The 56,342-nt window shown below is 70.3% G+C and carries 58 protein-coding genes and 1 pseudogene (1 of these 59 running past the window's edge); 22 read left to right on the top strand and 37 right to left on the bottom strand.

All coding sequences use genetic code 11. From position 1 onward, the window contains the following. The 6 genes in view from FKR81_RS21005 to FKR81_RS20980 are tightly spaced (at most 49 nt apart) and all read left to right on the top strand, a layout consistent with a single transcriptional unit that may run on beyond the window. On the top strand, window positions 1-1,027 hold the 3' portion of the coding sequence (locus FKR81_RS21005; protein WP_146353818.1) for a PucR family transcriptional regulator. 119 nt of this gene lie to the left of the window's left edge; 1,027 of the gene's 1,146 nt are visible here — the last part of the coding sequence; the start codon falls outside the window, past its left edge; it ends in the stop codon at window positions 1,025-1,027. A 49-nt stretch (window positions 1,028-1,076) separates the two neighbouring features. Next, on the top strand, window positions 1,077-2,345 hold the full coding sequence (locus FKR81_RS44370) for a serine hydrolase domain-containing protein (protein ID WP_146353817.1): 1,269 nt from the start codon (window positions 1,077-1,079) through the stop codon (window positions 2,343-2,345). After that, a complete protein-coding gene (locus tag FKR81_RS20995) occupies window positions 2,342-3,136 on the top strand; it encodes a sensor histidine kinase (protein WP_222598348.1) in 795 nt (264 codons plus the stop codon). Before FKR81_RS44370 ends, FKR81_RS20995 begins: the two co-directional genes overlap by 4 nt. Continuing rightward, window positions 3,133-3,783, top strand: a complete 651-nt coding sequence (locus FKR81_RS20990; protein ID WP_146353815.1) for a response regulator — start codon at window positions 3,133-3,135, stop codon at window positions 3,781-3,783. Before FKR81_RS20995 ends, FKR81_RS20990 begins: the two co-directional genes overlap by 4 nt. A 9-nt stretch (window positions 3,784-3,792) precedes the next feature. Next, on the top strand, window positions 3,793-4,335 hold the full coding sequence (locus FKR81_RS20985) for a GNAT family N-acetyltransferase (RefSeq protein WP_146353814.1): 543 nt from the start codon (window positions 3,793-3,795) through the stop codon (window positions 4,333-4,335). Window positions 4,336-4,356: 21 nt separating this feature from the next. Further along, window positions 4,357-4,851 carry a YqaA family protein gene (locus FKR81_RS20980; RefSeq protein ID WP_186763083.1) on the top strand — a complete coding sequence of 165 codons (495 nt, stop codon included), beginning with the start codon at window positions 4,357-4,359 and terminating at the stop codon, window positions 4,849-4,851. Window positions 4,852-5,027: 176 nt separating this feature from the next. Here the strand turns inward: FKR81_RS20980 and FKR81_RS20975 are convergent, their stop codons facing one another. The 12 genes from FKR81_RS20975 to FKR81_RS20920 all read right to left on the bottom strand — a co-directional run bounded on the left by FKR81_RS20975 (window position 5,028) and on the right by FKR81_RS20920 (window position 16,277). Then, window positions 5,028-5,912, bottom strand: coding sequence for an SRPBCC family protein (locus tag FKR81_RS20975; protein WP_146353813.1), 885 nt, complete (start codon window positions 5,910-5,912; stop codon window positions 5,028-5,030). Continuing rightward, window positions 5,909-6,466 carry a winged helix-turn-helix domain-containing protein gene (locus tag FKR81_RS20970; RefSeq protein ID WP_146353812.1) on the bottom strand — a complete coding sequence of 186 codons (558 nt, stop codon included), beginning with the start codon at window positions 6,464-6,466 and terminating at the stop codon, window positions 5,909-5,911. Before FKR81_RS20970 ends, FKR81_RS20975 begins: the two co-directional genes overlap by 4 nt. A 102-nt stretch (window positions 6,467-6,568) precedes the next feature. Further along, window positions 6,569-7,009: a hypothetical protein gene (locus FKR81_RS20965; RefSeq protein ID WP_146353811.1), complete on the bottom strand. Its 441-nt coding sequence runs from the start codon at window positions 7,007-7,009 to the stop codon at window positions 6,569-6,571. Then, complete coding sequence (gene dapB / locus FKR81_RS20960) at window positions 7,006-7,749, bottom strand: 4-hydroxy-tetrahydrodipicolinate reductase (RefSeq protein ID WP_146353810.1); 744 nt, start codon at window positions 7,747-7,749, stop codon at window positions 7,006-7,008. The genes FKR81_RS20965 and dapB overlap by 4 nt, the downstream gene beginning before the upstream one ends. Next, the gene (locus tag FKR81_RS20955; protein ID WP_146353809.1) at window positions 7,746-9,143 is read right to left on the bottom strand and encodes a M16 family metallopeptidase; all 1,398 of its coding nucleotides are present in this window, start codon (window positions 9,141-9,143) and stop codon (window positions 7,746-7,748) included. Before FKR81_RS20955 ends, dapB begins: the two co-directional genes overlap by 4 nt. 2 nt (window positions 9,144-9,145) lie before the next feature. Next, window positions 9,146-11,386 carry a polyribonucleotide nucleotidyltransferase gene (locus FKR81_RS20950; protein ID WP_146353808.1) on the bottom strand — a complete coding sequence of 747 codons (2,241 nt, stop codon included), beginning with the start codon at window positions 11,384-11,386 and terminating at the stop codon, window positions 9,146-9,148. Between the two features lie 226 nt (window positions 11,387-11,612). Continuing rightward, window positions 11,613-11,882: a 30S ribosomal protein S15 gene (gene rpsO / locus FKR81_RS20945; RefSeq protein WP_146353807.1), complete on the bottom strand. Its 270-nt coding sequence runs from the start codon at window positions 11,880-11,882 to the stop codon at window positions 11,613-11,615. Window positions 11,883-12,020: 138 nt separating this feature from the next. Beyond that, window positions 12,021-12,461 carry a 2'-5' RNA ligase family protein gene (locus FKR81_RS20940; protein WP_146353806.1) on the bottom strand — a complete coding sequence of 147 codons (441 nt, stop codon included), beginning with the start codon at window positions 12,459-12,461 and terminating at the stop codon, window positions 12,021-12,023. Beyond that, entirely contained in the window at window positions 12,458-12,931 is a 474-nt protein-coding gene (locus FKR81_RS20935; protein WP_146353981.1) for a helix-turn-helix domain-containing protein, read from the bottom strand. Before FKR81_RS20935 ends, FKR81_RS20940 begins: the two co-directional genes overlap by 4 nt. A gap of 84 nt (window positions 12,932-13,015) precedes the next feature. Further along, entirely contained in the window at window positions 13,016-13,948 is a 933-nt protein-coding gene (locus tag FKR81_RS20930) for a bifunctional riboflavin kinase/FAD synthetase (RefSeq protein ID WP_146353805.1), read from the bottom strand. A 95-nt stretch (window positions 13,949-14,043) separates the two neighbouring features. Continuing rightward, entirely contained in the window at window positions 14,044-14,931 is an 888-nt protein-coding gene (gene truB / locus FKR81_RS20925; protein ID WP_146353804.1) for a tRNA pseudouridine(55) synthase TruB, read from the bottom strand. Window positions 14,932-14,942: 11 nt separating this feature from the next. Continuing rightward, on the bottom strand, window positions 14,943-16,277 hold the full coding sequence (locus FKR81_RS20920; protein ID WP_235921672.1) for an MFS transporter: 1,335 nt from the start codon (window positions 16,275-16,277) through the stop codon (window positions 14,943-14,945). 147 nt (window positions 16,278-16,424) lie between these two features. On the opposite strand from FKR81_RS20920, the gene FKR81_RS20915 reads away from it, so the two are divergent. Then, a complete protein-coding gene (locus FKR81_RS20915; protein WP_146353802.1) occupies window positions 16,425-16,607 on the top strand; it encodes a hypothetical protein in 183 nt (60 codons plus the stop codon). On the opposite strand, the gene FKR81_RS20910 is transcribed toward FKR81_RS20915, so the two are convergent. The 9 genes from FKR81_RS20910 to rimP all read right to left on the bottom strand — a co-directional run bounded on the left by FKR81_RS20910 (window position 16,597) and on the right by rimP (window position 26,349). Then, window positions 16,597-17,910: an MATE family efflux transporter gene (locus FKR81_RS20910; RefSeq protein ID WP_146353801.1), complete on the bottom strand. Its 1,314-nt coding sequence runs from the start codon at window positions 17,908-17,910 to the stop codon at window positions 16,597-16,599. The genes FKR81_RS20915 and FKR81_RS20910 overlap by 11 nt on opposite strands. 325 nt (window positions 17,911-18,235) lie before the next feature. Then, on the bottom strand, window positions 18,236-19,363 hold the full coding sequence (locus FKR81_RS20905; RefSeq protein WP_146353800.1) for an ROK family transcriptional regulator: 1,128 nt from the start codon (window positions 19,361-19,363) through the stop codon (window positions 18,236-18,238). Beyond that, complete coding sequence (locus FKR81_RS20900; RefSeq protein WP_146353799.1) at window positions 19,360-20,346, bottom strand: DHH family phosphoesterase; 987 nt, start codon at window positions 20,344-20,346, stop codon at window positions 19,360-19,362. The genes FKR81_RS20905 and FKR81_RS20900 overlap by 4 nt, the downstream gene beginning before the upstream one ends. A gap of 58 nt (window positions 20,347-20,404) precedes the next feature. Continuing rightward, the gene (gene rbfA / locus FKR81_RS20895; RefSeq protein ID WP_146353798.1) at window positions 20,405-20,857 is read right to left on the bottom strand and encodes a 30S ribosome-binding factor RbfA; all 453 of its coding nucleotides are present in this window, start codon (window positions 20,855-20,857) and stop codon (window positions 20,405-20,407) included. 13 nt (window positions 20,858-20,870) lie between these two features. Next, window positions 20,871-21,167, bottom strand: a complete 297-nt coding sequence (locus FKR81_RS20890; RefSeq protein WP_146353797.1) for a DUF503 domain-containing protein — start codon at window positions 21,165-21,167, stop codon at window positions 20,871-20,873. A gap of 67 nt (window positions 21,168-21,234) precedes the next feature. After that, window positions 21,235-24,378: a translation initiation factor IF-2 gene (infB, locus tag FKR81_RS20885; protein ID WP_146353796.1), complete on the bottom strand. Its 3,144-nt coding sequence runs from the start codon at window positions 24,376-24,378 to the stop codon at window positions 21,235-21,237. Between the two features lie 87 nt (window positions 24,379-24,465). After that, window positions 24,466-24,873 (bottom strand): YlxR family protein, encoded by a 408-nt coding sequence (locus FKR81_RS20880; protein ID WP_146353795.1) that lies wholly within the window; start codon window positions 24,871-24,873, stop codon window positions 24,466-24,468. Further along, window positions 24,836-25,837 (bottom strand): transcription termination factor NusA, encoded by a 1,002-nt coding sequence (gene nusA / locus FKR81_RS20875; protein ID WP_146353794.1) that lies wholly within the window; start codon window positions 25,835-25,837, stop codon window positions 24,836-24,838. The genes FKR81_RS20880 and nusA overlap by 38 nt, the downstream gene beginning before the upstream one ends. Next, window positions 25,834-26,349, bottom strand: coding sequence for a ribosome maturation factor RimP (gene rimP / locus FKR81_RS20870; protein ID WP_146353793.1), 516 nt, complete (start codon window positions 26,347-26,349; stop codon window positions 25,834-25,836). The genes nusA and rimP overlap by 4 nt, the downstream gene beginning before the upstream one ends. 140 nt (window positions 26,350-26,489) lie before the next feature. On the opposite strand from rimP, the gene FKR81_RS45065 reads away from it, so the two are divergent. Together FKR81_RS45065 and FKR81_RS45060 are read left to right on the top strand one after the other, a co-directional pair. Beyond that, window positions 26,490-26,936: a hypothetical protein gene (locus FKR81_RS45065; protein ID WP_235921671.1), complete on the top strand. Its 447-nt coding sequence runs from the start codon at window positions 26,490-26,492 to the stop codon at window positions 26,934-26,936. Beyond that, window positions 26,933-27,370, top strand: a complete 438-nt coding sequence (locus tag FKR81_RS45060) for a ferritin-like domain-containing protein (RefSeq protein ID WP_235921670.1) — start codon at window positions 26,933-26,935, stop codon at window positions 27,368-27,370. Before FKR81_RS45065 ends, FKR81_RS45060 begins: the two co-directional genes overlap by 4 nt. Here FKR81_RS45060 and FKR81_RS20860 read toward each other — a convergent pair. From FKR81_RS20860 to FKR81_RS20845, 4 genes are all read right to left on the bottom strand, one after another. Then, on the bottom strand, window positions 27,367-28,074 hold the full coding sequence (locus FKR81_RS20860; protein WP_146353792.1) for a hypothetical protein: 708 nt from the start codon (window positions 28,072-28,074) through the stop codon (window positions 27,367-27,369). The genes FKR81_RS45060 and FKR81_RS20860 overlap by 4 nt on opposite strands. Before the next feature lie 76 nt (window positions 28,075-28,150). Then, complete coding sequence (locus FKR81_RS20855; RefSeq protein WP_146353791.1) at window positions 28,151-29,146, bottom strand: aminotransferase class V-fold PLP-dependent enzyme; 996 nt, start codon at window positions 29,144-29,146, stop codon at window positions 28,151-28,153. Continuing rightward, window positions 29,127-29,585, bottom strand: coding sequence for a DUF4442 domain-containing protein (locus FKR81_RS20850; RefSeq protein ID WP_146353790.1), 459 nt, complete (start codon window positions 29,583-29,585; stop codon window positions 29,127-29,129). Before FKR81_RS20850 ends, FKR81_RS20855 begins: the two co-directional genes overlap by 20 nt. Window positions 29,586-29,609: 24 nt before the next feature. Continuing rightward, the gene (locus tag FKR81_RS20845; protein WP_146353789.1) at window positions 29,610-30,362 is read right to left on the bottom strand and encodes an SDR family NAD(P)-dependent oxidoreductase; all 753 of its coding nucleotides are present in this window, start codon (window positions 30,360-30,362) and stop codon (window positions 29,610-29,612) included. 20 nt (window positions 30,363-30,382) lie between these two features. Between FKR81_RS20845 and FKR81_RS20840 the strand changes: the two genes are divergently transcribed. Both FKR81_RS20840 and FKR81_RS20835 read left to right on the top strand, forming a co-directional pair. Then, window positions 30,383-30,940 (top strand): sugar O-acetyltransferase, encoded by a 558-nt coding sequence (locus FKR81_RS20840; protein WP_146353788.1) that lies wholly within the window; start codon window positions 30,383-30,385, stop codon window positions 30,938-30,940. A gap of 3 nt (window positions 30,941-30,943) precedes the next feature. Next, window positions 30,944-31,351 carry a YjbQ family protein gene (locus tag FKR81_RS20835; protein ID WP_146353787.1) on the top strand — a complete coding sequence of 136 codons (408 nt, stop codon included), beginning with the start codon at window positions 30,944-30,946 and terminating at the stop codon, window positions 31,349-31,351. Here the strand turns inward: FKR81_RS20835 and FKR81_RS20830 are convergent. Continuing rightward, the gene (locus FKR81_RS20830) at window positions 31,247-32,224 is read right to left on the bottom strand and encodes a YhgE/Pip domain-containing protein (protein ID WP_146353786.1); all 978 of its coding nucleotides are present in this window, start codon (window positions 32,222-32,224) and stop codon (window positions 31,247-31,249) included. The two genes, FKR81_RS20835 and FKR81_RS20830, sit on opposite strands and share 105 nt — an antisense overlap. Window positions 32,225-32,345: 121 nt before the next feature. Between FKR81_RS20830 and FKR81_RS20825 the strand changes: the two genes are divergently transcribed. Together FKR81_RS20825 and FKR81_RS20820 are read left to right on the top strand one after the other, a co-directional pair. After that, entirely contained in the window at window positions 32,346-33,293 is a 948-nt protein-coding gene (locus FKR81_RS20825; RefSeq protein WP_146353785.1) for a BCCT family transporter, read from the top strand. Next, window positions 33,290-33,973 (top strand): HAD family hydrolase, encoded by a 684-nt coding sequence (locus FKR81_RS20820; RefSeq protein ID WP_146353784.1) that lies wholly within the window; start codon window positions 33,290-33,292, stop codon window positions 33,971-33,973. Before FKR81_RS20825 ends, FKR81_RS20820 begins: the two co-directional genes overlap by 4 nt. A 259-nt stretch (window positions 33,974-34,232) precedes the next feature. On the opposite strand, the gene FKR81_RS20810 is transcribed toward FKR81_RS20820, so the two are convergent. Continuing rightward, window positions 34,233-36,977, bottom strand: a complete 2,745-nt coding sequence (locus FKR81_RS20810; protein WP_235921668.1) for an AfsR/SARP family transcriptional regulator — start codon at window positions 36,975-36,977, stop codon at window positions 34,233-34,235. A 431-nt stretch (window positions 36,978-37,408) separates the two neighbouring features. After that, entirely contained in the window at window positions 37,409-39,157 is a 1,749-nt protein-coding gene (locus FKR81_RS20805; protein WP_146353783.1) for a proline--tRNA ligase, read from the bottom strand. A gap of 99 nt (window positions 39,158-39,256) precedes the next feature. On the opposite strand from FKR81_RS20805, the gene FKR81_RS20800 reads away from it, so the two are divergent. Together FKR81_RS20800 and FKR81_RS20795 are read left to right on the top strand one after the other, a co-directional pair. Continuing rightward, window positions 39,257-39,925: an alpha/beta fold hydrolase gene (locus FKR81_RS20800; RefSeq protein ID WP_146353782.1), complete on the top strand. Its 669-nt coding sequence runs from the start codon at window positions 39,257-39,259 to the stop codon at window positions 39,923-39,925. A 10-nt stretch (window positions 39,926-39,935) separates the two neighbouring features. Then, complete coding sequence (locus FKR81_RS20795) at window positions 39,936-40,304, top strand: VOC family protein (protein WP_146353781.1); 369 nt, start codon at window positions 39,936-39,938, stop codon at window positions 40,302-40,304. 4 nt (window positions 40,305-40,308) lie between these two features. Here FKR81_RS20795 and FKR81_RS20790 read toward each other — a convergent pair whose 3' ends face one another. Then, entirely contained in the window at window positions 40,309-41,283 is a 975-nt protein-coding gene (locus FKR81_RS20790; RefSeq protein WP_146353780.1) for a GNAT family N-acetyltransferase, read from the bottom strand. A gap of 75 nt (window positions 41,284-41,358) precedes the next feature. Between FKR81_RS20790 and FKR81_RS20785 the strand changes: the two genes are divergently transcribed. Next, window positions 41,359-42,111 carry an SAM-dependent methyltransferase gene (locus FKR81_RS20785; RefSeq protein ID WP_146353779.1) on the top strand — a complete coding sequence of 251 codons (753 nt, stop codon included), beginning with the start codon at window positions 41,359-41,361 and terminating at the stop codon, window positions 42,109-42,111. Here the strand turns inward: FKR81_RS20785 and FKR81_RS20780 are convergent. Further along, the gene (locus FKR81_RS20780) at window positions 42,101-42,508 is read right to left on the bottom strand and encodes an AraC family transcriptional regulator (RefSeq protein ID WP_146353778.1); all 408 of its coding nucleotides are present in this window, start codon (window positions 42,506-42,508) and stop codon (window positions 42,101-42,103) included. The genes FKR81_RS20785 and FKR81_RS20780 overlap by 11 nt on opposite strands. Before the next feature lie 67 nt (window positions 42,509-42,575). Here FKR81_RS20780 and FKR81_RS20775 point away from each other — a divergent pair, with 67 nt between their 5' ends. The 3 genes and pseudogenes from FKR81_RS20775 to FKR81_RS20765 all read left to right on the top strand — a co-directional run bounded on the left by FKR81_RS20775 (window position 42,576) and on the right by FKR81_RS20765 (window position 44,848). Further along, window positions 42,576-42,938: a DoxX family protein gene (locus FKR81_RS20775; protein WP_146353777.1), complete on the top strand. Its 363-nt coding sequence runs from the start codon at window positions 42,576-42,578 to the stop codon at window positions 42,936-42,938. A gap of 10 nt (window positions 42,939-42,948) precedes the next feature. After that, window positions 42,949-43,668, top strand: a pseudogene (gene yaaA, locus FKR81_RS20770) (peroxide stress protein YaaA); the annotation flags it as partial. Between the two features lie 214 nt (window positions 43,669-43,882). Continuing rightward, window positions 43,883-44,848 (top strand): serine protein kinase RIO, encoded by a 966-nt coding sequence (locus FKR81_RS20765; RefSeq protein ID WP_235921667.1) that lies wholly within the window; start codon window positions 43,883-43,885, stop codon window positions 44,846-44,848. Here the strand turns inward: FKR81_RS20765 and FKR81_RS20760 are convergent. Then, window positions 44,811-45,380, bottom strand: a complete 570-nt coding sequence (locus FKR81_RS20760; protein ID WP_146353776.1) for a TetR/AcrR family transcriptional regulator — start codon at window positions 45,378-45,380, stop codon at window positions 44,811-44,813. The two genes, FKR81_RS20765 and FKR81_RS20760, sit on opposite strands and share 38 nt — an antisense overlap. 37 nt (window positions 45,381-45,417) lie before the next feature. Between FKR81_RS20760 and FKR81_RS20755 the strand changes: the two genes are divergently transcribed. The 3 genes from FKR81_RS20755 to FKR81_RS45055 all read left to right on the top strand — a co-directional run bounded on the left by FKR81_RS20755 (window position 45,418) and on the right by FKR81_RS45055 (window position 49,911). Beyond that, a complete protein-coding gene (locus FKR81_RS20755; RefSeq protein ID WP_186763081.1) occupies window positions 45,418-45,909 on the top strand; it encodes an HXXEE domain-containing protein in 492 nt (163 codons plus the stop codon). A 154-nt stretch (window positions 45,910-46,063) separates the two neighbouring features. Next, on the top strand, window positions 46,064-47,599 hold the full coding sequence (locus FKR81_RS20750; protein WP_146353775.1) for a DEAD/DEAH box helicase: 1,536 nt from the start codon (window positions 46,064-46,066) through the stop codon (window positions 47,597-47,599). A 242-nt stretch (window positions 47,600-47,841) separates the two neighbouring features. Continuing rightward, on the top strand, window positions 47,842-49,911 hold the full coding sequence (locus FKR81_RS45055; RefSeq protein ID WP_235921666.1) for an NACHT domain-containing protein: 2,070 nt from the start codon (window positions 47,842-47,844) through the stop codon (window positions 49,909-49,911). A gap of 27 nt (window positions 49,912-49,938) precedes the next feature. On the opposite strand, the gene FKR81_RS20740 is transcribed toward FKR81_RS45055, so the two are convergent. The 6 genes from FKR81_RS20740 to FKR81_RS20715 all read right to left on the bottom strand — a co-directional run bounded on the left by FKR81_RS20740 (window position 49,939) and on the right by FKR81_RS20715 (window position 56,133). Continuing rightward, on the bottom strand, window positions 49,939-50,838 hold the full coding sequence (locus FKR81_RS20740) for an RICIN domain-containing protein (RefSeq protein WP_235921665.1): 900 nt from the start codon (window positions 50,836-50,838) through the stop codon (window positions 49,939-49,941). A gap of 92 nt (window positions 50,839-50,930) precedes the next feature. Next, window positions 50,931-52,133 (bottom strand): uroporphyrinogen-III C-methyltransferase, encoded by a 1,203-nt coding sequence (cobA, locus tag FKR81_RS20735; RefSeq protein ID WP_146353774.1) that lies wholly within the window; start codon window positions 52,131-52,133, stop codon window positions 50,931-50,933. 51 nt (window positions 52,134-52,184) lie between these two features. Continuing rightward, window positions 52,185-52,901 carry a PIG-L deacetylase family protein gene (locus FKR81_RS20730; protein ID WP_146353773.1) on the bottom strand — a complete coding sequence of 239 codons (717 nt, stop codon included), beginning with the start codon at window positions 52,899-52,901 and terminating at the stop codon, window positions 52,185-52,187. Continuing rightward, window positions 52,894-53,784, bottom strand: coding sequence for a cation diffusion facilitator family transporter (locus tag FKR81_RS20725; protein ID WP_146353772.1), 891 nt, complete (start codon window positions 53,782-53,784; stop codon window positions 52,894-52,896). The genes FKR81_RS20730 and FKR81_RS20725 overlap by 8 nt, the downstream gene beginning before the upstream one ends. 75 nt (window positions 53,785-53,859) lie before the next feature. Next, window positions 53,860-54,630, bottom strand: a complete 771-nt coding sequence (locus FKR81_RS20720) for a S1 family peptidase (RefSeq protein ID WP_146353771.1) — start codon at window positions 54,628-54,630, stop codon at window positions 53,860-53,862. A 120-nt stretch (window positions 54,631-54,750) separates the two neighbouring features. Beyond that, on the bottom strand, window positions 54,751-56,133 hold the full coding sequence (locus tag FKR81_RS20715; protein ID WP_146353770.1) for a M36 family metallopeptidase: 1,383 nt from the start codon (window positions 56,131-56,133) through the stop codon (window positions 54,751-54,753). Between the last annotated feature and the right edge of the window lie 209 nt (window positions 56,134-56,342).

The raw sequence follows: 56,342 nt of genomic DNA, 5'->3' as shown, positions 1-56,342 counted from the left end.
GATGCCGGTCCCCTACCTCCGCGCGGTCTGCCTGCACCACCTCGACGCGATGGTGCGCGGCCTGACCACGCCGACCGCGGATCTCTCCACGATGCACGACGCCGGACGGAGAGCCGCCCAGGTCGGCGTCCCGCTCGCCGCCGTGCTGCACGCCTACCGGGCGGGCGCGCGGCTGGTCTGGGAAGCCCTGCTCGAGGAGGCGGAGGACGCGCGCACCCTCATCGCCGCCACCGCCGAGATCTGGGCGTTCGCCGACGCGGGCGCGGAAGCCGTCACGATCTCCTACCGCGACGCGAGCAGCGTCCGGCTGCGTCAGGACGAACGGTCGCGCTCGGCGGTCGTCGAGGCGCTGCTGGACGGGCGCGTCACCGGCACCGGCGCGTCCTGGCAGGCCGCGGACGCGCTGCACCTGCCGTACGAAGGGGAGTTCGCGGTCGTCGTCGCCGAGGCCGAGCTCGGCGTCGAACCGCTGGACGGCGTGCAGAGCAGGCTCGACGCGCTCGGCATCGCGTCGGCGTGGCGGCTCACCCCCGAGATGCAGATCGGGGTCGTCTCCATTCGCGACGGCCTGGAGCGGCTGGTCACCCTGCTCCGCCGGATCGCGGTCAGGCGCGTGGGCGTGAGCCCCTGCTACGCCGGCCTCGGCCTCACCCCGCAGGCGTTCCGCTTCGCGCGGATCGCCATGGAGGGAGCCGAGTCGGTCGCGGTCTTCGACGACCACCCGCTCGGCGCCGTGCTGGTCGGCTCCCCCGACGCCGCCGTCCGCGCGGCGCGGATCGTGCTCGGTCCCGTCACCGCCGACGCCGAGCTGCTCGCCACGCTCACGTGCTGGTTCGAGGAACGCGGTTCGGCCACCAGGGCCGGGCAGCGGCTGCACTGCCACGCCAACACCGTGCGGTACCGGCTGCGCCGCATCGAACGTCTCACCGGGCGATCCACCACGGACCCCCGCGCGCTGGCGGAGCTGTACATCGCGCTCGAAGCGGTCCGCCGCATCCCGGCACTGACGAAGGTCAGTACCGGCTGATGCCCTTCGTGCGGTGTTGTGCCGCAACGAAGTTCCTAGCGTCGACACCATGATCGTCGCACTAGCGCTCACCGCGGCACTGACCGCGCCCACCGCCGACCACATCGTCACCGAGCACGTCGAAGCCACCGGACTTCCCGGCGTGGCGGTCGCCGTCACGAAGGGCGACGAGGTGATCCTCACCAAGGGCTACGGCGTTTCCGAGCACACGCCGATGCGCATCGCCTCGCTCAGCAAGTCGTTCGTGGCGACGGCCGTCGTCCAGCTCGTCGACCGCGGCGAGATCGACCTGGACCGGCCGGTCCACGACCAGCTCCCCGAGTTCACCACGAAGGACCCGCGCGGCGAGAAGATCACCGTGCGCCAGCTGCTCAACCAGACCTCCGGGCTCGCCGACGAGACCACCGACGTCGACCGCGTGGAGAAGTCGAGCTCCTTGCGGGAAGCCGTCGAAGCACTCGCCACGGCCGAGCTGAAGAACGAGCCGGGCGAGAAGTTCCGCTATCACAACCCGAACTACACGATCGCCGCCCGACTGGTCGAGCACGTGAGCGGCATCCCGTTCGCGGACTACATGCGGGACAACGTGTTCACGCCGCTCGGCATGACGAGCACGAAGATCGGCGGCAGCACACCGGACGGGCACATCCACCTCTACGGCGTCTGGGTTCCGCGCCCCGAGCTGCCCGGCTTCGACGGTGACTCGGTCACCAGCACCGCGCACGACATGGCCCGCTGGCTGATCGCGCAGCGGAAGCCGGGCATCGTGTCCGCCGAAGGCCTCCGCACCCTGCACACCGCCCCGCCCGGCGGCGACTACGCGATGGGCTGGGACACCAGGGAACCCGGACGCAAGCGGCACGGCGGCAACCTGTTCACCCACACCGCGGCGCAGGTGTTCACGGACAGCGGTTACGGCGTCGTCGTCATGACCAACTCCGCCGCGTTGCAGGACGAGTCGTACCCGATCGTGGAAGCCCTGCTGGCCCAGGCGGAAGGCCGCGCCCCCACCGCCCCCGAGCCCGTCCTGTGGCTCATCGACCTGGTGCTCGGCCTGCTCGCGCTCGGTGCGCTCGCACTCGGGACCCGCGGCATCCGCACGGCACGACGCGACCGCGCCCGCTGGCGAGCCCTCCCCCACCTGCTGCCGATCGCCGCGCTCCCCGCGTACCTGCCGTTCGTCGAGTTCCTCACCCGCCGCACGGTCACCTGGGCGCAGCTGCTGTACCTGACGCCGACCGTCGTGATCCTCCTGGCCGCGTGCGCACTCGCGGGCGCGGCCACGATCACCGCACGGGTTGTAGCGTGGCGAGGGTGAGACTGGGGATCCTCCTGCTGGTCAGCGTGCCCGTGACGGTGTGGAACACGCTGCACGGCACCACGGCGCACGTCCCGCCCGCGCGCGTGCTGCTGGGCCTGCTCCTGCTCGTGCCGGGCTACCTGGTCGGCAGGCACGTGGCGGGCACGCGGTTCCTGGTCGCCTCGGCGATCGTCGCGGTGACCACAACGGTGTTGCTGGCCGGCAACTACGTGGCTGTCTCCGAAGCACTCGGCGGCGCCGCGCTCACCGTGCTGGCGCCGTGGTTCGTCGGCCGATACCGCCGTCAGCACCTCGAGCTGGCCGAACGGCTGCGCCAGGACGCACGAGAGGCGGCGCGGCGGGAACGCACCCGCATCGCCCGCGAGGCGCACGACTCGCTGGGCCACGACCTCGCGCTCATCGCCGTCCGCGCGGGCGCGCTGGAGGTCTCGCCGGGACTCACCGAGCAGCACCAGCAAGCCGTCGCCGCGCTTCGCGAGTGCGCGGCGCAGGCGACCGAGCGGCTGCACGAGGTCGTCACGCTGCTGCGCGACGACACCCTGCAGGACCTCGTCGAACGCACGAAGGCGTCGGGTGTGCCGGTCACCGTGACCGGCACATCGGGTCACCCGCTCGCCTACGAAGTCGTCCGCGAAGCGCTGACGAACGCCGCCAAGCACGCGCCGGGCGAACCGGTCGAGGTCACCCTCGACGACCAAGAAGTGGTGGTGCGCAACGGTTTGCGCGGACTGGAGGAACGCGTGCGCCAGGCGGGCGGCACGTTCGAGGTGAGGGCGACGTTCCGGTGATCCGCGTGCTGCTGGCCGACGACGAGGGCATGATCCGCGCGGGCATCGCCGCGATTCTGGGCGCCGACGCCGGCATCGAGGTGGTGGCCGAGGCGGCGACCGGGCGCGCGGCCGTCGACGAGGCGCTGAAGCACCGCCCGGACGTGGCGCTGCTGGACGTCCAGATGCCCGAGCTGGACGGGCTCGACGCGCTCACCGAGATCCGCAGGCTCCTGCCCGACACCAGGGTCGTCATCCTCACGACGTTCAACGAGGGCGCGTACGTGGCGCGGGCGCTGGCGGGCGGTGCGAGCGGGTTCATGCTCAAGGCGGGCGATCCGCGTGAGCTGATCGCCGGTGTGCACGCGGTCGCGGACGGCGCCGCGTGCCTCTCCCCGCGCATCGCGCACCGGGTGATCACCGAGCTGGGCGGCGGTCTGGAACGCGCCACCGCCGCCCGCGCACGCACGGCCGAGCTCACCGCCCGCGAACGCGACGTGCTCGCGCTGGTGGGTTCGGGACTGTCCAACGCGGAGATCGCCCGGCGCCTGCACCTGGTCGAGGGCACCGTGAAGACCTACATGACGACGATCATGCAGCGGCTCGGCGCGCGCAACCGCGTGCAGGCGGCGATCACCGCGTACGAGGCCGGTCTGGTGATCCCATAGGGTTCGCGCATGGCCGACGCTGGCGTCCACGCAGCCACCGCGCAGGACGTTCCCGAGATCACCCGCATCCACCGCGACACCTGGCGCGTCGCGTACGCGGAGCTGCTGCCGCGAGAAGTGCTCGACGGCATCGACGCGCAGGACGCGTGGCGGGACGCCGTCGAGCACGCCACCGTGCTCGTCGCGACCGAGGGCGACTGGACGGTCGGCTACTGCGTGATCGGACTCGCGCCCGCCGAGGAGACGGCGAAGGCCGACGGCTCGCTGCCCGCGGACGCCGGGACGACGGTGCTGGTCACCGTGCTCGTCGAGCCGCGCTGGGGCCGTCGCGGCCACGCGGGCCGGCTGCTCGCCACGGCCGCCGAGGCGGCGCGGGAGCAGGGCGCGACGCGCGGCATCGCGTGGATCCCCGAGGCAGACAAGGCGTCGAAGGGGTTCTACGAGCGGGTGGGCTGGATGGCCGATGGGACCGTACGCACTTTGGACGCGGGCGGACGTCCGTTGCGCGAAATTCGAGTGTCCGGAGACCTGTCGCTACAACTCGCCGAGTGAGGCGTTGGTAGCCTCGGCCGGGTGATTGCCTGGATGGCGCTGACCTTCGGCATCGCTTTCGGCTCCGCGATCATCCCTCTCATCAGCATCGAGATGTTCGTGCTGGGCCTGGCGACGCAACAACCGGGACTGTCCTACTGGCTCGTCGGCGCGGCCGTCGCGGCGGGACAGGTCCTGGGCAAGCTGCTGTACTTCTACGCCGCGCGCGGCGACCTCCACCTGCCGAAGTTCTTGCAGCGCAAGAAGAAGGACCGCGATCCGGACAAGCCGAAGGGCCGCTGGCTGCGGTGGATGGAGTGGGTGCGCGACCGCTGCCACCGCCATCCGCAGTGGATGTTCGGCACGCACGCGGTGAGCTCCGTGGTCGGCGTTCCGCCGTTCATGGCGACCAGCGTGCTGGCCGGGTTCGCGGGGATGTCGACGGGCCTCTTCGTGGCCACCGGAGCGATCGGGCGCTTCGCCCGGTTCACGCTCCTCGCCGCTTCCCCCGCGCTGTTCGCGGGCTGGATCGCCTAGGCCATGACGATCGACATGGTGACCGCGGTGAGGATGACGAGGCAGGCGACGGTGAGTCGGGCGTTCTCAGACACGAACCTCAAGTTATCGAGTTTCTTCCGGACAGATCAAAGCGCAAACGGGTGAGAACCGAATGATCTGGCTCTCACCCGTCTGCTGACACCCGATCATTCAGCCTAAGACGATTCTGTCGCCAGCATGTCCTTCGGAAGCTCCGGGATGTCCTCGGACACCCACACCGAGCGCCAGTCGTCCATCTCCAGGAACCGGCGCAGCTCGGCGATCCCGCTGAGCCAGCCCATCCACGCACCCCACGACGGCTTGCCCTCGTCGAACCCGCTGTGGACGAACGTCAGCCGCGTCTTGCCGTTCGACTCCTCGAGCTCCCACGCCGAGACCTCGCCGTCCGCGAACTGGATGGCGACCTTGCGGCCCTCCTCCAGGTCGATGATCTTGGCGGGCTGCGGCTCGTTCTCGAACCCGCCCATCGCCCACCGGCCGCCCACCCACGGCTCGATGCCGACCTTCGCGCCGAACCACCGGCTGAACTTGTCCGGGTCCATCAGCGCGTCGTAGACATCCTGCCGGGACGCGCCGATCAGCACCTCCGCGGTCAGGTCCGTGGAGGTGAAGTCCACCTTCGGCATGAGCGGGCGGCCCTCGACGTGGTCGATCAGGTTCGCCATCGACAACGCCCAGTACGTGTGCAGCGCGCCGCGGATGCTGACCTCCTGGACCGCCACCTTCCAGCCGGGGTAGTGGCTCTGCGACAGCTCGATGATCGTGCCGTCCTCGTGCTCCGCGAGCCTGAGCTCGACGGTCGTGTCCTCGCCGTCGATCAACCAGCCGAAGCGGACGGTGCTGTCGTCGACGTGCAGCGGACGCTGGTGCGGCGCATCGCCTTCCGGCGTGTAGCGGCCCCAGAACGCGTACGTGTGCGGCAGGTCCACCTCGGCGTGCTCGGCGAGCCAGACGCGCATCTCGGCGGCGTCGGTGAGCGCGTGGAGCACCCTGCGCGCCGGGGCCTGCACCCGGACGCTGAACTTCATCGGTTCACTCATCGGTCGTCTCCCTTGGGATAACAGGCAACGGCGAGCTTGAACGCGTCCCCTTCGGCTCCGCCGTAGCGCGTGAAGAGGTCCTGGAGCGTGCTGCGCAGGTCGTTCAGGAACAGCTGCCGGTGCTCGGGGCGCACCCTGATCTCACCCGACACCCCGATGGACGGCAGTTCGGGCGAAGCTGGATCGAGGGCGGCGACGTCCTCCTGGACCTCCTCCATCAGGTCCAGCAGGTAGCCGAGGCTCAGCTCGTCCTGCGTGCGCCGCAACCCGCCGATGCGGCCGACCAGGCGCGGCGACAGCCAGTACGACCGCGCGCTCGCCTGATACACGCCCTCGTGCACGCCGCGGATCTTCCGCTCGGCCACCTGCGTCACCAGACCGGCTTCCACCAGGCGTTTCACGTGGTAGTGCACGCGTTGCGGGGTCTGGTCGAGGATGCCGGCGACCTCGGTGCACGAGCGCGGCTCGGCGAGCTGCCGCAGCACCTCGATGCGTTGCGGCTTGAGCAGGGTCTCGGCCTGCTCGACCTGCTCCAGGTAGAGGACGTCTCTCATGATAAAAACAACTTTGAACGTTCAAAACTCTTTTGTCAATCGCACGTTGATGAGGGGAGCTTTCATCAACCTGAGGTTGATGAAAGCTCCCCTCATCAAGCACTAAGGCGTGTGCAGCTCGATGGCGCGGCGCATGGTGTCGCGGGCCCGGCGGCGGTCACCGGCGAGGTCGTAGGCGTGCGCGAGGCGGAACCACGCGCGCCAGTCCTCCGGTGCCGCTTCCAGCTCCGACTTGCGCTCCTCGAACCACGCGTCGGCGGCGTCGCGGTCGACGCGGCCGGACGGGCGGCGCGGGAGGTCCGAGTCGTCGGGCAGGCCGCCCTCGTCGGCGAGCTCCCGCGCCATCTTCTCCGTCTGGTAGCCGAACCTGAGGTTCGTCCACGCGATCCACACGCCGATGAGCGGCAGCAGCAGGACGCCGATGCCCAGCGCGATGCCGACCAGCTCGCCGGTGCCGATCAACGCGATCGCGCGGCCGGTGAGCAGCACGAAGTAGACCGCCAGTGCGGCGGTCAGCACGAACGCGGTGATCCTGGTCTTCACAGGTCCATGTACTTGTCGAGCCCCAAGCTCAGGCCGGGGTGCTTCGCCACCTCGCGCACGGCCAGCAGCACACCGGGCATGAACGACTTCCGGTCCAGCGAGTCGTGCCGGATCGTCAGCGTCTCGCCCTCCTGGCCGAACACGACCTCCTGGTGCGCGATGAGGCCGGAGATGCGCAGCGAGTGCACCCGCACGTCCTCCACCAGCGTGCCGCGCGCACCCAGCTGCTCCTCGACCGTCGCGTCCGGCATCGCCGGAACACCCGCGGCGGCGCGGGCCTGCGAGATGAGGCGCGCGGTGTGCGCGGCGGTGCCGGACGGGGCGTCCAGCTTGCGCGGGTGGTGCAGCTCGATGACCTCGGCCGAGTCGTAGTACTTCGCGGCCAGCTCGGCGAAGCGCATGGAGAGCACGGCGCCGATCGCGAAGTTCGGCGCGATCAGGACACCGAGCGACGGCTTCGGCGCCAGCCACGACGTCAGCTTCTCGAGCCGCGGACCGTCGAAGCCGGACGTGCCGACGACGCAGTGGATGTCGTTGGCGACGCAGAACTCCAGGTTCCCCATCACGACACCGGGATGCGTGAAGTCGACGGCGACCTCGACGCCCGCCTCGGTCAGCGTGGACAACGGGTCGTCGGCGTCGATCGCGGCGACGACCTCCGCGTCCGGCGCCGCCTCGACCGCGCGCACCACCTCGGCGCCCATGCGGCCCCGCGCGCCGATGACTCCGACGCGGATCATGCAATCACCTCGTGAACCTGGGAGGGAAGATCGTCGGCGTGATCGTAAGGGCCGACCACGGCCGCCGCGACGGGTCGGCGCAGCAGATCACGTGCGAGAGCGGCCACATCGGACGCGGTGACCGCGTTGATGCGCTCCAGCGTCTGCTCGACGCTCAGGTGATCGCCGTAGTTCAGCTCGCTCTTGCCGATGCGCGACATGCGTGAGCTGGTGTCCTCCAGGCCCAGCACGAGCGCCCCGCGCAGCTGGCCCTTGCCGCGGACCACCTCGGCCTCGCTGATGCCGTTCGCGGCGACGTCCAGCAGCACCTCGCGGACGACCGACGCGACCTCGCCGAGCCGGTCCGGCTGGCAGCCCGCGTACACCGCCAGCGTGCCCGTGTCGGCGTACAGGCCGACCGACGAGTACACCTGGTACGCCAGGCCGCGCCGTTCGCGCACTTCCTGGAACAGCCGGGAGCTCATGCCACCGCCGAGCGCGGCGTTGAGGACGTTCAGCGCGAACCGGCGCTCGTCGTGCCGATCCAGCGCGCGCACGCCGAGCATCAGGTGCGCCTGCTCGGTGTCGTCCGTGTGCAGCACCAACTTGCGCGCGCCGGGGATGCGGGCGCGGCCGGTCCTCGGCGCCACCGCGCTGCCCGTGGTGGACAGCCGGTCGCCGATCGCCTTGCGCGCCAGGCGCATCACCTGCGCGTGCTCGATGTTGCCCGCGACGGCGAGCACCATGCGCGGCAGCGTGTAGCGCTTCTTGTAGAACGTGTAGAGCGCGTCGCGCTCCATGTCCTGAATGGACTTCTCGGTGCCCAGCACGGGACGGCCGAGCGCGTGCTCACCGAACAGCGCCTCGACGAACGCGTCGTGCAGCAGGTCCTCGGGGTCGTCGTCGCGCATGGCGATCTCCTCGAGCACCACGCCGCGTTCGGTCTCGAAGTCGCGCGGGCCGCAGACGGCCTCGAACACCACGTCGCACACCAGGTCCAGTGCCAGCGGCAGGTCCTCGTCGAGGACGTGCGCGTAGTAGCAGGTGTGCTCCTTGGCGGTGAACGCGTTCAGCTCGCCGCCGACGGCGTCCATCTCCTCGGCGATGCCCTTCGCGGTGCGCCGCGCGGTTCCCTTGAACAGCAGGTGTTCGAGGTAGTGCGCCGCACCGGCGACCTCGGGCCGCTCGTCGCGCGACCCGACCTGCACCCACAGCCCCACCGACGCCGACCGCACGCTCGGGATCCGCTCGGTGATGACGCGCAAGCCCGACGGCAGCATGCTGCGCCGGACCTCGGACCCCGCCGAGCTCTCCAGCACCCGTGTGGTGCCGGGCTTCTGCAGGTGCCCCGGTGCTCCCTGACGCGGACGGCCGCGGGTGGTTGCACCCGCGGCCGTCCCGTTCTTGTCAGTCACGCTCACTGCGCGGGGGCCGCCTCGGCAGCCGCCTCAGCGGCGGGCGCTTCGTCGGCAGGCTTCGCGGCGTCCTCTTCGTTCACGACGATGAGGCTGATCTTGCCGCGCTGGTCGATGTCGGCGATCTCGACGCGGAGCTTGTCGCCGACCTTGACGACGTCCTCCACCTTCGCGATGCGCTTGCCGTTGCCCAGCTTCGAGATGTGGACGAGACCGTCCTTGCCGGGCAGCAGCGAGACGAACGCGCCGAACGCCGCGGTCTTCACCACGGTGCCCAGGAAGCGCTCGCCGACCTTCGGCAGCTGCGGGTTCGCGATCGCGTTGATCATGCCGATCGCGGCCTCGGCCGACGGGCCGTCCGCCGCACCGACGTAGATCGTGCCGTCGTCCTCGATGGAGATGTCGGCACCGGTCTGCTCGGTGATCGAGTTGATCATCTTGCCCTTCGGGCCGATGACCTCGCCGATCTTGTCAGTCGGGATCTTGACCGACGTGACGCGCGGAGCGAAGGCGCTCATCTCGTCCGGGCGGTCGATGGCCTCGGCCATGACCTCGAGGATCGTCAGTCGCGCGTCGCGCGCCTGGCCGAGAGCCTGGCCCAGCACCTCGGACGGGATGCCGTCGAGCTTCGTGTCGAGCTGGAGAGCCGTCACGAACTCCTTGGTGCCTGCGACCTTGAAGTCCATGTCGCCGAACGCGTCCTCGGCGCCGAGGATGTCGGTCAGCGCGACGTAGCGCGTCTCGCCGTCGACCTCGTCGGACACCAGGCCCATGGCGATACCGGACACCGGCGCCTTCAGCGGCACACCGGCGTTCAGCAGCGACATGGTGGACGCGCAGACCGAGCCCATCGAGGTGGAGCCGTTGGAGCTCAGCGCCTCGGAGACCTGGCGGATCGCGTACGGGAACTCGTCGCGCTTCGGCAGGACCGGCATGAGAGCGCGCTCGGCGAGCGCGCCGTGGCCGATCTCGCGGCGCTTCGGCGAACCGACGCGGCCCGTCTCACCCGTGGAGTAGGGCGGGAAGTTGTAGTGGTGCAGGTAGCGCTTGTGCGTCTCGGGAGCGAGCGAGTCGATCTGCTGCTCCATGCGCAGCATGTTCAGCGTGGTGACACCCAGGATCTGGGTCTCGCCGCGCTCGAACAGCGCCGAGCCGTGCGTCCTCGGGATCACGGCCACCTCGGCGCCGAGGTCACGGATGTCCGTGAGACCGCGGCCGTCGATGCGGACCTTGTCGCGCAGGATGCGCTGGCGCACGAGCTTCTTGGTCAGCGAGCGGAACGCGGCGCCGACCTCCTTCTCGCGACCCTCGAACTGCTCGGCCAGCTTCTCCAGCGTCGCGGCCTTGATCTCGTCGAGCTTGCTCTCGCGCTCGGCCTTGCCCGCGATCGTGAGCGCCTGGGCCAGCTCGCCCGACGCGGCCGACTCGACGGCCTCGAAGGCGTCCGCCTGGTAGGCCGGGTACGTCGGGAACTCACCGGTGGCCTTCGCGGCGACCTGGGCCAGCTGGGCCTGGGCCTCGCAGAGGACCTTGATGAACGGCTTCGCGGCCTCGAGACCGGCGGCGACGACCTCCTCGGTGGGGGCGACAGCGCCCTCACCGATCAGGTCGATCACGTTGTCGGTGGCCTCGGCCTCGACCATCATGATCGCGACGTCACCGGAGTCGACCACGCGACCCGCGACGACCATGTCGAACACGGCCTTCTCGAGCTGCTCGTAGGTCGGGAACGCGACCCACTGGCCCTCGATGAGCGCCACGCGGACGCCACCGATCGGGCCGGAGAACGGCAGGCCGGCGAGCTGCGTGGACGCGGACGCGGCGTTGATCGCCACGACGTCGTACAGGTCGGCCGGGTTGAGGCTCATGACCGTGATGACGACCTGGATCTCGTTGCGCAGACCGTCCACGAAGGACGGGCGCAGCGGACGGTCGATCAGGCGGCAGGTGAGGATCGCGTCCGTGGACGGGCGGCCCTCACGCCGGAAGAAGGAGCCGGGGATGCGGCCCGCGGCGTACATGCGCTCCTCGACGTCCACCGTGAGGGGGAAGAAGTCGAAGTGTTCCTTGGGCTGCTTCGACGCCGTCGTGGCGGAGAGCAGCATGGTCTCGTCGTCCAGGTAGGCGACGACGCTGCCGGCGGCCTGGCGGGCCAGGCGACCGGTCTCGAAACGGATGGTGCGCGAGCCGAACTTGCCGTTGTCGATAACGGCAGTCGCCTCGTGGACCTCGATGTCCGTCATTTACTTGTTACTCCTCGTCTTTTGGACACCGCAGCGCGTCTGACGAGGCCGGTCTTCGATCGAAGTCCCCTGGGTTTCTCCTGTGAGCCAGGGGGCCACTACCGAGGACCGGCGAACTGCTCGCGCGTGCGGGGCCCTGTTTTTTCCTCTTTGCAACCAGGGGTTGTATACACCCGGTTGTACGCCGAGGGGGAGTGACCGGCCGGTCACTCCCCCTCGGGACGATTCACCTGCGCAGGCCGAGGCGCTGGATCAGCGACCGGTAGCGCTGGATGTCCACCTTGGTCAGGTAGTTCAGCAGACGGCGGCGACGGCCGACCATCAGCAGAAGACCCCGACGGGAGTGGTGGTCGTGCTTGTGCTGCTTCAGGTGCTCGGTGAGGTCAGCGATGCGCTTGCTCAACATGGCGACCTGGGCCTCGGTGGAGCCGGTGTCCGAGTCGTGCAGACCGTACTCGCCGAGGATGGTCTTCTTCTGCTCAGTGGTCAGTGCCACTTGGTGTTTCTCCTTGAACTTCGATTCCGTGCGGCCCCGCGTCTCGGAGTTCCGGACGGGGGTAGTCGGTACTGGCCGCCACGGAACGCAGCCAGACTCAACTGGGAAGGTTATCAGGCGATCCCCGCAGGGGCCTGTTCACGTGCTCAAGCCCACCCGCGCGATCGGCACGTACGCGCCTTCGTGGCTGCTGATGAGGACGGCTTCGGTGGCCGTCCACGCGGCGCCCGTGAACTCCGGCAGCGGCTGTTTCCGGTAGCCGCGCGCGATCGTCAGGTGCGCCTGCCAATTGTCGTCCGCGCCCGCTGCCGCGGCCAAGTCATTCAACTGACCCTCGACGCCGGCCCACAGGACGTCGCCCCGGAAGGTGCCGAACCCGCTGAGCCTCAATGTCGGCGCGGGCTGACCGGCGAGCGCGTGGAAGCGCTTCAGGTCCGCCGTCGGGCCGTGGAAGCAGAGCGTGACGTGCCACTTCTCCTTCTTGACCCACCTGAGCTTCGCGCTCTTGCGGTCGAGCACCGCGTCCAACTCGGCCACCACCTCGGGTGGCGGGAAGAGAGCGGTGAAGAGCTTGGTCAACGGCTGCGGCCAGCCCGGCGCAGCAGTTCAGCGATCTGCGGGAAGTCCTCGTGCAGCATGTCCGCCGCCTGGATGAGCTCGGCCCGGTCGGCGACGTTGCGCAGCACCGGGAAGATCGCGGCCTCGTCACCGTTCACGGGCAGTGAGTCGCGCGACACGGTGGGTTTGGACTCGCGCACGTCGTCCAGTGCGCGCTGCAACGCCTCGGGCGCGCCGGTCGCGACGTCCGGCGTGAGCACCTTGCGCTCCAGCATGATCATGCGGGCCAGCACCGCCGGGTTGCCGATCTTGGCGCGGCGACCGCTCATGACCTGGCTGAGCATCGGCGCGCTGATGCCGAGCACGTCCGCGAGCTGGGCCTGCGAGACGTTGAAGGCCACGACCAGCCGGCGCACCCGGTCGCCGAGCGGTTCTCCGTACCACTCCCGCTGCAGAGCCAGGTTGCGCTGAACGATCTTGTGGTCCTCCACCTTCGCCTCTCCCGTAGCCCCGGTGTCCGCCGTCATCCTGCCAGGCGAAGTGCCATCCGATGTGCGGTTCGCCTGATATGACGGTCACGACTCGGCGAGCAGTTCCCTCGATCGGTCTACATCCCGGTGCATCTGTTCCAGGAGCGCCTCGACGGAGTCGTACTTCTCCATCTCGCGCAGCCGTTCGACGAAGTCCAGCGACACCCGCTGGCCGTAGTAGTCCTCGTCGACGTCGAGCACGAAAGCCTCGACCCGTCGCTCCCGTCCGGAGAACGTCGGGTTCGTCCCCACGCTCACCGCGGCCTTGAGCTGCTTGCCCGCCGCGTCGGTGAACCAGCACGCGTAGACGCCGTCCGCGGGGATGGCGGCGAACTTGGCCGTGGACAGGTTGGCGGTCGGGAACCCGAGCTCCTTGCCGCGCCCGTCGCCGCGCACGACGATGCCCTCCAGCCGGTGCGGCCTGCCGAGCGCCTCGGCGGCGGCCCGGACGTCGCCCGCGTCGATGCACGCGCGGATGTACGTGGACGAGTAGGTGACCTCGTCTGCGCTCACCAGATCTGCTCCCTCGGTGACGAACCCGAACCGCTGCCCCAGCTGGCGCAGCAGCGCGACGTTACCCGCGGCCTTGTGCCCGAAGGTGAAGTTCTCGCCGACCACCACGGCCGCCGTGTGCATCCGCTCGACCAGCACCTCGTGCACGAACTCGTCCGCGGGCATGCGGGACGTCTCGACGGTGAACGGCAGCACGCAGAAGTGGTCCACGCCCAGCCGCTCGACCAGTTCGGCCCTGCGCCGCAACGTGGTGAGCTGCGCCGGGTGGCTCCCCGGCCGCACGACCTCGGACGGGTGCGGGTCGAACGTCATGAGCACGCTCGGCACACCCCGCTGCCTGGCCAGCTCGACGGCCCGGCCGATCAGGGCCTGGTGGCCTTTGTGGACACCGTCGAAGACGCCGATGGTGACCACGCACCGGCCCCAGCCGCCTGGAAGATGATCGAGTCCGCGCCAGCGTTGCACGACGATCAGCCTACGTCGGGTCCGCGGCGGGCAGCCCGGTGGCCGCGTTCTGCACGAGCACTCCGATCGGCCGGTCGAGGTCGCATGACGCGAACCTAGCCAGCCGGGCTGAGGACCACGACCGGTTTCGCCACCGCGCCCTCGTCCTTGACCAGTGCGATCACGTGACCGTCCGGCCCGAACACGCCGTAGGTGCCGTCGAACCCGCCCGCCGCCAGCCGCTGCCCGTGCGACAGGGCGGAGGCCTCCAGCGGGTCGATCTCCCGGCGCGGGAACGCCGTGTCGACGGCCGCGTCGAGGTCCAGCGACAGCTCGGGCGAGGCCTCCAGCTGCTCCAGCGTGCGCGCCACGCGGAGGTCGAACGGGCCGACCCTGGTGCGCCGCAACGCACCCAGGTGCCCGCCGACGCCGAGCCGCGCGCCGAGGTCGCGGGCCAGCGCCCGCACGTAGGTCCCGGACGAGCACTCGACCATCACGTCGAGCTCGGTCGTCTTGTCGACGCGGCGCACCATCAGCACGTCGAACCGGTGGACGGTCACCGGCCGGGCCGGGATGTCCACCGTCTCCCCCGCGCGCACCCGCGCGTAGGCCCGCTTGCCGTCGATCTTCACCGCGGACACCGCGGACGGCACCTGCTGGATCGGGCCGGTCAGCTCGGCGACGCCCGCGCGGATCGCGTCCTCGTCCACACCGGATGCGTCCACAGTGGACAGAACTTCGCCCTCCGCGTCGTCCGTCGTGGTCGCCGCGCCGAGCCTGATCGTCGCCAGGTAGGCCTTGCTGTCGAGCGCGAGGTGACCGAGCAGCTTGGTCGCCCGCTCGACACCGAGCACGAGCACGCCGGTCGCCATCGGGTCCAGCGTGCCCGCGTGCCCGACCTTGCGGGTGCCGAGAATGCGGCGAACCCTCGCCACCACGTCGTGGGAGGTCATACCGTCCGGCTTGTCGACGACGACAAGTCCGGGCGCCACAGGAAGCTTCACGGGCGGAGATCCTAGGCGGCGGTGGCCTGACGCGACGACGCGTCCCACCGGGTGCGGCGCAGCCGCACGGGTACGGTCTCGCCGCGTTCCTCGGCGGCGAACACCTCGGCGCGCGTGCGACGCCACCAGACGAGCATCCGCCACGTGCCGAGCAGCAGCACGCCGAAGCAGGCCAGGAGGCCGATCCGGAACGCCTGCTGCGGCGCGAGGCCGTCCGCGAGGTCCAGCAGCACGCCGACGCTCAGCGCCCCGATGGTCACCGCTGTGAAGCCACCCACGTTCACCAGGCCGCTGGCCGTGCTGACCCGTTGCATCGGGTTGTAGTCGCGGGCCAGCGCGAACGCGACGCCGGAGATCGGGCCGCCGACGGTCAGCACGAGGAACGCCACCCCGAGCACCGGGATCGGCACGACACCGCCCGGCCAGCCGAGCAGCACGGTCCACACGACGATCGCCGCCGCGACGAACGCCCCGGCGATGGGCATCCGCAGCTCGGGGCGCTTGGAGAAGACCGCGCCGATGATCGGGCTGGCGATGATCGCGCCGATGACCAGCAGGCCGAGCATCGTGGACGCGGCCTCCGGCGACATGCCCTGCGCCTGCACGAGGTACGGGAAACCCCAGAGCAGGCCGATGATCGCGGGCGTCGACATGGTCGAGAAGTGCGCCCAGAACCCGAGCCGCGTGCCGGGGACGGCCCACGCCTCGGCGACCTTGCGCAGCACCCCGCGCAGCGGGACCGGCTCCTGCACGGGCGCCGTGACCCCGTCGGGCACGTCGCGCAGGCGCCACAGCGCGATCACGGAGTACGCGGCGGTCAGCACGCCCGCCAGCAGGAACGCCCACGTCCAGCCGAAGCGGGACAGCATGAACGTCAGCGGGAGCGTCGCGACCAGGTTGCCGGCGCCGCCGAGCGCGGCGGTCAGCGACACGATCAGCGAGAACCGGCGGGCCGAGAAGTGCGCCGCGGCGAGTCGCAACACACTGACGAACGTCATGGCGTCACCGACGCCGAGGACCGCGCGGGCGACGAGGCCGAGCGGGTAGGAGTCCGCGATGGCGAACAGCACCTGTCCCGTGCCCATGAGCAGGGCGGCGGCGGTGAGCACGCGGCGCGGGCCGAACCGGTCGACGAGCAACCCGGTCGGGATCTGCATGAGGGCGTAGACGCCGATCTGCAGCACGGTGAACGTGCCGAGCGCGGCGGGTCCGAGCCCGAACCGCTCGCTCGCCTCCAGCCCGGCCACGCCGAGCGTGGAGCGGTGGAAGACGGCGGCGATGTAGACGACGACGGCGGTGGACCAGATCAGCCACGCTTGCTTGCGGGCGCGATCGGTGACCGTCAAGGCGACACTCTCCCCAGGTCGGAGTGGGATTGTCATTAGTTACATCGCCTAAACAACAACTTTGGTAACGATTGCATGCCGTGGTGTTCGCCACAGCGGCCGTTCGGCGGACATCACTGCAAGCGATTGCATGTCACCCTGATGCGCATGGGGTCACTCGTTCGCGCACAAACAAGGTCACGCTTCGCGATCATCAAGGCGGTCGCCGCACTAGCCCTCGTAGCACTCGCCTACGTGGCTCTGGGGCCCGTCGCGGCCGCTGTCGCCGCACTCCCGATCGTCGCTTTCGTCATCCGCCGCGCGATGCTCGGCAGACGGGTCAAGTCCTGATCGCTCCCACCACGGCCCACTGCCCTGACCGGGTGCGCCACACGACGGCGATCATGCGCAGCACCATGAACGCCGCCAGCCCGGTCCAGATCCCGGTCAGGCCCCAGCCGAACGCCAGCGACGCCCAGATCAGCGGCAGGAAGCCCAGCGCCGCCGACAGCAGCGTCGCGGTCCGCATGAACGCCGCGTCGCCCGCGCCGAGCAGCACACCGTCCAGCGCGAACACCACCCCCGCGATCGGTTGCAGCGCAACGAAGAACCACCACGCGTGCGGAATCTCCGCGAGCACGCCCGCGTCCGTCGTGAACACCTTCGGCAGCACACCCGCGAGCGCCGCGAACACGACGCCCAGCCCGATCCCGAACACCAGCCCGTAGCCGGTCACCTGCCACGCGAGGCTCTTCGCCCGCTCCCGCTGCGACGCACCGAGCGCCGCCCCGACGAGCGACTGGGCCGCGATCGCCAGCGAGTCGAGCACGAGTGCGAGGAACGTCCACAGCTGCAGCACCACCTGGTGCGCGCCCACCGCCTCGATCGACGTCCGCGCCGCCACCGACGCAGCCGAGATGAAGCAGGCCTGGAACGCCAGGCCGCGCAGCACCAGGTCACGCCCCATGCCGAGCTGCTCGCGCATCAGCGCGGGCCGCGGCTTCAGCGGCACGTGCTCCGCGAACAGCGCCCGGAAGAACAGCCCGGCCGACAGGACCTGCGCCACGACGTTCGCCACCGCCGAACCTTCGAGTCCCCACCCGACCGGGTGCACGAGGATCGGGCACAGCACCGCGGACAGGGCGTTGCCGACGAGCACGTAGCGCAATGGCTTGCGGGTGTCCTGGACGCCGCGCATCCAGCCGTTGCCCGCCATCGTCACGAGGATGAACGGCGCCCCGAACAACGCGATCCGCAGCCACGACACCGCCGCGTCCGCCACCTCACCGCCACCGGCCAGCACCCGGCAGATCGGTCCGGCGAACAGCTGGCCCAGCACGAGCACCACGAGCCCGGCCGCCAGCGCGAGCCAGGTGGCCTGCACGCCTTCCTCGACGGCGTCCTGCCGCCGCCCGGCACCGTGCAGCCGCGACGCCCGCGCGGTCGTGCCGTAGGACAGGAACGTCATCTGGGCCGCGATCTGCGTCAGCACCACGCCGCCGAGCGCGAGGCCCGCCAGTGGGAGCGCGCCCAGGTGGCCCACCACCGCGGTGTCCACGAGGACGTACAGCGGCTCGGCCGCCAGCACCCCCAGCGCGGGCAGAGCCAGTGCGGCGACCTGCCGCGCGGGCACCCTTGCCTCAGTCACACTCATCCCCCCGATCAGGTGAAATGAGTAGAACACGGGACCGTGGCGGTGATGCCGTGGCGCCGAACACGCCCGGCGGGCCAAGCCTCGCGTCCCCGAGCGTGCGACCCCGAGCCTTCGCGAACGGGCGCCCGCGCCCTCAGCGCACCAAGCTGCGCCCAAAGCTCACCCCGCGCCCTAAGCCACGGCCCCAAGCTCATCCCGCGCACCAAGCCGCGCCCCATGCTCACGCAGGGGTCCCCGCCCAGGGGCACCCTGATTCCATTCTCCCAGCGAGCACCGACAATTCCGGCCGCTCAAGCCCCAGTTGTCCACAGGGCCGCACCCACACTCAGCCCGTGGTGCCGAACGCCCTCTCGCGAGCGACGGACAAAGCCGAGTGCAAAGCTCCGGACCGCACCGGGTGCGTGGTGACCGAGGCCATCTGCACCGGCGTCCGAGGCACGACGAGCGCCCGCAGCTCGGAGGCGACGAGATCGCACAACGTCTCACCACCGGCCAGCGCGAGCGCCCCGGACAGCAGCACGAGCTCGGGGTCGAGCACGCACACCACGTTGGCCAGCCCGATGGCGATCCGGTGCGCGAGGTCCTTGAGGAACTCGCGCCCCTCCTTGCCGACCTCGAGCGCGTGGCTCACCGCCTCCAGCCCGCACCCGGCGGTGATGCCGTGCGACGCGGCCAGCGCGACGATCGCGTCGGAGTCGACCTGGTCGCCGTAGCGGCCGCCGGGCACCTGCATCGAGTCGACCTCGCCTGCACCGCCGGTGACGCCGCGCAGCAGCTCGCCGTTGACGACCACCGCGGCGCCGATCTCGTCGGCGGGCCAGAACAGCACGAAGTTCCGCACGTCCTGCGCGCGGCCGGAGCTCATCTCCTCCAGCGCGGCCAGGTTGATGTCGTTCTCGACGCTCACCGACGTGCCGAACAGCTCGCGCAACCGGCCCGGCAGGTCGAAGCCGTCCAGTCCGGGCAGGTGCGGCGCGAAACCGAGGTGGCCGGTCACCGGGTCGACCGCGCCGGGTGTGCCGACGACGATCTGGCTCAGCTCGTCCAGCTGCAGGCCGGCGAGCGACGCGGCCTTGGCGAGGATGTCGCGGAACGACTCCAGCACGTGCTCGCGCGGCATGGGTGCGCTGTGCTCGGCGAGCAGGGCGCCGGTGATGTCCGCGACGGCGACGTCGATCGAGTCCGGGGTCAGCTCGACGGCGGCGACGTGCGCGACGCTGCCGTTGACGGCCCACATCTGGGCGCGCGGGCCGCGGCCGCCGCCGCGCAGGCCGGTGCGGACGACCATGCCGTCCTCCTCCAGCCGCGCGAGCAGCTGGGCGGTCGCCGGCTTGGACAGGCCGATGACCTCCTCCAGCTCGGAGCGCGTCATGGGGCCGGTGCGCAGCAGCGTCTCGATCGCCGCGCGGTCGTTGATCTCCCGCAGCAGCCGCGGGCTTCCTGTTCGCGTCATGACTCCAGCGCCTTCCGCAGCTCCGCCAGCAGCTGCTCGGACGTCCCCTCGAAGGTGAACCCGGACGCGAGCCGGTGCCCGCCGCCGCCGAGCCGCTGGGCCACGTGCCGCACGTCCACCCGCGACACCGCGCGCAGCGACACCGACCAGAAACCGGGGCGCAGCTCCTTGAACACCGCGGCCACCTCGGCCTCGCGAACGGATCGGACGACGTCGACGACGCTCTCGACCTCCTCGCTGCGCAGGCCGCGGGCGTCCTCCAGGGTCACCACCGCGTGCGCGAGCCCGAGACCACCGGCCGCGTCGCGGTCGAGTCCCGCGCGGCCCAGCACCTTCGACAGCATTCCGAGGTACGCGAAGGGGTGTTCGAACATCAACGGCCGCAGCACGCTCTCCGCGTCCACGCCGGTCGCCAGCAGCCGGGCGGCGACCTCGTGCACCGCGGGCCCCGCGTGGCGGAACGAACCGGTGTCCGTCGCGACACCGGCGTACAGGCACCGCGCGACCGGCTCGTCGAGCTCGACGTCCAGCTCGTCGAGCAGCCGCAACGCGATCAGCGCGGTCGCCTCGGCCTTCTCGTCGATCACGTGCAACGTGCCGTAGCGCGTGTTCGACACGTGGTGGTCGACCACGATCACCTGACCACCGGCGTCGATCGTGCCCTGCACCCGGTCGCCGAGCGGCCCGAGCCGCCCGAGGCTGCCGGTGTCCATGACGACCAGCAGCGGCGGCGCGGCGGGCACCTCGGACGGCGGCACGAGCAGACCGGCGAAGTCCAGCGACAGCAACGACTCGGGCACCACGTCCGGCTCACCGAACGACACCCGGACCCGGACACCGCGGCGGTGCAGCACCAGCCCGACGGCCAGTGCGCTGCCCAGGGTGTCCGCGTCCGGGTTGATGTGGGCCAGCAGCGTCACATCGTCGGCCTCGGCGAGCAGGCGCGCCGCGTCGGCCAGATTGGTACTCAGGTCGTCAGCCACACGAAGACGTTAGCCGCTGACCCAGTCCGATCGCCGCACGCCACCCCTGTGCCGGTGCTCAGTCCTCGTCGTCGGACGCCTCGCGCGGTGCCTTGTACGGGTCCGCCTCGCCCGCCGGACGGGCACCGGACGCGAGTCGCGCCACCTCGGCGTCCGCGGCCTGGGCGCGGGCGAGCAGTTCGTCCATCTTGCGCGCCACGTCCGGCACGGTGTCCGTGACGAACGTCAGCGTCGGCGTGAACCGGACACCCGTCTGCGCGCCGACCATCGAGCGCAGCACGCCCTTGGCGCTCTCCAGCGCCGCGGCGGCACCGGTCAAGTCGGGCTCGGTGTCCAGCTTCTCGCCCAGCACCGTGTAGTAGACGGTGGCGTCGTGCAGGTCACCGGTCACCTTGGTGTCGGTGATCGTGACCCGTGCGAGACGCGGGTCCTTGACCTCGTGCTCCAGTGCCGAAGCGACGATCTGCGAGATCCGCTTGGCGAGCTTGCGGGCGCGTGCCGTGTCGGCCACGAGCCTCCCCTTCCTAGTCGTCCTCCGGCCCGACGATGCGCGTCCGGGTGGAGAGCAGTTCTACCTCGGGCCTTCCCGCCACGAGCCGTTCACACGCGGCGAGCAGGTCCCTGACATGCTCGGCGTCAGCGGCCACGGCCGCCACCCCGATGAGCGCGCGCCGGTGCAGGTCCTGGTGACCGGCCTCGGCGGCCGCCACCTCGAACTTCTTGCGCAGCTCCGCGACGACGGGCCGCACCACCGAGCGCTTCTCCTTGAGCGAGTGGACGTCGCCGAGCAGCAAGTCCAGCTCCAGAGCCCCCACGTACACGATCGTCCTCCTGCGACAAAGGCGCGGGGCCGTCCACAAGAGACGGCCCCGCAACCCTTGCACTTGATCAGCTACGCGGCTTCTCGCGCATCTCGAACGTCTCGATGACGTCCTCGAGCTTGAGGTCGCTGTAGTTGCCCAGCGTCAGACCGCACTCGAAGCCCTCGCGGACCTCGGTGGCGTCGTCCTTGAACCGCTTCAGCGAGCTGATGGGGAGGTTCTCCGCCACCACCTTGCCGTCGCGGATCAGACGCGCCCTGGCGTTGCGGCGAATCTCGCCCGACAGGACCATGCAACCCGCGATCGTGCCGACCTTGGAGGACTTGAAGACGTCCCGGATCTCGGCGCGGCCGAGCTGGACCTCCTCGTACTCCGGCTTGAGGAGACCCTTGAGGGCCGCCTCGATCTCGTCGATCGCCTGGTAGATGACCGTGTAGTACCGGACGTCCACGCCCTCGCGGTTCGCGAGCTCGGTCGCCTTGCCCTCGGCCCGGACGTTGAAGCCCAGGACGATGGCGGAACCAGCGACGGCGAGGTTGATGTCGCCTTCGGTGATGCCACCGACACCGCGGTGGATCACGCGCAGCTCGACGTCGTCGCCGACCTCGATCTTCATGAGCGCGTCCTCGAGTGCCTCGACGGTACCCGAGTTGTCGCCCTTGATGATCAAGGTGAGTGCGCTGGTTTCCTTCAGCGCCGCATCCAGGTCCTCGAGGCTGACGCGCTTGCGCTTCGCCGCGTTCTGGGCGTTGCGCGTGCGGGCCTGGCGACGCTCGGCGATCTGCCTCGCGACCCGGTCCTCGTCCACGACGAGGAACGTGTCACCAGCGCGCGGCACCGACGTCAGACCGATGACCTGCACCGGACGCGACGGGGTCGCGACGGTGACGTCGTCGCCGTGCTCGTCGACCATGCGGCGGACGCGACCGTACGCGTCACCCGCGACGATCGAGTCGCCGACGCGGAGCGAACCGCGCTGGACGAGAACGGTGGCGACCGGACCGCGACCGCGGTCGAGGTGCGCCTCGATCGCGACACCCTGGGCCTCCATGTCCGGGTTGGCCCGGAGGTCCAGCGACGCGTCCGCGGTGAGCAGGATCGCGTCGAGCAGGGAGTCGATGTTGATGCCCTGCTTGGCCGAGATGTCGACGAACATCGTGTCGCCGCCGTACTCCTCTGCGACGAGGCCGTACTCGGTGAGCTGCTGACGGATCTTGGAGGGGTTGGCACCCTCCTTGTCGATCTTGTTCACCGCGACCACGATCGGCGCCGAAGCGGCCTGCGCGTGGTTGATGGCCTCGACCGTCTGCGGCATCACGCCGTCGTCAGCGGCGACGACGATGACCGCGATGTCGGTCGCGTTCGCACCACGGGCACGCATGGCGGTGAACGCCTCGTGACCGGGGGTGTCGATGAAGGTGATGAGCCGCGGGTTGCCCTCGAGCTCGGTCCGCACCTGGTAGGCACCGATGTGCTGGGTGATGCCACCGGCCTCGCCCTCGTGCACCTTCGCCTTGCGGATGGTGTCGAGCAGTCGCGTCTTACCGTGGTCGACGTGACCCATGACGGTCACGACCGGCGGACGGATCTGGAGGTCGTCCTCGCCACCGGCGTCCTCGCCGTAGGTGATGTCGAACGTCTCCAGCAGCTCGCGGTCCTCCTCCTCGGGGGACACGACCTGCACGACGTAGTTCATCTCGGAGCCGAGCAGCTCCAGGATCTCGTCGGACACCGACTGCGTCGCGGTGACCATCTCGCCGAGGTGGAACAGCACCTGCACCAGCGAAGCCGGGTTGGCGTTGATCTTGTCGGCGAAGTCGGTCAGCGAGGCGCCACGCGGGAGGCGGATCGTCTCGCCGCTGCCCTTGGGCAGGCGAACGCCACCAACCGACGGCGCCTGCATGTTGTCCATGTACTCCTGGCGCTTCTGCCGCTTGGACTTGCGTCCACGACGCGCCGGACCACCCGGACGACCGAAGGCACCAGCGGTACCGCCACGACCGGCGCCACCACCGCCACCGGGACGGCCGCGGAAACCACCGCCGCCACCACCAGCGGGTGCGCCACCGCCGCCACCAGCGCCGCCGGGCCGGAAGCCACCGCCTCCGCCACCGCCGCCACCGGGACGGAAGCCGCCGCCGCCACCGCCGCCACCGCCACCGCCGCCGCGGAAGCCGCCGCCACCGCCGCCGCCCCCACCGGGACGACCGCCGCCACCGCCACCGCCACCGGGACGGCCACCGCCGCCACCGGGACCACGGCCGCCACCGCCACCGCCGCCAGGAGCGCCCTGACCCGGACGGCCACCGGCCGGACGGCCCGGCATCATGCCGGGGTTCGGGCGCGGAGGCATGTTGCCGGGGTTCGGACGCGGGCCACCGGAACCGGCGGAACCGCCGGGACGGGGACCGCCGGAGCCGCCACCAGGACGGGGACCGGCCGGACGTGCGTCACCGGGCTTCTGCGAAGGACGGTCACCCTGCTCGGGCCGGGGACCGGGACGCGGGCCGGCGGGACGCGGCGCGGGAGCGTTGCCGCCACCGACGCCGAAGGGGTTGTTGCCCGGACGCGGCGGACGCGGAGCAGCGGGCTTGGGGCCCTGCGGCTTCGGCGGAACCACGGACGGGGTGCTCGCCGACGCGGCCGGGGCCTGCGGCTGCTGCCCAGCGGAAGGCTGGGCGGCACGCGGGCCGGGACGCGGGCTGGTGCCGGGCTTCGGGCCGGGACCGCCTGCCGGACGCGCGGACGCGGCCGGAGCGGACTGGGCCGGAGCCTGGGCAGCGGGCGCGGACTGGGCCGGAGCCTGCTCGACGGGAGCCGCCGGAGCTGGCGCGGCCGCGGCCGGAGCTGCGGCGGGCTTGGGAGCCGGGGGCTTGGGCGCGGGCTTCGGGCCGGGGAAGGCCTTGGGCGCCGCGGGCTTCTGCGCCTGCTCGGTCGAGGTCTGGGGCTTGGACTCCGGTGCGGCCGGAGCCGGGGCCGGCGCCTTGGCGGCGGGTGCCGCGGGCTTCGGCGCGGCGGGCTTGGGAGCCGCCGGCTTCGGCTTGGCGTCGGTCTTGATGTAGGCATCACGAAGCCGCCGGGCCACGGGGGCCTCGACGGTGGATGACGCGGACTTCACGTATTCGCCTTGTTCGGCGAGCTTGTTCAGTACTTCCTTGCTCGTGACTCCGAGCTCTTTCGCGAGCTCGTGCACGCGGGCCTTGCCTGCCACTGCTCTCCTCGGTCTTGAGGCCGGCGGGCAAGTCCCGTCGACCTCGTCCTAATGTCGCGCGTTCATGGCTTCAGCTTCACGGCTGACTCATGACGGGTCGACCTGCTTCCTTGTTTCGTGCTGGTCACGGGCCTGTCCCGCAACCTTGTTCCCCCGGTGCTGCTCCAGGTGAGCCCGCAACACCGAGACGTCCAGCGTCCCCTGGACCTTCAGAGCCCTGGGGAACGCCCGGCGCCGCTCGGCGTTGCGCAGACATTCGAGATCGAAATGCAACCAAGCACCTCGACCAGGAAGCCGCCTGCGGACGTCCGGAACCACGGTTCCGTCCACCGCAACCACGCGCAGCAGCTCAGAGGGCAACGTCCGAGTGCGGCAGCCTATGCACGTACGAACTGGGCCGATGTGCTGAGAAACCGATCCCCGACGTTGAACCACTGAGAATTCTATCCCCTGGAGCTCACTCAGCCGAACCGGATGCGACCGGAGACTCGGCATCACTGCGGATGTCGATGCGCCAGCCGGTCAGCCGGGCGGCGAGCCTGGCGTTCTGGCCTTCCTTGCCGATCGCGAGCGACAGCTGGAAGTCCGGGACGATGACGCGGGCCGTCTTGGCGCGCTCGTCGAGCACCCGCACCGACACGACCTTGGCCGGTGACAAGGCATTCCCGACGAACGTGGCGGGGTCGTCCGAGTGGTCGATGATGTCGATCTTCTCACCGGCCAGCTCGCTCATGACGTTGCGCACGCGGGCACCCATGGGGCCGATGCACGCGCCCTTGGCGTTCACTCCGGAGACCGACGAACGCACCGCGATCTTCGAACGGTGACCTGCCTCACGTGCGACCGCCGGGATCTCCACGGTGCCGTCCGCGATCTCCGGAACCTCGAGCGCGAACAGCTTGCGCACGAGGTTCGGGTGCGTCCGGGACAGGGTGATCTGCGGGCCGCGCGCGCCGCGGGACACGCCCACGACGTAGCACTTGATGCGCTCGCCGTGGTTGTAGGTCTCGCCGGGCACCTGCTCGGCGGGCGGCAGCACACCTTCGGTGTCGCCGACCTGCACGACGACCATGCCCCTGGCGTTCGCCCGCGCGTCGCGCTGCACGACACCCGCGATGATCTCGCCCTCCTTGGCGGAGAACTCACCGAAGGTGCGCTCGTGCTCGGCGTCGCGCAGGCGCTGGAGGATGACCTGGCGCGCGGTGGTCGCGGCGATGCGGCCGAAACCCTCCGGCGTGTCGTCCCACTCCTCCTGAACGGAGCCGTCCGGGCCGAGGTCCTGCGCGAGCACGCGCACGACGCCGGTCTTCTTGTCGATTTCCACGCGCGAGTGCGCGTGGTGTCCTTCGGTGTGCTTGTAAGCCGTCAGCAGTGCTGACTCGATCGCGTCGAGAACGGTGTCGAAGGGGATGTCCTTGTCCCGTTCGATCGCCCTGAGCGCGGCGATGTCGACGTTCACCTCGGCCCCTCCTTCTTGGTGAGCCGGGCCAGTTCCTCGACCGGTGGCTGCTTGAACTCGATCTCCATGACCGCGCGTTCGATGTGGCGGTACTCCACCCGCTTGATCTCGCCCTTGCAGAGCAGCTCGACGCCGGTGTCGTCGCAGTCGCCGACCCGGCCGAACCACTCGGCCTGCTCCGGCTGCTTGACCTTCACCAGGCGGAGGTGAGCGCGCTGCCAGTGACGCGGCCTGGTCAGTGGCCGGTCGACACCGGGCGAGGTGACCTCGAGCGTGTAGGGACCGTTGATCAGGTGCTCGTGAGCGTCGAGCGCGGCGGACACGACTCGGCTGGCCTCGGCGACCTCGTCCAGCCCGATCCCGTCCTCGCTGTCGACGACCACCTTCACCAGCCGGCGACGCCCAGCCTGGTTCACGTCGAGTGCGTCGAGGTCGAAGCCGACGGCTTCGAGTGCCTCTCGCACAACGGGTGCTAGCTGCGCGGCAAGCTCTCCGCGCGGCGGGCTGGACACGTGGTGACTCCCTCACTGATCGAACGCACGAGAACCCCGACCGACGGTGTTTCGGCGGCCGTGGTCGCCCAGGGTATCTCTTTTGCCGGGCGTCCACTCTCCCGCTCGGCGCTGCCGGGTGCCTGGCAAGATGGATCCACGTGATCTCCGAATCCGTCAGCAGACGGCGAGTGCTGCTCGCGGTGGCCGTGGCGCCACTCGCGGTTGCGTGCACCACACCGCCCGCACCACTACCGCCCGACCCGCTCGTGGAGCTCGCCGCGTCCGCGCGCGCCGACGCGGCGCTGGCGTCCACGGTGGCGGAGGTGCCGTCGGCGGCGGAGGTCGCGAAGAACCGGGGCGAGCACGCGAAGCTGCTGCAGGCCGAGATCGACCGGGAACGGCCACCGGTCTCGTCGTCCGCACCGGTCCCCGCCGCGCCGTCCACCCCACCGACCCCGCCCGACCCCGCGGCCGCACTGCGCGCCGCGCTGGACACCTCGCTGCGCAAGGCCAGCGACCTCGTGCCGACCCTGCCCGCGCACCGCGCCGCGCTCGTCGGTTCCGTCGCCGCCGGCTGCGCGTCACTGCTGGAGGTGCTCGCGTGAGCCCCGAGTCGATCGCCGCCGTGCAGGTGGCACTGGGCACCGAGCACGCGGCGGTGTGGAGCTACGGCCTGGTCAGCGCGTTCCTGGCGCAGCAGGCCGCCGGTGTCGCCGAGGGCGCGAACGCGCACCGGGCGCGCCGCGACCTGACCGAGCGGTGGCTGAAGGACAACGGCGCGACGCCCCAGCCGCCCGCCGCCGCGTACCTGCCGCCGCAGCCCGTGTCGGACGCCGCGTCGGCTTTGACCGCGCTCGTCGCCGTCGAGAACGACACCTGCGCCGCGTGGCGGTCCGTGCTCGAGCGCACCGACGACCAGGCGTTGCGCAAGACCGCGCTGGAGGCGCTCACCACCGCCGCTGTGCGTGCCACTCGGTGGCGCAAGGTCGCGGGGACCAGCCCGGCCTCGATCTCGATGCCGGGCGTCGCGTCCGGCTAGCCCAGCGACGAGGCGAGGCGGAGCGCGTCAGCGCTGATGCGCTTCATCTCGGCCGAGTGCATGGCCTTGTCCGCGGCCTTCTTGACGCTGTCGGACTCGACGATCACGACCTCGCGGTCCCGCTGCTCGGCCGCGTACCCGCCGTTGGCGAGCGTGTCGAGGCCTGGGATCGCGACGATCTTCTCCTTGACCAGGTCGTTGACGTTGCCCGTGCCGTTCCGCTCGGTCAGCGCCTTGAGCTGCACGGCCTCCTCGGCGGACTTCATCCGCACGACGGAGACGGACGTGTAGACGGTCCGGCCGTCGGGCATCGCGGTCGTGTAGAGCGCGCGGGTGAGCTGCTGGCACGGCGTCTTGGTGAGGAAGTTCTTCGTCTCGCCGTACGCGTGTGGCGCGCAGTCGCTGTCTTTGAGCGGCTCGGGCACCTGGGTGTCGGCCTGGAAGGAGAACTTCCCGGCGGACGCGGACGTCGTCGGCGAAGCGCTCTCCGAGCCGCCGCCCGGCTGGACCAGCCACCACACGAGTCCGGAGACGATCGCGACCGCCACCAGCACCAGGCCTCTGACCAGCCACGGGCTTCTGCGCACGTGGGTGTGCGGTGGGGGCTGCGCCGAACGCCGGTCCATGATCGCCTGGAGCTTGTGCAGCTCGTCCACCGGGTAGAGCGGCGCGGTACCGGACGGGTTCGGCGGGAAACGAGGCATCTGCTGGGTCACCTCACCGGGTGACTCAGGCTGTTGATTCGGCTCCTGCACAAGTACCCACGGTAACGGACACGGTTCAGGTCAGCGCTTTGAGCACCAGATCGACGTCCTCGCTCGTGTTGTACAGGTGAAACGCCAGCCGGACCCGTCCGGCGCGGATGCTCGACCGCACGCCGGGGATCGCCGGGACGTCCAGCGAGACGATCGCCGACCCGGCGGGCGGCAGCCCCAAGCCGGTCAGCACGGCGTCCGCGAGGCCCGCGCAGTGGTCCCGGACGGCCGCCAGGTCGAGCGTCGCCAGCCACGGCATCGTCACGGCCGCTCCGGCGTGCGCGAACCAGGTGGGTGACAGGTCGAGCCGCGAGGCGGCCGGCGCGAGCACGAGATCGGCGCCGTAGGAGGTCTGCGAGGGGTCGCTGAACCAGTTCGCGGCGACCGGCACCACGGAGTCCAGTCGGTCCGGCCGCACCGCGAGCCAGGCGGCGCCGCGCGGTGCCATCAGCCACTTGTAGGCCACGCCGACGACGAAGTCGGCCCACGCCAGCGAGACCGGGTACCAGCCGAGCGCCTGCGAGACGTCCAGCAGCACCGGCGCACCGGTGGCGCGCAACGCGTCCAGGTCGACCATCCGGCCGTCCGCGGACTGCACGACGCTGACCGCGACGAGGTCGTGACCGTCCACAGCGGACACCAGCTGGTCGAGCGGCACGACGTCGACCCGGTGTCCTTGCGCGACAAAAGGAAGCGTGACGCTGGTGAAGTCCTCACGCGCCACGAGCACGCGCGCACCTCGCGGCAGCGACGACGCGACCGTCCCGATCAGCTGCGACACGGTCGTTCCACACGCGACGGACGACGAAGGCACGCCGACGAGGTCGCCGAACGCCTTGCGGGTGGCCGCGATCGCGGGTTCGAACGAGCTGGGCCGGTCGACCCCGCCCTGCCAGCGGTCGAGCGCGGCGTGCACAGCCGCGACGGCGTCCAGTGGCGGCACGCCGATGGATGCGGTGTTCAGATAGCCGGGTTCGAGCGCGAACCGCGCGCCGAACGCCTCACGCGGCGGCGAGGACACGCTTCCGCCTCGCGTAGACCTGCTTGCGCACGCGTGCGACGACGGTGCCGTCGAGCGCCTTCACGTCCGTGTCGAACCAGACGAGCGCCTTCGAACCGTCCGCGGACTGCGAGAGCACGTCCTCGACGATCTCCTCGGTGAGCCGGAACTCCGCTTCCACCGTCCCCCTTCCCGGGCTGACGAACTCGATCTCCCCCGCCTGGTCCCACACCATGTGCGTACGACCGACGTTGTGCAGCAACAGCAACATCCAGAACGGGTCGGTCATCGCGAAGAGCGACCCGCCGAAGTGCGTGCCCACGTAGTTGCGGTTCCACGGCCGCAGCCGCATCTTCACCCGCGCGTACCGGTAGTCGTCCGAGATCTCGAGCACTCGGATCCCGGCGAAGAGGAACGGCGGCCACAGGTTCATGCCGAAGCGGAGCTTTCTGGCGGTCATGCGCAACAGTGTTACATAACAGTGTTATCGCATGTGGACGAGATTTCGTGAGATGCGCCGCGCCGCGTCGGAGCACAGGTAGGCGATGACCTCACCCACCTCGTCGGCCGACGCCACGTCGAACTTCTTGCGCACCTCCTCGTTGACCCACCCGGTGTCCGTGACGGGCGGGTACAGGACGTTCGCCGTCACGCCGTACGGCGCCAGCTCGTGCCCGGCCGCGAACGTGTAGCTCTGCAGCGCCGACTTGGCCGCGCCGTAGGACACCTCGGACGGGAAGCCCTCCGGGCCACCCGAGGTGAGCGAGACGATCCGGCCCCACGTGCCGCCGCGCTCGACGTGCCTGCGCGCGAACTCACCGATCAGCAGCGCGGTCGCCCGCGCGTCGACGGCGAACTGGTGCTCGTAGGTCTCCGGCGTGAGCTGCACCATCGAACGGCCGAGCGCGTCTGGCTGGGACGGCAGGAACGTGTCCTGCACCCAGCTCGACGCGTTGTTGACCAGGATGTCGACCGCGCCGAACACCGACTCGGCCTCGTCGAAAAGGATCTTCGGCGCGTCCACGCGCGCCAGGTCGATCTCGAACCACGAGACGCCGTCGATCTCCGGCGGTGCGGAGGCGCGGTTCTTGAAGTACGCGTCGGGCAGGCTCGGGTCCGGTTCGGGATCGAACCGCAGGTAGGTGCCGAACACCTGGACGCCCTGCGCCACCAACGCCTTCGCGACCGCCAAACCAATTCCTTGGTTCGCCCCAGTGACTATCGCTGCATGGATCACAAGGCCGATACTTGCACGTCATGGGTGACAACCGCGACCGAATGATCAAGGGCGAGCCCTACCTCGCCATGGACCCCGAGCTCGACCTCGACCGGCGGCACGCGTGGCGTGAGATGGTCCGGTACAACGCGACCGGGCCGGATGACGACGACGCGCGGTTCGACATCCTCAAGGGTCTGGTGGCCGAGATCGGCGAGGGTTCGATCCTGCTCCCCCGGCTGCAGATCGAGTACGGCTACAACACCCGCATCGGCGAGAACAGCTTCATGAACTACGACGGGATCATCCTCGACTGCGGGCCGGTGACGATCGGGAACCGCGTCCAGATGGGGCCGCGCGTGCAGCTGCTGACCGCGTTGCACCCGGTGGAGGACCACGAGGCGCGGCACGCGGGCTGGGAGACGACCGCGCCGATCGTCATCAACGACGGCGTGTGGTTCGGCGGCGGCGTGATCGTGTGCCCCGGCGTGACGATCGGGCGGAACAGCGTCGTCGGCGCGGGCAGCGTCGTGACGCGGGACGTGCCTGATCACGTGCTCGCGGTCGGCAACCCGGCGCGGGTCGTCCGTAAGCTCTGAGCCGTGCTGACCGCGGAGATCGAGATCCGGACAGGTTCGACCGAGCAGGTGTACGACCTGACCGGCGAGTGCGAGCAGTTCCTCAGCGTGGTCGACGGCGACGGGCTGCTGCACGTGTGGGTGCCGCACGCGACGGCCGGTGTCGCGATCATCGAGACCGGCGCCGGCAGCGACGACGACCTGCTGACCGCGCTCGAACACGTGTTGCCGCGCAAGGAGAAGTGGCGGCACCGGCACGGTTCACCCGGTCACGGCCGTGACCACGTGCTCCCCGCGCTGGTGCCGCCGTACGCGACGATCCCGGTGCTAGGCGGTGTGCTGGCGCTCGGCACCTGGCAGTCGGTGTGCCTGGTCGACACCAACGTCGACAACCCCGTCCGCCGGGTCCGGCTGAGCTTTCTTGCCGGGTAGCACCAGAAGGATCAAGCCGGCGAGCGCGATCCCGCCGAACACCCACAGCTCGGTGCTGACCGTGCCGCCGAACATCAGGCTGCGCACGCCTTCGGTGGAGAAGCGGAACGGCGTCCAGGACCACAGCGCCGCGCGGTAGACGGGGTTCAGCAGCTCCGGCACCTGGCCCGCGACCGCGGGCGCCATCAGGTACAGCGGGCCGAGGATCGCGACCGCGCGGATGCCGAGGACCTTGAACAACCCGGCCTGCAGCAGCGCGAACGCCGTCGCCACGAGCAGCAGGAACCCGATCAGCGCGGCGTCGAGCGTGAGCGCCGAGTCCCACCAGGTGATCAGCCCGGTGACCGAGCCGACGCTCAGCACCGCCGCGGTCACCGCGCTGACCCAGCGCAGCCTGCGGCCGTTGAGCACGGTTAACAGCAGCCCGGCGACCATGCCGCCGATCCACAGCAGCGCGCTCGCGGCGAGCGGTGCCGTCCGCCCAGCGGCGGACACGACGGGCGCGTCCACCTTCACCGGGACGCCCGCGCCCTGCGCGACGCCGGTCAGCACCTGCTGCGCGAACTGCGTGCCGGACGGGTTGACCTCGTCGGAGAGCAGCACCGTCGCCCCGGCGGGCGTGAGCTCCAGCACGCCGTAGACCTCCTTGGCGGACAACAGGTCCCGGGCCTCGGCCGACGAGACGACCTTCCACTCGACCTGGTCCCCCGCCGCCGCGGTGACTCTCTCAGCGACCTGCGGCGGTCCGACCAGCGCGAGCGGCACGTGATCGGGGTGAACGGTGGCCTGGACGCCGAACGTCAGCAGGCCGAGCACGAACGCCACCACCGCACCGACGACGGCGGTGAGCAGTGCGGCACGCGGTGCGGGCATGACAACCCCTCCAGTTGTTCATCAAGCGTTGAATTTATGGGAGGAGCGTACGTCCGACACGGCACGGAAGTCAACGCTTGATGAATTCAAGGTCGTGACCTTCACCAGGTACGGTTTGCGCGTGACTTACCCAGGTGGCGGACAAGGCGGGTGGGGAGACCAGTCCGGCCAGGGCGGGTGGGGGCAGAGTGATTACGGTGACTACGGCACCGACCGCTACCCGACGACCGGCGGCTTTCCCCAGCAGGGCTACGGCAGCTCGTACGGCGGGCTCGGTGTGTTCTCCGGTGGCGACGAGCCGCCGAAGAAGGACAACAAGAAGCTGTGGCTCGTGATCGGCGCGGTCGTGCTCGTGCTGCTCGTCGCGGGCGGCATCACGACGTTGTTGCTGGTCAACAACAAGGCGACGCCTCCCGTCACCCAGTCCACCACGGACACTCCGACCACGACCGAGGAGACGTCGGAGGAGCCGAGCACCACGACGCCGCCGAAGAGCGACTGCACGCCGCGCAAGTCCGGCATGACCTGCGTGGCCACGTCGCTCGGCTACAACTACGACGTGCCGAAGGGCTGGGCCGCCACCGAGGACCGGCTGCCGATCCCGAGCATGACGGGCGTGACCCTGACCGGTGTCTCCAGCTACGGCGCCTACAAGTGCGACGGCAAGGAGTTCACCAAGGGCACCAACGGCGGCGCGCTGGTGGACAAGGGCGACCTCAACAAGGTCGCCGGTGACCTGGCGAAGGCCGTCGCGACCGACTTCTACTCGGGCGCGACCGCGAACGTGACCGTCGGCCAGCCGAAGCCGGTCAAGTTCCCGCACAAGACCAAGGACGGCAAGGACATCACCGTCGAGGGCGTGCAGGTCGACGCGGCGATCACCACGTCCGGCAACAAGTGCCTCGCCACCAAGGGCGTGGTGAAGGTGCTGCTCCTGGTCGGCACCACCAAGTTCCACGCGCTGGTCGTGAACGGCGACCTCGAGGGTGGCGGTGGCGGCGACAACCCGCCGCTGATGAAGGACGCCGAACTGCAGACGATGATCGACTCGCTGACGCCGACCTCATGAGAACGCTGGTTCTCTGGGACATCGACCGCACGCTGGTCCACCTGGGCGGCCTGGGGCTGAACTGGTACCGCGACGCGCTCACAGCCGTGGCCGGTGTGGAGCTGACGCACCTGCCGTCGTTCGGCGGGCGGACGGAGCAGGCGATCTCGCGCGACATCCTGCGCCTGCACGGTGTCGCGCCGACCGACGAGCTGGTCGCGTCGCTGCACGCCGAGCTCGTCGCGGCGGCTGATCGGGACGCGACGCGGATCGGGTCGCACGGGCGCGCGCTGCCCGGTGCCTCCGAGGCGCTGGCCGGGCTGGCGGCTGTCGCGGGGGTCGTGCAGACCGTCGTCACCGGCAACCTGCCGACGATCGCGCGGCAGAAGCTGACGCCGTTCGGGATGGACGCGCACGTGGACTTCTCCATCGGCGGCTACGGGTCGTTGTCGGAGTTCCGGCCCGATCTCGTCACCGAGGCGTTGCGGCTCGCCACGGCCAAGCACGGGGTGGCGGCGGCGTCCGTGGTCGTCATCGGGGACACCGAGCACGACGTGGAAGCCGCTCTGCACCACGGGTTCCGGGCGATCGGGGTGGCCACCGGGTCGTGCGGGGCCGACGAGCTGCGCGCCGCCGGTGCACACGCCGTGTTCGCGGATCTGAGTGACACCGACGAGGTGCTCTCGGCGGTGCTGGGCTAGAACCCGACGCGTGAACGGGCCGTTCACCGCCCCATTTCGCCTCTCATCACCGCTCAGCACCCGAAACTGTCGGTGTCAGCTGGCAAACTGAAAGCAGGGGACCCCCTGGCGGGGACTCCTGCGAAAGCGCGAAGGCCGCCAGGACAGGGCACGGTCAGTCGGGGCCGCGTCAGTCGGGGCCGCGTCAGTCGGGGCCGCGTCAGTCGGGGCCGCGTCAGTCGGGGCCGCGTCAGTCGGGGCCGCGTCAGTCGGGGCCGCGTCAGTCGGGGCCGGCGACCCGCACGCGGTTCTCGGCGCGGATCTTGTCGAGCACCACGAAGGTCCGGCTCTCCCACAGCGACAGCCGCAACTCCTGGAACGTCGTCATGGCCTGCTCGGCGATCGCGACGGCGTCGAACGTCTCCCCCTGCTGCGACACCAGCTGCGCCAGGTCGAGCCGGATCCGCGCGGCCCCGACCCGGTCGAGGTTCGCCTCGCACAACCGGATCGCCCGCCGCAGCGACCGCCCGGCCTCGGTGAACATCCGCAGCCGCCCGCTGATCAACCCGAGCGAGTGCAACGCGTAGCTCTCCCCCACGGTGTCACCGCTGCGCCGCACCATGCCCAGCACCGACGTCATCAGCTGCTGCGCCTGCTCGTACCTGCCCTGCAACAACATCGCGCTGCCCAGCCGGTACAGCACCTGCGACTCGACGCGCGGGCTGCGGATGTCCCGGCACATCACGAGCGCCTCGCGCAGCCTGCCGACCGCGAGGTCGTACTCACCGCGGTCCAGCGACAGCTGCGCGAGCTGCGACACGACGTACGCCTGACCGACGACGTCACCGACCCGTTCGAACCCGGTGAGCGACAGCTCGAACATCCGGGTCGCCAGCTCCGGCCGTCCCTCGCGGTACTCGACCACCCCGAGGTTCCGCCGCGCCATCGCGAGCCCGTGCGTGTCGTGGAGCTCGCCGAACAGCTCCAGCGCGGGCTCCAGCACCGCGCGCGCCTGCTCTCCCCGGCGCCGCGAGATGTGCAGCGACCCCAACGAGCACAGCACCGCGGCGGTACCGCGCCGGTTGCCCGCCTTGCGGACCGCGGCCAGCGCGCGATCGTGGGTCAGCTGCCAGTCGTCGAGGTAGCAGCGGGTCTCGAACAACGTCACGAGCGTCACCGCGAGGTCCCAGCACAGCTCGTCCAGCCCGAGATCGGCCGCCTGGAACACGGCCGCGCACAGGTTCGCGCGCTCGCTGTCCAGCCACCCCATCGGATCCTGCGACACCTGGTCGACGTACGGCGCGTGCGGGCGCCACCGCGTCGCCGAGCCGTGCAGGATCGTGAACGCCCCGCCGTACAACCGCTGGTGCGCCCGCTCGGCCAGCGCGAGCCAGCCGCCCGCGACGCGTTCGAACGCCGTCCGCGCCTCGTCCGCCAGCACCCGGTCCCTGGCGAACGAGCGGACCACACCGTGGAACCGGTAGCGCGGCAGGCCCGTCACGTCCGAGCCCGTCACGTCGAGCAGCCGCGCGTCGACCAGCTGCTTCAGCGGGTCGAACCCGCCGCTGACCGCCGTCGCGGCCCAGCGCGGCAGGCTGTCGCCGTCGAGCGCGCTCATCAGCCGCAGCGCCCGGCGGGGCTCCGGTTCGAGCCCTTCGTCGGCGAGCGTCAGCACATCACCCCGCGGGACAGTCCCTTGTGGACAGCCGCCGAGCAGTCGCAGCGCCAGCGGGACTCCGGCCGCGACCTCGACGAGCTCCGGCCGGTCGAGCACCCTGAGCGAGTCGGCGGGACTCAGCGGTCCGACCTCGACGTGGTGCGTCCCGCCGACGGCCACGCGACTGGTGACGATCACCCCGCACGCGGCCGAACCGGGCAGCAGCGCGGCGAACTGCGACGCGGTCGCGGCGTCGTCGAGCACGAGCAGCACGCGCCGGTTCGCGAGCATGCTGCGGAACATCTCGGCGCGCTCGTCGAGGCCGTCGGGCAGCGTCGAGCCGACGGCGCCGAACGCGGACGTGAAGCGGCCCAGCACTTCCGCGGGATTGGTGCCGCTCAGGTCGCAGAACAGCTGCCCGTCCGGGAACGCGTATGCGACGCGGTGGGCGACGTGCACGGCGAGCGCGGTCTTGCCCATGCCGGGCTCGCCGACGAGGTTCACGACGGGCGTGGTGTCGCGTTCGCCGGTGAGCAGCCGCTCCAGCTCGGCGACGAGGTCGTCGCGTCCGACCAGCCCGCCGACGTCGGCGGGGAGCTGCCGCGGGCCGCCCGCGACCGGTTCGGTGTTCTCGCGGTCGAGCCGGATCGTCACCTCCAGCTCGCGCAGCCGGTCGCCGGGTTCGAGCCCGAGGTGCCTGCCCGCGCGGTAGACGTCCAGCGCCTCGGACTGCCTGCCGGAGCGGTAGAGGGCGAGCATCAGCTGGCCGCGCGGGCGTTCACGCAGCGGATGTTCGGCGACCAGTGCGCGCAACTCGGCCACGAGCGCGTGGTGCCTGCCGAGCTGGAGGTCGACGTCAACGCGATCTTCCTGCGCCCGCAGGCGTTTCTCGTCGAACCGGCGCACCTCGCCGGGCAGCGCGCCACCGAACGCCGGTCCCCGCCACAGCGCCAGCGCGGAGCGGAGCAACGCGGCGGCGTCGTCCCACCGCTGATCCATCGCGGCCGCGCGCGACTCGGCGACGCGGACGTCGAAGAGGGTGATGTCGATCAGCTCTGGCGCCACGTGCAGCGCGTAGCCGGACCTGCGCGCCTCGATCCGCGCGTCGGCACCCGCCTGGTCGAGCGCCCTGCGGAGCGCGGAGACGCAGATGTCGATCTGCGCGCGGGCGGTGGACGGCGGGGTGAGGCCCCACGCCAGTTCGGCGAGCCGGTCCGGGCCGACCAGCTCGTTCGCGTCGAGCAGCAGCGCGCAGAGGATCGTCTGCTGGCGTCCGGGCGGTATCCGCACGCGCTCCTCGGCGCCGATGACCTCGATCGGCCCGAGCAGCCTGAAGATCGGCTCGTCATCGGAGGCGGAGCTCATCATGGACGACCCCTCGCGCCTTCACCTCTGGCAACGCCCCGAAGGTCCCACGACTGAAATGCATTTACGAACACGACTGCTAATGCGTGCACACAATGCGTCCGGAGCGTTTAACGGGATCTCCCGGAGGGGCGTCACCTCGAGGTCACTCGTATGGGTGATGATCTCCGAAGTTAGCCCTGTGCAGGAAAACTGTCAAGATCCATCTCGCATGCGAGGAAGCTTTCGCAAACAATGCACTGTGTCTCATCAGGTATCTCGTTTGGCGGACTCAGCAGGTTTCTGACGTGCGCAGAACTGTCGTGACATAGCAGCACGAAATGGCGTCTCAATTACGCCATCCCGGTGCATTCACACCAATGGACAAGACATTGTCAGCACTGTGCGTAGCAGATTTGTCAGGCGCCGGACAGCTGCCCGGCGCCTGACGTTCCTCAGTGCTTCACGAGCTCGACGAGATGCTGGACCGCGCTCTCGACAGGAACCTCGACGCGCTCACCGGACTTGCGGTCCTTGACCTCGACGACGCCGTTCGCGAGGCCGCGGCCGACGACGAGGATGGTCGGCACGCCGATCAGCTCGGCGTCCGCGAACTTCACGCCGGGGCTCGCCTTGCGGTCGTCCAGCAGGACCTTGAGGCCAGCCGCGTCCAGCTCGGCGGCCAGCTTCTCGCCACCGGCCGTCAGCGTCTCGTCCTTGCCCGCGATGACCACGTGCACGTCCGCGGGTGCGACGTTGCGGGGCCAGATGAGGCCGCGCTCGTCGTACGACTGCTCGGCGATGGCGGCCACGAGACGCGAGACGCCGATGCCGTAGGAGCCCATGGTGATGCGGACGGGCTTGCTGTCCGGGCCCAGCGCGTCGAGCGAGAACGCGTCGGCGTACTTGCGGCCCAGCTGGAAGATGTGGCCGATCTCGATGCCGCGCGCGGCCTCCAGCACGCCCTTGCCGTCCGGCGACGGGTCGCCCGCGCGGACCTCGGCGACGTCGATGACGCCGTCCGGGGTGAAGTCGCGGCCCGCGGTGAGGTCGACGACGTGGTGGTCGGCCTTGTCCGCGCCGGTCACCCAGGCGGTGCCGGTGACGACGCGCGGGTCGGCGAGGTACTGCACGCCGTTCGCCTGGAGCGCTGCCGGGCCGATGTAACCCTTGACGAGGAAGGAGTTCCGCGCGAAGTCGGCCTCCTCCAGCATCGCGACCTCGGCGGGCTCCAGCGCGGCCTCGAGTCGCTTGAAGTCGACCTCGCGGTCGCCGGGCAGCGCGATCGCGACCAGCGTCCAGTCCTTCTCGCCCGGCTTGCGCGTCTTCACGATGACGTTCTTCAGCGTGTCCGCCGCGGTGAACGCGCGGCCGAGGTTCGCACCGTTCAAGAAGTCGACGAGCGACTCGATGGTCGGCGTGTTCGGCGTGTGGTGGACCTGCGCCTCGGGCTTGCCCTCGAGAGGCAACGCGGCGGGGACCGGGGTCCGCACGGCCTCGACGTTCGCGGCGTAGCCGGACTCGGTGCTGCGGACGAACGTGTCCTCACCCGTCTCGGCGACGGCGAGGAACTCCTCGGACGCCGACCCGCCCATGGCGCCGGACGTGGCGGAGACGATCACGTACTCCATGCCGAGCCGGTCGAAGATGCGGATGTAGGCGTCGCGGTGGTCCTGGTAGGACTGGCTGAGGCCTTCGTCGGTGAGGTCGAACGAGTACGAGTCCTTCATCAGGAACTCGCGGCCGCGCAGGATGCCCGCGCGGGGACGCGCCTCGTCCCGGTACTTGGTCTGGATCTGGTACAGCGTGACCGGGTAGTCCTTGTACGAGCTGAACTCGCCCTTCACGGTGAGCGTGAACAGCTCCTCGTGCGTGGGGCCGAGCAGGTAGTCCGCGCCCTTGCGGTCCTTGAGGCGGAAGATGTTCGGGCCGTACTCCTCCCACCGGTTCGTCGCCTCGTAGGGCTCCTTGGGCAGCAATGCGGGGAACTGGATCTCCTGCGCGCCGAAGGCGTCCATCTCCTCGCGCACCACGCGCTCGATGTTGCGGAGGACCTTGAGCCCCAGCGGCAACCAGGAGTACCCGCCCGGCGCGACGCGGCGGACGTATCCGGCGCGTACCAGCAGCTTGTGGCTCGGTACCTCGGCGTCCGCCGGGTCCTCACGCAGGGTACGCAGGAACAACGACGACATCCTGGTGATCACGGTGAGTGCTCCTCGTTCACGGGCTGTTGGAGCAGACTACGGGTTCCGCCGGTGGCGAAAACGCGGGCGGTCGGTCTCCGCGGCTGCTGATGTGGTCACATGAAGGTTCTCTTCGTGCACGGCGCCTGCGTCACCGACGGTGCGTGGTGGTGGCGCCGCATGGTTCCTCTCCTTGCCGCGCAAGGCGTTTCGTCCGCCGCGGTCGAGCTGCCGTCGTGCGACGGCGACGGTGACCTGCACGCGGACGGCGACGCGGTGCGCGCCCAGGTGGCTTCCGCGGACGAGCCGTGCGTGCTCGTGGGGCACTCGTACGGTGGCATGGTCATCACCGATGCGGGGTCGTCGGCCGCCCGTCTGGTGTACCTGACCGCGGTGGTGCCGGACGCGGGCGAGTCCCTCGGCTCCCTGGCGGCGCCCGCTCCGTTCCTCGACCCCGGCCCCGACGGCCGCGTGGGTGTGCAGGGCTCCGCGCTGCCGTCCTTGTTCATGCAGGACTGCACCTCCTCGGACATCTCGGGCGCGCTGGCCCGTCTGACCAGGCAGTCGCTGGCGGCGTTCGGCCAGGCACCTCGCTCGGTCGCGTGGCGCACCGTGCCGTCGACGTACGTCGTCTGCTCGGACGACCGCGCCACCCCGCCTTCGCGCCAGCGCTCGTACGCGGCGCGCCTCGGGAACGTCGTGGAGATCAGCACCGGTCATCACCCGTTCCTCTCCGCTCCCGACCTTCTGAGCAGCACACTTCTCGAAATTGTCAGACCTGCTGAGTAGCGTCCCCGCCATGACCCTCACCATCGGAATGGTCACCATCGACACGGGTGACGCGCTCAAGCTCGCCGAGTTCTGGACCGCCGCGCTCCGCACCGAGATCCAGCACGACTTCGGCGGCGAGTTCCTCATGCTCGCGCCCACCACCGAGGGCGGCGTGCAGATCGGCATCCAGCGCGTGCCGGACGCGGTGCCCGGCAAGAACCGCGTCCACTTCGACATGCACGTGTCCGACCGGGTGGCCGAGGTCGCCAGACTCGTCGAGCTGGGGGCCACCGAGCTGGCCACGCACACGGTCCCCGGCCTGACGTGGACGGTCTTAGCGGATCCGGACGGCAACCAGTTCTGCATCGGGCAGGAAGACCAGCACCCGGCCGGCTGACCCGTCAGCCGACCGGGCTCACCGGCAGCCCGTAGTCGGACCAGTAGCCGGTCACGGCGAACCCGGCGCGCTCGTAGACGCCGAGCGCCGGGGTGGAGTTGGCCGAGTCCACGGACAGCCCGGCCCGCTCGAACCCGGCCTCCCGCGCGGCGGTCAGGGTGCGGCTGAGCAGCGCGCCCGCCACGCCCTTGCCGCGGTACGCCTCGAGGGTGCCGACGTCGGCGACCCACAGCTCTCGCACACCGGTCACGAGAGCCTCGGCCTCGCTGTGCTGGCCCAGCACGAACCCGGCGACCGCGTTGGTCGCGGAGTCCACCATCAGGAAGGAGGCGCCCGGAACGAAGCCCTTCATGCCCGTGAACCGCTCGGCCCACACCTGGGGGCTCGCGGCGGTCGTGCCCCAGTGCTCGGCGAAGGCCTCGTTGCGCGCGAGGCGGGTGTCCTCGTCGCGCTCGCGGGTGTACGGCACGACCTCGAGCCCGGCGGCGGCCTCCAGCAGTGGCGGCGGGTCGGCGAGCGAGACGCGCATGTCGTAGAAGCGCCGCTGGTCGGTGAATCCCAGCTCGGTCGCCAGTGCGCGGTGACCGTCGGCCCTGTCGCGGACGATCATGTCCACGGAGAGCGGCATGTCCTGGTAGTGGCTCGCGTGCACGACGCGTGAGCACGCGATGAGGCGTTCCACCAGCTCGCGGCCGAGGCCGCGGCGGCGGTGGGCCGGGTGGACCACGCCTTCGAGGAGCATGCGGTGCGTGCCGACGGCGTTGCCGCGGATGCGCGCCAGGCCGTAGGCGACGAGCTCGTCGCCGGCGGCCACGCCGAGCGAGCCGTCCGGGAAGTTGAGGTCGGCGTCGGCGAACTCCTCGGCGACGTCCTCCTCGGACAGGTGCATGCCGGTCTCGTCGACGGCCTCCGCGGCGGCCCGCAGCGCGGTGACCGCCGGGATGTCCGCCTTGCTGAGCGTGCGCCAGGTGTGCTCCACGTGCTCGAAGCTACGCCCGGAGCAGCTTCGAGCTCGACCGAATAATCACTTGCCGCGTGGGCCATCCTCGAACGGATGACACAACCGAAGATCACCCCATTGCACGAGGACACGACGTTCCACGGGCCGTTGTCGGAGGAACGAGCCGCCCGGCTGATCGGGTCGCTCGGCCCGTTCGACGGTGCCCACGTGGTCGACCTCGGCTGCGGCTGGGCGGAGATGCTGCTGCGCATCGTCGCCGCGGACCCGACCGCGACCGGACTCGGTGTCGACCGCGACGAGGAGGCGATCGAGCACGGCCGTGCCAACGCGCGCGAACGCGGCCTCGCCGACCGGGTCGAGCTGGTGGTGGGCGACGTCGGCGAGTGGGACGAGACCCAGGCGGACGTGCTGATCGTCAACGGGTCGTCCCAGGTGTGGGGCGGCGATCCGTTGGTGCACACGGAGAACGCGCTGCGCAACGCACACCGGATCCTGCGTCCGGGCGGCAGGTTGCTGCTGGGCGAGTGCTTCTGGGAGCGCGAGCCGACCGACGCCCAGCTGGCGGCCATGCCGGTCCCGAAGGAGCAGTACCGGTCGCTGGCGGGACTCGTCGACTTCGCGATCGGGCACGGCTTCCGCCTGCTGTGGCTGGAACAGGCGAGCCTGGACGAGTGGGACGAGTTCGAGTCCCGGCACGGCCTCGCCTGGGAGCACTGGCTGCTCGCCAACCCGGACTCGCCGCACGCGGACGAGATCAGGGCCAAGGCCGACCGGCAGCGGAACTTCCGGCTGCACGGCTGGCGCGCCACGATGGGCCTCGCCTACCTGACCCTGGTCAGGCCGTGACGGGCACCCACAGCTCGATCTGGTCGTGCCGGCGGTAGAACTCGACGAGCGGCCGGAACTCGTCCACGGGTGCGTTGGCGCGCAACGCGTCCATCCCGGCCCCGATCAACGTGTAGAGCGCGGACGGCTCCCCGGCGAGTCGTCCGCGCAGGTACCAGCCGCCGGGCAGGGTGCCGAGCGCGAGTCTCAGCGACTCGTCGCCCGGCTTGACCGGCGTGCACGCGGTGTAGGTGTGCGCCCGCTCGTCGATCCGCGCGTACATCTTGCGTCCGCGCAGGCCCACCGCCCGCTCGAACGCGGGCCACAGCGCCTGGATGCCTGCGAGCTCATCCGGCGCGGTCTGCTCCACGACGGCGACGTCGGCGCGGTGGATCCGGTCAGGAGCAGCGGTGAACACACCGCCACCCTGTCACGTCCGCGCCGGCTGTCTCGTCCCTTCACCGACAACAGGTGAAAGGAACGGCATGAACATCGCTCTGTGGATCAGCCAAGGCGTGCTCGCGGCGGTCTTCGCGTTGTCGGGCACGCTGAAGTCCACCCAGCCGAAGGAACGGATGATCGCGACCGGCCAGACCGGCGTGGTCTTCTTCCCGCTCCCGGTGATCCGGACCGTCGCCGCGCTGGAGCTGGCCGGCGCGGCGGGCCTGATCCTCCCCAGGATCACCGGCATCGCCGAACCGCTGACCCCGGCGGCCGCGATCGGCCTCGCCGTGGTCATGGTCGGCGCGGCGATCAGTCACAGCAGGCTGCGCGAGCCGGGCGCGGTCGCGGCGAACCTGGTCCTGCTGGCGCTGTGCGTGTTCGTGGCCTTCGGCCGGCTGGCCTAAACTCCCGACCGTGCTGGTGCTGCTCCCCCCGTCGGAGACCAAGGCGATCGGCGGCAGCGGTGCGCCGCTCGACCTCGAGCTCCTGTCGTTCCCCGAGCTGAACCCGATCAGGGACAAGCTGACGACCGCGCTCGTCGACCTGGCGCGGGACACCGGCGCCAGCATCGAGGCGCTGGAGATCTCCGCGAAGCAGACCGACGAGGTGCAGCGCAACGCGGAGCTGCGCACGTCACCGACGATGCCTGCGCTCCACCGGTACACCGGCGTGCTCTACGACGCACTGGACGTCACAACGCTCACCAAGACCGAGAAGGAACGCGCGCACCGCAGGCTGGCGGTCGCGTCGGCGCTGTTCGGCATCGCGCACGCGGGCGACCCGATCCCGGCGTACCGGCTGTCCGGCGGCAACACGCTGCCCGCACTGGGTTCCCTGCGGACGGTGTGGAAGCCGGTGCTGGAACCCGCGCTCACCTCGATCACCGACTTCGTGGTCGACCTGCGCTCCGGCGCGTACGCGAACCTCGCGAAGCTGCCGCACGCCGCGCAGGTCCGGGTGATCACCGAGGACGGCAAGGTCATCAGCCACTTCAACAAGGCGCACAAGGGTTTGCTGGCGCGGGCGATCGCGACGTCGCGTGCCGAGCCGTCCGACCTGAAGGGCCTGGTCAAGCTCGCGCAGAAGGCCGGCATCGAGCTCGTGCCGACCGGGCCGAACAGGGCGGATCTGATCGTCCGTCAATTCGGTTGCGGCCCGAGATCGACACCCGGCAGACTTCCGGGGCAGAAGCGTGATGGAACCGAGGAGGTGCGACATGTCTACGCCTGTCATGGACGTGGCACCGACCCGTCCGCACGCCCCTCGCGCCTGACGCAGCAGTCGTCACGACAGCAGTCGCAGCAGCGCCGGTGGGGCGTTCACCCTTCATCTCGTAGGAGACCCCACCGTGCGCGAGCACGATCTTCATCTCGAGTTCGAGTCCGCCTTCGACGACACCGACGACAAGCGGTGGAAGGCCAAGAAGAGCAGACGACCAGCCGACGACGCCGAACCGACGCGTCGCGGCCGAATGACCGAAGAGGAGAAGCTGCGCGTCGCCCGCGTGCGGGAGGACCAGCTCAGCGAGGCGGACACCCCCGAGGACGGCGATCGCTGGTCCACCTGGGGCGACGCCGAGCACGGCCCGAAGCCGTATCCCGGCTGGCTCGTCACCGAGCTGGCCGCGGTCGACCGCGAGCTCGGCATCGTCAAGACCGGCAAGGAAGCCGACGTGTTCCTGCTGGAACGCGCGATGCCGGACAGGTCGTGCCTGCTGGCCGCCAAGCGGTACCGCAGCAACGACCACCGCATGTTCCACCGCGACAGCGGCTACCTCGAGGGTCGCCGCATGAAGAAGTCCCGCGAGACGCGGGCCATCGCCAACCGCACCGCGTTCGGGCGCAACCTGATCGCGGAGCAGTGGGCGGTCGCGGAGTTCGCCGCGCTCGGCAGGCTGTGGCAGATCGGCGCCCCGGTGCCGTACCCGGTGCAGCGCAGCGGCACCGAGCTGCTGCTGGAGTTCATCGGCGACGACGAGGGCAACGCCGCACCGAGGCTCGCGCAGGCCCGTCCCGACGAGGACGAGCTGCTCGACCTGTGGCGGCAGCTGGTCGCCGCGCTGATGGTCCTCGCCGAGGCGGGGCTGGCGCACGGCGACCTGTCGGCGTTCAACCTGATGGTGCACGACGGCAGGCTGGTCCTGATCGACCTGCCGCAGATCGTGGACCTCGTCGCGAACCCGCGCGGCCGGGAGTTCCTGGAGCGCGACGTCCGCAACGTGTCCGCGTGGTTCAGCGGGCGGGGTCTGCCGTCCGAGATCGCCGATCCGGCCGCGCTCATCGAGATGCTGCTGGACGTGGCGGGGCTGCGCTGAGCACCGGCCAGACGAGGTCGAACACCTCGTCCGGTGATCGGACCGCACCCGTCGCCAGCCAGTGGTAGACGAGCGGTCCGAACAGCAGGTCGCGCACGAGCTCCGGGTCGACGTCGGCCCGGAGCTCGCCGCGCGACACGCCGCGCCGCACCACGGATGTGATGAGCGCGTGGCGTCCGGCGAGGAACGACTCGTAGAGCCGCTCCCCCAGCTCGGGCACGCGCCGCGCCTCGGCGTGCACCGCGAGCACGACCCACGACATGCCGCCGACGAGCGCGGCGGCGAGCTGTTCGAGATCGGTGCGCGCGGACCCGGTGTCCGGGTCGGGCATCGGCACGACCGACGCCATCAGGACGTGCGCGACGAGGTGCAGCTTGGACGGCCACCGCCGGTACAGCGCGGGTCTGCTCACACCGGCGCGCGCGGCGACGGCGTCCAGCGTCAGCGCGTCGAGCCCGACCTCGTCGAGCAGGGCGAGGGTGGCGTCGGTCAGCGCGCGGTCGACGGCCGCGCTGCGAGGTCGTCCAGGCACCTGCCCATAATACGATACGAGGTGTAACGTAAACGACATGACCAGCGCGAAGGTGACCTGGGGACTGCTCGCCGCCTGGGTTCTGCACGACGTCGAAGAGCTCATGACCATGCCGAGGTGGACGAGGAAGCACCGCTTCGTGCCGGACACCTCGCCGGCTCAGGCGGCCGTCGCGATCGGCGCCGTGGGAATGGTCGTGGCGGCCGCGGCGTTGCAGGGAGCACGCACCGATGGCCGTTCCGGCTTCTTCCAGTCCGCGCTCATCGGCTTCGGTCTGCACTCCGTCACCCACGTGGCCGCGAGTGCCGCCCTGCGCGAGTACACACCCGGCGTCCTCACCGCGCCGACCCTCGTCGCCCCGTTCTCGATCTGGGCGGTGAGGCAGCTCAAGAAGGAGGGTGTCCCCATCACCGGAGGTCCCATGTCGGCCGCGCTGTGGTTTCCAGCGGTCGTCGCAGGCGCGCACCTGTGCGCAAGGACACCCCTGGTGAGCGCGGCCGCGCGAAAAGTGCATTCGTTGATCGGCTAGACTGTCATGTGCACCGATGACGGATGACTCGCCGGTGCGTTCCACCCAATCAACGGCGTGATGTTCATGCCGGGCTCGTCCTTGCGATCGGCACCGCGTATCCCGCGGGGCGTCCCCGAGACGTGCCACGTCCCGGAGGTATGTTTTGCCACCCATGTCCGAAGGCCGTTTCGAGCGTTCACAGAGCCGCAGGCCGCGGCGTCGCTCCGGCCAGGGCAACAACCGTCCGCAGCGTGTCGTCGAGGCGCCGGTCGTCACCGAGCCCTTCGAGAGCACCCTCCCCGAGGGTCCGCTGCCGTCGTTCGCCGAGCTGGGTCTCGCCGACCAGCTGCTGCGTTCGCTGAACGAGGCGGGTATCACCGAACCGTTCCCCATCCAGGCCGCGACGCTGCCCGACGTCCTCGCCGGCCGTGACGTTCTCGGCCGGGGCCAGACCGGCTCCGGCAAGACCCTGGCGTTCGGCCTCGGCCTGCTGTCCCGCCTCGCGGGTGGCAAGGCTCGCCCGAACCAGCCGCGCGCCCTGATCCTGGTCCCGACCCGCGAGCTCGCGATGCAGGTCGAGACCGCACTGGCGCCGCACGCCCGCGCACTGGGCCTGTGGTGCCGCACGGTCGTCGGCGGCACGTCGTTCCCGCGCCAGATCGACCACCTGCGGCGCGGCGTCGACCTGCTGATCGCGACGCCCGGCCGCCTGTCGGACCACGTCCGCCAGGGCACCTGCGACCTGTCGCAGGTCATGTTCACCGCGCTCGACGAGGCCGACCAGATGGCCGACATGGGCTTCATGCCCCAGGTCCGCGCCATCCTCGACCTGACGCCGATGGACGGGCAGCGCCTGCTGTTCTCCGCGACGCTCGACGGTGACGTCGACAAGCTCGTGCGCCAGTACCTGCACACCCCGGTGACCCACTCGGTCGCGCCCGCCACGGCGAGCGTGTCCACGATGGAGCACCACCTGCTCTTCGTGTCCGCCGAGGACAAGCAGAACGTCGTCACCGAGGTCGCCGCTCGCGAGGGCCGCACGATCATGTTCGTGCGCACCAAGCACCACGTCGACCGCCTGGCGAAGAAGCTGCGCTCGGTCGGCGTGCACGCGGGTGCGTTGCACGGCGGCAAGGCGCAGAGCGCCCGCACCAGGGTTCTCGGCGAGTTCCGCGAGGGCATCACGCCGGTCCTGATCGCCACGGACGTCGCCGCGCGCGGCATCCACGTCGACGACGTGTCGCTCGTCGTGCACGTCGACCCGCCGGCCGACCCGAAGGACTACCTGCACCGCGCCGGTCGTACCGCGCGCGCCGGGCAGTCCGGCATCGTCGTCACCATGGTCACGCACGACCAGCGGCGCGCGGTGCAGGGCATGGCGGCCCGCGCGGGCATCCGCCCGGAGACCTCGAAGGTGCGCCCCGGCGACGAGGAGCTGATCCGCATCACCGGCGCCCGCATCCCGAGCGGCGAGCCGGTCATCGAGCGCGAGAAGCCCGCCAGCGCCCGCCGTGGCGGCCCGCGCCGCTTCGGCAGCAGTGGTGGCACCGGTCGCGGCGAGTTCCGCGGCGGCCCGCGTCGCACGGAGCGCGGTGCCGAGGGCGGCAGCCGCAGCGGCTTCGCCCGCGGCGAGCGCAGCGAGGGTGGCCGTTCCGGCTTCGCTCGCGGCGAGCGCACCGGCCGTCCGCGTCGTGCACCGCAGCACTAGCACGCAGCACTAGCACCACAGCAGTAGCGCCGGTCTGACCGGCACGCTGAAGCAGGGGTCCCCGCCAGGGGTCCCCTGCTTTTATTTTTCCAGGCAGCACCGACAATTCCGGATTCTCGAGCCGCCGCAGACGGACTTTGTCCACAGCCCGCAGGCCACGGCACCACAGCCCGCAGGGCCACGACACCGCACCCCGCACAGCCACCGGTAACGCCCACCCGGCAGCACCGATAAGGACCAACGTGGCTGCACAGACGTGGCGCTCCCCCAAGCTCGGAGCGCATCTCCTCGTCGTCGCGGGTTTCGTCGTGTCAGTCGTACTGATCCTGCGCGGCTTCATCGCCGACGACAACGACTTCCAGGTCCTCGCGGGCTGGGCCAACATCATCGCGCTACCGGTGGGCGTGCTGGGTATCGCGCTGGTCGTGCGCGAGAAAACCCTTGCGGCGAGGGACACCTCGCCCACCCGGCTGGCGGACGTGGCGGACTCCATCGCCAAAGAGTTGCTGGCCAGGGAAAGCGAAGAACGGGCCCGCCTGATCGGCACCGACGAAGTGGCCACCACCCACGCCAACCTCGAGTTCGTCCGCGACTTCGGACGGTTCCGGGAAGTGGGCGGCGACGCCAGCGGCACCATGGACTCGGTCCGCACGTACTTCGAGGACCTGCACCCGCAACGGCTGACCATCCTGGGCAAGCCCGGTGCGGGCAAGACGGTCCTCGCGCTCGAGCTGATCATCCAGCTGCTGCAACGGAGAACGAGCACCGATCCCGTACCCGTCCGGCTGGCGTTCGCGTCGTGGGACACCGGCAAGGGCTTCGACGCGTGGATCGTCGACGAGCTCGTCGACCGGTTCCGGCTCGACCGGCGCATCGCGACGGTGCTCGTCCGCGACCGGTGGATCCTGCCCGTGGTCGACGGTCTCGACGAGATGGACCCCGACGACGCGCCACCGGAGCGGTCCGCCGCGGCGGTCGCCAAGCTCAACGGCTACGTCCGGGCAGGCGAACGGGCACCGCTCATCGTCACGTGCCGCCAGGGGTTCTACGAGCGGCTCGGGAGTTCCGTCGCGTCCACCCACGTCGAGATCCTGGACCTCACCGCGCCCGAGATCGTGAGCTACCTGCGGTCCCACGTGCACGACCTCACCGAGGAACTGGCCTGGCTCCAGGTGCTGGACGAGGTCGAACGGCCGGGCAGCCCGCTGGCGCAGCTGCTCGGCACGCCGTGGCAGCTGACGCTCGCGACCACGGTGTACCGCGCGGGAGGCAATCCCGCCGAGCTGATCCCGAAGCAGGGCGAACCGGACTACGAGGGCAGGGTGAAGCAGCTCCTGCTGGAGCGGTACGTGCCCAGCGCGGTGTCGCTGCACGGCGGGTACGACGCGGACCAGGTGATGGGCTGGCTCGTCACCATCGCCGAACACCTCGACTGGCGCAGCCGCAACACCATGTCGGGCACGGACATCGTCCTGCACACCTGGTGGCCGGTCGGCGGACCGAACCGCGTCCGGTTCTGGCACGCCGCGGTCACCCTGGGCGTCATGTTCCCCGCACTCGGCCTCCTGTGGCGGCTGCGCGAGGGCCCGATCGACGTCTGGACGCACAAGATCAGGCACTTCTTCGAGGACTTCGCGGACCTGTCGCCGAGCTTCATGGCGGGCGGCATCGGCGTCGTGGTCCTGACGGGGATCGTCCTGCTGGTCGCGCTGAACAACGCGCTCAGCTGGGATCCGATGCTCTACCAGGTCCGCCTGCGCGACCTGCGCAGCGCCGAAGGACTGAGAAGCCTGCTGTCGAGCCTGTTCATCGGCGCGACGCTCGGGCTCATCATCTGGCTGCTGGCCACGACGTCCCAGATCGTGCCCTGGCAGGTGGAAGCGCGCGTCAGCCCGTACATCTGGCTCTGCTGCGGACTGTTGCTCGGCGTGTTCATCTGGCTGGGGTTCAACAGCACGACCGGGGACGGGCAGAGCGGGCCGCGGATCCCGCTGCGCACCAGCGGGGTGTGGTCTCTCGGCATCAGCTCGCTCATCGCGCTCGCCAGCACGCTGCCCATGACTCTGGCGTACGGCCCACTGGTCGGCGCGGCAGGCGCGCTCGCGTGCTTCGCGCTGGGCACGATGTTCACCTCAGGCGCCTGGGTGCGCTACCACGTCACACTGGTGATCGCGGCACGGCGCAAGGGTCTGCCGCTGCGCTTCGGAACGTTCCTCGACTGGGCGTGGAAGGCCGGCATCCTGCGCGTCTCCGGCATCGGCTACCAGTTCCGGCACCGCGAACTGCAGCGGTGGCTGACGCCGGCCGGGTGAAGAAGACCTCACCCGGCCGGCTGCGCCTCAGGTCGCGGACTTGAAGTCCCACTTGCTCTCGTTGCCCGAACACTTCCCGGCCACCACCGCGGTCCCGGAGATCCGGTAGCACTTGGTGTTGGACTGCATGTCCGAGATCGTCTTGTTCGGGTTGACCGACCACTGCTGGGACGGCCCGCCGTTGCACTTGTTCATGACGACCTTGCCGCTCGACTGAGCGGTGCACAGGTTCGTGCCGTGCTCCATGAACGCGCCGTGGAACTTGAACTGCTGCTTCGGGTCACCACTGCACGCGGCCGTCTTCAGCTGCGTTCCCGCGGTCGTGCCGGGGTTCTCCAGGCACTGCCCGTTCGACACGTTCTTGTACTGGCCGATGGTCGTCTTCGGCTTCGCGCCGCCGTAGCACTCACCGGTCTGCGTGTTGAAGATCGGCGTCGGGTCCACGGTCAGGTTGTTGGGCGGGTTGATGATGGTCTCCTCCATCACCGGCTTCCCGTCCTCGTGGTAGTTCGTGAGGGCGTCCTCGCAGTCGATGGCGTTCATGGCGTTGCCGCCCTTGCCGCCGACCCACAGGTCGAAGTGCCACAGCTTGGGGCCGCCGTTGGGGCCGTTGCCGTTCCAGTCCTGCTCACACGCAGAACAGCTGTCCTCCATGATGAAGTACTTCTTCACCCGCGGAACCCAGATCTTCGTGCCCGGCTTCGCTTCCTTGGACGACGTCGCGAACGTGATCGGGTCGGCGTAGGTGCCCTTGCCGCCCGCGCTGTTGTGGATCTGCGGGTACGCGATGTCGCCGCCCGGCGGCGTGTTGTCGTACCAGCCGTAGAAGGTGAAGAACACCTGCTGCGGCGCGGGCGCCGCCTCAGCGGGACCTGCCGTTGTGAACAGGCTCAGGATCAGGATCCCGACCGCCGCTAGAACTCGCATGATGCCTCCGCACAACCCAATGGGTACACGGCGGCGTACAGGCAGACTCCCACCGACGGCCGAGGCCGGTCAATATTTGTTAGGAAACTTGTCTAACTATTTCCTAGTCCCGCGACCGGGCCGACGACGATGATCGCGGGCGGGCGGATGTCCGCCGCCGCCATGTCCGCCGCCACCGAGTCCAAAGTGGACCGCAGGACCCGTTGCGCGGCAGTCGAACCCTCCTGGATCACGGCGACCGGGGTGGACGCGGGACGACCGGCCATGAGTGCCGACGCGAACGCGCCCGCCCGCTCGACGGCCATCATCAGCACGACGGTGCCGCGCAATTGCGCCAAAGCGGACCAATCGACCAAAGAACGCGGATCGTCCGGCGCCACGTGACCTGAGACGACGACGACCTCGTGCGCCACGCCCCGGTGCGTCACCGGCACGTCCGCCAGCGCGGGCACGCCGAACGCGGACGTCACGCCCGGCACCACGGTCACCGGGATCCCCGCGGCGGCACACTCCAGCAGTTCCTCGAAGCCGCGGCCGAAGACGTACGGATCACCGCCCTTCAGCCGCACCACGAACTTCCCGGCCTTGGCGTTCTCGATCAGCGTGGTGTTGATGAACTCCTGCGACGCCGCGCGCCCGTACGGGATCTTCGCCGCGTCCACCACCTCGACGTGCGGCGGCAGCTCGTCCAGCAGCTCGCGCGGCGCGAGCCGGTCCGCGACCACGACGTCCGCGAGGCCGAGCAACCGCCTGCCGCGCACGGTGATCAGGTCCGGGTCGCCGGGACCGCCGCCGACCAGCGCGACACCGACGGGCTGTTCGTGCTGGTCCGCGATCGAGCCGTCGCGCAACGCGGACACCAGCCCGTCGCGCACCGCGGCCGAACGCCGGTGCTCGCCGCCGGCCAGCACGCCGACGGTCAGCCCGTCGTGGCGGCCGACAGCGGGCGTCACCGCGGTGCCCTCGACGGCGACGTCCGCGCGCACGCAGAAGATCTGCCGCTCGGTGGCGTCCGCCCCGATCTGCTCGTTCGCCTCAGGGGTGGAGGTGCAGGCCAGCACGTACCAGGCGCCGTCGAGGTCACCGGGCGCGTAGCGCCGCTCGTGCCAGGTCAGCTCACCCGCGTCGATCATGCCCTGGACCGAGGGCGTGACGTGCGGGGAGATCAGTTCGACGGCGGCACCGCACGCGACGAGACGGGGCAGGCGGCGCTGTGCGACCGTGCCACCGCCGACCACGACGACGCGCCGGCCCCGGAGATCGAGACCGGCCAGGTAGTGCTGTTCAGCGGACATGGGTAGAAGCATCCACACCGGATGCGCCCTGTCCACTCGAAGGGTTGATCCTCACATCCGGAGCAGCTCGAACGTCGTCGCGAGACCTCCCCCGAACCGCTCACCCGCCTTCTCCGCGTACGGGCGCAGGAACGCGTCCGGATCCCCCATGACGCCCTCGCCCAGCCCGGCCAGGTACTGCTCGTGCGCGCACAGCGAGGCGACGGCCGCGTCGAACGTGTCGGTGATGTCCACTGCGTGCACGGCGTCCGGGGAGCCCGAGACCCCCACGTACTTCACGCCGCCCCACGGTTCGAGCTCGAGGTCGCGGAACACCCAGCGGTTCCCCGCGTCGCGCACCGCGTCGACGGTCGCGCGGCCGACGGCGATGTGGTCGGCCTGGTTGAGGAAGCCACCGGCGAACGACTCGCGGTAGTTGCCGGTGATGACGAGCTCCGGGCGGTGCCTGCGGATCGCGGCGGCGATGTCGCGGCGCAGCGGCAGCCCGTACTCCATCATCCCGTCCGGGTGGTCGAGGAACTCGAGCTCGCTGACGCCGACCGCCGCGCAGGCCGCCCACTGCTCGCGTTCCCGCAGCGGCCCGGCCTCCTCCGGCGCCATGCCGTCGATGCCGGCCTCGCCGCGGCAGGCGAGCAGGTAGACGATCTTCTTGCCCTGCGCGGTCCACCGCGCGACGGCACCTGACGCGCCGTATTCCATGTCGTCCGGATGAGCGACGACGGCCAGCGCGGTGTCCCAGTCCTCCGGAAACTGCTCGAGATCATCCATGTGACGCAGGATGCGCGTGCACGTGGGCGCGCTGCAACCGGTGGACCTCGTGCCGCAGCCGGTGCTCCACGTCGTGCGCGATCCGGTGCGCCTCCACCAGCGACGTGTCCCGCGCGACGACGACCGTCAGCTCGGCCAGCTGACCGTGTCCCGACCAGCGCAGCCGCACGTCCTCGACGGCCAGCACGCCGGGCGTCTCCCCCGCCACGGACGACGCCTTCCGCGCGACGACCGGGTCGGCGGCGTCGAGCAGCCGCCCGAAGACCTGCTTGCCCGCGTCGACCAGCACGACGCCGATCAGCACCGCCACCACGAGCCCGACCAGCGGGTCGACCCACCACCAGCCGAGCAACGACCCACCGGCGGCGGCCAGCACGGCGAGCGAGGTGTAGCCGTCCGTGCGGGCGTGCAGGCCGTCCGCGACGAGCGCGGCGGACCCGATCCGCCTGCCCACCCTGATCCGCCAGCGCGCCACGGCCTCGTTGCCGGCGAACCCGACGACGGCGGCGACCGCGACGGCCGGAACCGCCGTGACCGCACGGGGTTCGACGAGCCGTGCGACGGACTCGACGGCCGCGAACACGGCCGAGCAGCCGATCAGCAGCACCACGACCACACCGGCCAGGTCCTCGACCCGCCCGTAGCCGTAGGGGAAGCGCAGCGTCGCGGCACGTTTGCCCAGGAAGAACGCGATGCCGAGCGGGACGGCGGTCAGCGCGTCGGCGGCGTTGTGCACCGTGTCCGCGAGCAGCGCGACCGACCCGCTGAAGAAGACCACGACGGCCTGCAGCGCGGCCGTGACCAGCAGAACGGCGAACGACCACCACACCGTCTGCTGCGGATCGGTGTGGTGGCCGTGGCCGTGCCCGTGTCCATGCCCCATGGCAGAGACGATAGCCTCAAATAGTCCACTGTGGACTAATGCACAACACTGCCAACTGCCATGGTTTTGCTGGTGCTACAGCTGTGCGGTGATGGCCGCGTAGTACGGCGCGATGCGCCCGTAGACACCGGGGAAGCCGGCGGCCGCGCAGCCGCGGCCCCACGAGGTGTCGCCGATGAGCTTGCCGCCGAAGACCAGCGGGCCACCGGAGTCGCCCTGGCAGGTGTCGACGCCACCCTGCGGGAAGCCCGCGCACACCATCGACTGGTTGCTGTACTGCGGGTAGGCCTTCTTGCAGGTCGCGTCGGACGTCAGCGGCACGTTGGCCTTGAGCAGGTAGCGGGACGCCGCGCCACCGGACGAGGTGGTGCCCCAGCCGAGGATGAGGGCGCTGTTGCCCTCCTTGTAGAGGGAGGCGTCGGCGGGCGTCGCGAGCGGCAGGGTCGCCGACGTGATGGCCCGGTCCAGGGTGAGCACCGCGACGTCGAAGCCCGCGGTCGCCGTCGTGTAGCTGGGGTGCACCCAGATCTTGGTGACGGCAGCGTTCGTGCCCACCGTGCTCTGCTTGTCGTCACGACCGTGGACGACGCGGGTCGCCGCGGGCGAGCGGCCCTTCACGCAGTGCGCCGCGGTGAGGACCTTGTTGGCCTTCACCAGTGTTCCGCCGCAGAACTGACCACCCGAGGTGGACGCGAGGAAGACGACCCACGGGAAGTCCGCGGTGCTCGCTCGGGTGCCGCCGACGACGTTCGGTTCGACGTCCGCGCTGGCAGGGGCCGCGACCGCGATGCTCGCGAGTGCGGCCACCACGACAGACATGAACAGGCGACGCAGGGATTTCGCCATAGCCAAGTCCTTCCGATGACGCTGTGTGTGCACGGTCAGCGGCGGCACACACAGCGTCACGGCAGAACGATCAGCGAGCAACCGCCACTAGTCGCTCAAAACGGTCTTCACAGTTGACGGTCAGACCGCGATGCCGCGGGCGGCGAAGGCGGTCTTCACGGTCGTGGCGTCCGCGTCGCCGTACAGCTTGCGGGCGGTCTCCACGGTGGCCTTGGCGGCCGCCGAGAACGACGTGTTCGGCGAGTAGGAGAACTGCGCCTCCAGGACGATCTTCGCCGACTTGTCGCGGCCGAACTTCTTGAACACGTCGAACAGCGCGCGCGACCAGATCTGGCCGTCGTGGTGCACCTCGCCGGTGCGCTCGGAGTACTTCGTCTCGGTGTCCGTGCGGCGCAGGCAGTGCGGCCTGGCCGTGGTGTAGGAGACGGCGTCCCAGTCCGCGATGCACGCCAGCGGCGTCGTCGCGGTGTCCTGCTGCACGGCGGACGACATGATCAGCGCCCACCAGTCGCCGAAGCCCTCGCCGATCGAGCCGGACTCGGTGCCGGAGCCGAAGCCGGGCACCTGCGCGTCCTGGATCGCGTGACCCAGCTCGTGCCACACGACCTCGGCGTCCTCGGCGTCGTCGACGCCACCGGTGCCGAACGTGATCTTGTCCTTGGACGGGTCGTAGAACGAGTTGTCGTCGGCGTAGCCGATCGTCGTGATGTCCTGCGCCTCGTTGTTCACGTTGGTGAAACCGAGGCCCTGGACGTAGCGCTGCGACTCGGTCACCGCGTGGTAGGCGACGACCTGCTCGAAGAAGTCGTTGTTGCGCGTGTAGTTGAACGCGTTGGTCTTCGAGTACGCGAGCTTGCTCTTGGCGCCGAGCAGCTGGGCGTACTTGCCCTTCAGGTAGCCGGAACCGTCCAAATCGGACAGCTTGACCGACTTGTACGCCGTCGCGGGCACCGCCGAGTCGGCGTCGTTCGCGTCGACCAGGCCCTCGTTCTGCAGCGTCGCCACCGGGTTCGGCGAGAACACCTTGCCGGTGCCGTCGGCGCGCTTGACCAGCTCCTCGGTCTTGATCACGGCACCGGACGACGCGTCGACGAGCGTGCGCACGGAACCCCTGCCCGCGTCGGAGATCACCTCGTAGACGAGCTTGGCGTCCGCACCGGGCAGGACGGCCAGTTTGGCGTCCGACGGAACACCCCGGGTCTTTTCTTGCGCACTTTCAACAGAAACGTCCGGGGTGACGTCGCTGAGGTTGCCGACCGCGATGCGGCCGTCGTCCACGGTGACCGCACCGGTCTTCTTGTCGATGTGGCGGACGAAGTAGCTGCCGAGCACGGGTTTGCCGCCGAACGTCTGCACGTACCAGGTGTGCGAGGCGAGGACGGAGTCGCGGAAGCCGACGAACTGCAGGCCGTCGTTCGGCTGTGCCGCTTGGGCGGTGATCGGGAACAGGGACAGCGCGACGCCGGCGGTGCAGGCCGCCGCGACGATACGACGCGGTCGCATGGGTTCTCCAGGATTTCCGGGCCCCGCAGGGAGGGGCCATGTGCGATCGCACGCTAATCAAGAAATCCTCGCCGGAGACCCGACGAAAGACATCCCAGGAGCTTGAATGTCAAGCAGCAGCCTTCTCGACACGATGCGACCAGGCGGTCGCCTCGTCGTAGTGCGTGCGGGTTTTGAGGCAGCCATGCAGGATGCCGACGCACCGGTTG

The organism is Lentzea tibetensis, assembly GCF_007845675.1.
GTDB classification, from domain to species: Bacteria; Actinomycetota; Actinomycetes; order Mycobacteriales; family Pseudonocardiaceae; genus Lentzea; species Lentzea tibetensis.
Note: the sequence above shows the minus strand (reverse complement) of the source record. Positions and strands in the feature narration are given on the sequence as shown.

Bases quoted from the DNA above. Each gene is read 5' to 3' on its own strand.
- FKR81_RS44370 (WP_146353817.1), top strand. From the start codon at position 1,077: ATGATCGTCGCACTAGCGCTCACCGCGGCACTGACCGCGCCCACCGCC.
- FKR81_RS20985 (WP_146353814.1), top strand. From the start codon at position 3,793: ATGGCCGACGCTGGCGTCCACGCAGCCACCGCGCAGGACGTTCCCGAG.
- FKR81_RS20975 (WP_146353813.1), bottom strand. From the start codon at position 5,912: ATGAGTGAACCGATGAAGTTCAGCGTCCGGGTGCAGGCCCCGGCGCGC.
- FKR81_RS20970 (WP_146353812.1), bottom strand. From the start codon at position 6,466: ATGAGAGACGTCCTCTACCTGGAGCAGGTCGAGCAGGCCGAGACCCTG.
- dapB (WP_146353810.1), bottom strand. From the start codon at position 7,749: ATGATCCGCGTCGGAGTCATCGGCGCGCGGGGCCGCATGGGCGCCGAG.
- FKR81_RS20950 (WP_146353808.1), bottom strand. From the start codon at position 11,386: ATGACGGACATCGAGGTCCACGAGGCGACTGCCGTTATCGACAACGGC.
- FKR81_RS20915 (WP_146353802.1), top strand. From the start codon at position 16,425: ATGGGGTCACTCGTTCGCGCACAAACAAGGTCACGCTTCGCGATCATC.
- FKR81_RS20910 (WP_146353801.1), bottom strand. From the start codon at position 17,910: ATGAGTGTGACTGAGGCAAGGGTGCCCGCGCGGCAGGTCGCCGCACTG.
- FKR81_RS20905 (WP_146353800.1), bottom strand. From the start codon at position 19,363: ATGACGCGAACAGGAAGCCCGCGGCTGCTGCGGGAGATCAACGACCGC.
- FKR81_RS20880 (WP_146353795.1), bottom strand. From the start codon at position 24,873: ATGCCGAGTCTCCGGTCGCATCCGGTTCGGCTGAGTGAGCTCCAGGGG.
- FKR81_RS20860 (WP_146353792.1), bottom strand. From the start codon at position 28,074: ATGCCTCGTTTCCCGCCGAACCCGTCCGGTACCGCGCCGCTCTACCCG.
- FKR81_RS20850 (WP_146353790.1), bottom strand. From the start codon at position 29,585: ATGACCGCCAGAAAGCTCCGCTTCGGCATGAACCTGTGGCCGCCGTTC.
- FKR81_RS20840 (WP_146353788.1), top strand. From the start codon at position 30,383: ATGGGTGACAACCGCGACCGAATGATCAAGGGCGAGCCCTACCTCGCC.
- FKR81_RS20830 (WP_146353786.1), bottom strand. From the start codon at position 32,224: ATGCCCGCACCGCGTGCCGCACTGCTCACCGCCGTCGTCGGTGCGGTG.
- FKR81_RS20820 (WP_146353784.1), top strand. From the start codon at position 33,290: ATGAGAACGCTGGTTCTCTGGGACATCGACCGCACGCTGGTCCACCTG.
- FKR81_RS20810 (WP_235921668.1), bottom strand. From the start codon at position 36,977: ATGATGAGCTCCGCCTCCGATGACGAGCCGATCTTCAGGCTGCTCGGG.
- FKR81_RS20800 (WP_146353782.1), top strand. From the start codon at position 39,257: ATGAAGGTTCTCTTCGTGCACGGCGCCTGCGTCACCGACGGTGCGTGG.
- FKR81_RS20795 (WP_146353781.1), top strand. From the start codon at position 39,936: ATGACCCTCACCATCGGAATGGTCACCATCGACACGGGTGACGCGCTC.
- FKR81_RS20785 (WP_146353779.1), top strand. From the start codon at position 41,359: ATGACACAACCGAAGATCACCCCATTGCACGAGGACACGACGTTCCAC.
- FKR81_RS20775 (WP_146353777.1), top strand. From the start codon at position 42,576: ATGAACATCGCTCTGTGGATCAGCCAAGGCGTGCTCGCGGCGGTCTTC.
- FKR81_RS20755 (WP_186763081.1), top strand. From the start codon at position 45,418: ATGACCAGCGCGAAGGTGACCTGGGGACTGCTCGCCGCCTGGGTTCTG.
- FKR81_RS20750 (WP_146353775.1), top strand. From the start codon at position 46,064: ATGTCCGAAGGCCGTTTCGAGCGTTCACAGAGCCGCAGGCCGCGGCGT.
- FKR81_RS20740 (WP_235921665.1), bottom strand. From the start codon at position 50,838: ATGCGAGTTCTAGCGGCGGTCGGGATCCTGATCCTGAGCCTGTTCACA.
- cobA (WP_146353774.1), bottom strand. From the start codon at position 52,133: ATGTCCGCTGAACAGCACTACCTGGCCGGTCTCGATCTCCGGGGCCGG.
- FKR81_RS20730 (WP_146353773.1), bottom strand. From the start codon at position 52,901: ATGGATGATCTCGAGCAGTTTCCGGAGGACTGGGACACCGCGCTGGCC.
- FKR81_RS20725 (WP_146353772.1), bottom strand. From the start codon at position 53,784: ATGGGGCATGGACACGGGCACGGCCACGGCCACCACACCGATCCGCAG.
- FKR81_RS20720 (WP_146353771.1), bottom strand. From the start codon at position 54,630: ATGGCGAAATCCCTGCGTCGCCTGTTCATGTCTGTCGTGGTGGCCGCA.
- FKR81_RS20715 (WP_146353770.1), bottom strand. From the start codon at position 56,133: ATGCGACCGCGTCGTATCGTCGCGGCGGCCTGCACCGCCGGCGTCGCG.